Below are 57,671 nucleotides of genomic sequence, written 5' to 3'. Positions count from 1 at the left end.
AGCCGGAACCTTGCGCATTGTTAGTTAGAATGGTGAATACCTTTTGCTGAATCTCCTTTATAAGAGTGACACGATCAACCTGCTGTGCATGAGCTTCTTGCTTTTTCGTCAGTTCCTCAGAGGAAACTTACTTTGTCTCTAAATTCTGATTGTCATTTATTTCCGAGTAAGTGGCTGAATTACTTTTTTTATTGGAGAAGAAATCCCAATAGGCATAGCCCAACCCACCAATTGCAATGAAACAGACGGACAATACGATAATGGCCCATGTTGGGATACCCTGTTTTGAGGGTGTATTTGTCAATTTAGTACCACAACCCGAGCAAAATTTACTGTCATTTAGATTCTCATGCTGACAATTTGGACATTTCATCCTATTACCCTCCTGTGAAATATTTACTATTTATATCGGTTGGAAAATATAGTTTTATAGGTAGTTATGGAATTATATGAACGGAGAGGATGATTATAGGAAGAGGAAAAATTTATTTTTCCTATTGACCTTAACGTTGCGTCAAAGTTTACAGTAGCAGTAATGGAGGTGAAAACATGGAATATACAATTCAAGAACTTGCCCAATTGTCTGGTGTAAGCACGAGAACTCTGCGTTATTATGATGAAATTGGGCTACTGAAACCAGCTAGAACCAATGAGGCGGGCTATCGATTTTACGGTCAATCGGAAGTCGATTTGCTGCAGCAGATTTTATTTTACCGAGCATTGGATATGAAGCTAGCAACTATTCAGGATATTATTCAAGCTCCTCATTTTCAACATTCCGAGGCGCTAAAGTCACATAAAGCTGCTCTGCTTAAACGAAAAGAACAGCTTGAGACGATCTTACAGACGGTAGAAAAAACGATATTATCAATTGAGGGGGAAAGACCTATGTCAAATGAAGAAAAATTTAATGGATTTAAAGAAAAGCTAATCGAGGATAATGAAAATAAATATGGTCAAGAAATTCGTGCCAAATATGGAGATAAAACGGTAGATGCTTCCAATGCTAAGCTTATGAATATGACAGAGGAACAATTTCAGGCAATGCAGCAATTGGAGCAGCAAATGTTTGAACGTTTAACAGAGGCAATGGGGTTGGGAGACGCAACAAGTGATATTGCAATGGAAGTCGCAGAGCTCCATAAACGATGGTTGAGCTTTTCATGGAAAGAATATTCTAAAGAGGCACATGTAGGACTCGCTCAAATGTATATAGCAGATGAACGTTTCACCGCTTATTACGACGAGCGTAGTGTAGTGGGAGCTGCACAGTTTTTACACGATGCAATCGTAGCTTATACGAGTAAATAAATAAACCTTCCTTATGCTGATGTTTTAGAAACAATAAATTAGGAAAAAATGAAAGCATAAGGAGGAGATTTTTTTGGATCAACAAGTTATGCAAAAATTAAAAAGACAATTGGAGCAAGAATTACAAGAAATCGAAAAGCGAATAGATGAATCAGAGCGTCCCCAAGCGACAGAGCTATCTAATTATGATAATCATCCAGCTGATAATGCCAGTGATTTAACGGATCAGCTTACAGAAATGGCTATTGATGAGCATCGTGGCGACAATGCAGAGGAAATAAAAGAAGCTCTTCAAGCAATGGCTGACGGAACATATGGCGAATGTACTGTCTGTGGTAAAGAGATTCCAATTGGACGTTTAGAGGCTATGCCGCAAGCTCTGACATGTGTCGAGCATGCGGAAAAGAAAGAGGATAATTTACGACCAGTGGAGGAGGATGTGCTTTCTTCAACACCAAGATCGGATGATTTTATAGAGCTTGAAGAATTTGGTTCTTCTGATACACCACAGGATAAAAATCAGTAAGTATTTTCCTTACTAAAGCAGTATAATAGCTGTAGAGGTGAGAAGATGAACATTATTGATTTACATTGTGATGCACTTTTGAAATTAACAACGCTTGAAGCGGCTAGTTTTGCAGAGGATGTGCGTATACACGTCAATCAAAAAAGACTGCAGTTAGGGCAAATAAAAGCTCAAGTATTCGCCATCTTTATTGACCCAGCAATCCCTCAAAACCAACAATTTCTTGAAGTCATTCGCCAAATGGAAGCATTTCATACCCATGTTTTACAAACAGAGGGCATGGTGCATATTACAGATTGGGCACAGTTAGAGCAATTGGCTCCCCATGAAATAGGAGCTATCTTAAGCTTAGAAGGTTGCAGCGCAATTGGCGATGATTTAACAAAGCTAATTGCTGTACTTGATGCAGGTGTCAAATTAGTCGGTTTAACGTGGAATGAGGAAAATGCTGTTGCCCATGGAGCGGAACAAGATGCAAGTCTTGGATTGAAGCCATTTGGTAAAGAAGTCATTCAACTATTAAATGACCGTGATATTATTATTGATGTCTCCCATCTAAACGAACAAAGCTTTTGGGATGTGTTACCGTTAGCAAAGCATATTATTGCTAGTCATAGTAATGCACGAGCATTATGTGATCATCCCCGTAATTTAACAGATGCACAAGCGAAGGCCCTTGTAAAATATGGAGGGCATATCCATGTTGTTTATTATCCACTCTTTATTGGTGGTCAAGATGCAACGCTAGAACAATTGGTAAATCATATGGAGCATTTCGCCAATTTAGTAGGTGTCGAGCATATAGGGTTGGGCTCAGATTTTGATGGCATAGATGTGACCGTAAAAGGATTAGCTCATGCGGGAGAGGCTCAAAATTTATTAGAGGCATTACGAACTCGCTTTTCAGAGGAAGAGGTACATGGCATCGCTAGTCAAAATTTCATACGGTATGTAAAAAAAGCAGCAACCCGATAAGGCTGCCGCACTTTTTAAAAGAAATAATCAATTAATAAACCAATTCCTAATAGGAAGCCGAAGAATGTATTCGTTTGCGCTGTATATTTCATCGCAGGCATCACTTCTTTGGCTTCTTTTTTATCTCTGAATATTTGAATGGCACGCAATGGTTTAGGGATACTTAAGAAAATAATCAAAGCCCAAAAAGTAATGCCATCAATTGCAACAAGGGCGATCACCCATAAGTATGAAACGATAAAAAATCCTGATAGCACGGAGATTGCATTATCACGTCCTACCAAAATAGCCAATGTTTTGCGTCCACCTTCTGTATCGCCAACAATATCACGAATATTATTGGATAGCATAATAGCACCAACTAAAATCATACTTGGAACGGAAAGTAAGACGGCATCCAGTGTTACTGTAAGCGTTTGAATATAGAAAGCAATCAAAACGATTCCCATTCCCATTACTGCCCCAGAAACAATTTCTCCAAAAGGTGAATAGGCGATTGGATATGGCCCACCTGTATATAAGAAACCAATCAGCATACAAACTAGTCCGACAGCAGCTAACCACCAAGATGTGGAGGCACATATGTAAATGCCAAGTAGCATGGCAATAGCATAAAAGCTTAGCGCAATCATCATAATCGTTTTTGGTTGTACACCATGACGGACAATCGTTCCGCCAATTCCGACAGAATCCTCGTTATCTAATCCTAATTTGTAATCATAATATTCATTGAACATATTCGTTGCTGCTTGAATAAGCATACTTGCAATGAGCATAGCAAAAAATAGTCCAAAATCAATTGTTTCTTTTTCAATTGCTAGTGCAATTGCTGTTCCTAGGAATACTGGAACAAATGAAGCGGTTAAAGTATGTGGACGTGTTAAATGCCACCAAACTTTAAAACCCCTATCAGCTTCAATGACTTTGGTCATAAGGTCTTTCTCTCCTTCAAATGTTGTCGACTCTTCTTATTTTAAACGAAGATTGAGAAAATGGGTAGGTTCACAGCTTATTACATACTGTAAAATGAAAAAAAGTGATACAATAGAACATGCATTTATGAACTGAAAATAAAAATAGGGTGGATAGCAACAGTACGAATGACACGGTTGCCAGCCCATAAAATGATGTATTTTCGCCATCATTTATTATGTACACTGCAACAACGGAGGTAATTTTCATGCAACAGAAGTGGTACCAAGCCACAGAAGTAGAAGTGGACTCTTTGGGCCAAAGCCTTCATTTTTATATGGAAACAATGGAAGTGAGTCACCTATCTGCATTAGCATTTTATGCAGCAGGTGAAGAGTGCTATAAAGGTGAACGATTTTATTGGCAAAATAGAGAAAAAACAATGACATTAGTTGGGCTAGGACATGCCCATACCATTCAAAATAATAAAAAAAATGATCGTTTTGATGCTGTAGAAGCTGAATGGAAGAGTTTAACAAAGAACTGTCTGAAAGGACAAAGCGAGCTCCAACCTATTTTGTTTGGGGGCTTTACATTTGATCCACAAAATAATGTTGCTGGGGAATGGACGGGTTTTCCAGAGGCTTATTTTGCATTAGCGACTTTTCAGCTTGTCATACGAGATGATAAGGCATATGTGAGCATTCATCTTCTGACACAGGATCGGCATGGTGAGGCTCAGTTTGAGGCATTGAGAAAAGAGCGAGATCATTTAGTTCATGCCGCACAGGTTAAGGAAGTGAAAACGTATTCAAAGCCTGAAATATCAAGCTACTTTGAGCCTTATAAAGATCCTTATTTAGCTTCTATTGACCAAGTGACAGCTTTAATTAAGCAAAAGAAAGCGGATAAGGTTGTTATTGCACGATCACTTGCACTGCAATTTAAAGAGGAAGTAACTGCTCCACAAGTGCTGTCGCAAATTATCCATGAACAACCAGAAAGTTATTTATTCGGCTTAGAGCATGAAAATCTATTGTTCTTCGGAGCATCACCTGAGCGCCTTGTAAAAGTGGAGGATGGTCGAGCATTTTCTTCATGTGTTGCTGGTTCAATTAAGCGAGGAAAAACAGCAGAAGAAGACGAGGCTTATGGACAAAGCTTGTTACAGGATCCAAAAAACGGAGGGGAACACCAATATGTTGTCGATATGATTGCTGACACATTCCGTAAAAATTGTGTGGATATCACGCTTCCTGAAAGTCCACGTCTATTAAAAATAAGAGATATTCAACATTTATATACACCTGTCGAAGGTCAGCTCAATAAGGATGCTACGATATTACAGCTCACAAAAACTTTACATCCTACTCCAGCATTAGGAGGAGTACCACGTATGGAGGCTTTGGCAGCTATTCGTAAGTATGAACCGATGAATCGAGGCTTGTATGCTGCACCAATTGGCTGGTTAGATGCAGAGGGAAATGGAGAATTTGCAGTCGCGATACGGTCAGCGGCATTGCTTCATGATAAGGCTTATTTATATGCCGGTGGAGGTATTGTAGCAGATTCAGAACCACAATCTGAATATGATGAAACATTAGTAAAATTCCGTCCAATGCTTCGTGCGCTAGGAGGACAATTACATGAGTGAACGAAAAATTTTAACAGATTATGTTTATAAAATGGTCGCGTCGTTAGTACAAGTTGGGGTAGAAACTGTTGTCGTTAGTCCAGGCTCACGTTCAACACCTCTTGCCTACGCGGTCGCTTCTACAAAACAAATAAAAATGTATCGTCAAGTAGATGAGCGCTCAGCTGCTTTCTTTGCTTTAGGGCTTGCGAAAGCTACTGCTAAGCCTGTTGTTCTCTTATGTACATCCGGTACAGCAGCAGCAAACTACTTTCCTGCAATTGTTGAGGCAAACTATGCTCGTGTGCCGCTAATTGTCATCACAGCTGATCGACCACATGAACTACGAGAGGTAGGTGCACCGCAGGCAATTAATCAGCCTCATTTATATGGTTCACATGTGAAATGGAGTGTAGATTTTCCATTAGCAGATGGTGCTGCTCCTACATTGCCTTTTATCGAACGTCATATTGCACGAGCAGTAGCAATTGCTACCAGTGCGCCTTTTGGACCAGTGCATATGAATGTTCCTTTCCGAGAGCCTTTATTAATTGATTTACAGGATGAATTGCCAACTATGACATTTAAACATAGCAGCATGGGACAATTAATCCCAACAAGCGCTGCTATGCAGGAACTTTCCTCTATTTTAAAGTCGACTAAAAGAGGCTTTATTATTGTTGGAGAATTAGCACTTGGCACGGACCTAGCGTTTGTCTGGGAATTTGTACGTCAGTTGAAATGGCCAGTCCTAGTAGAAAGCTTGTCAAATATGCGTGCAGCTGTACCAGAGGATTGCTTACCATATCTCGTGACAACCTACGATGCCATTATGAAGAGTGAGGATTTTAAGGCACTTGTTCAGCCGGATACAGTTTTACGTATTGGGGCACAGCCTGTTTCAAAATTTATCATGCAATTTATTACAAAAACAGAGCCAAATGCTTATGTCATTATTGATGAAGATCCTATGTTTAGAGATGCTACTGGCGTATCTACACATTTTATTCATGCAAATATCGATCAATGGTTAACACAATTAGCCATTACTAACACTGCATTTGAGGAAGCATACTTAGCCGAATGGCAAAAAGCCAATCAGTTGGCTGCTACTTATATTGAACAGTATTCAGAGATAGAAAAAGATGAAGGTGCGATGGTCAGTCGTTTACTGAAAATGATTCCTGATGGTAGCGATATATTCGTTAGCAGTAGTATGCCAGTGCGTGATATTGATACATTTTTATTAGCAACACCGAAGGATATACGTTTCTTTGCGAATCGTGGGACGAATGGGATTGATGGAGTAGTATCTACAGCATTGGGCTTTAGTGAAGGAAATGACCGAGAAACCTATTTATTAATTGGTGATTTAGCCTTTCTACATGATGTGAATGGGCTGATTGCTTCTAGATACCAAGAATGTAACTTAACCATTATTGTGATGAATAATGATGGTGGAGGTATTTTTTCTTATTTACCTCAATCAACAGTAGAAGCCCATTACGAGGATCTTTTTGGCACACCGACGGCACTTGAATTTCATGATATTGCCCATATGTATAATATGGATTATATACGAGTAGATACTATCTCTGAATTATCAGAGAAGTTTTCATCAGACAAAAAACGGCCTTTACGCTTAATTGAAATATTTACAGATAGAGCAGAGAACGTTCAGGCTCATCGAGCGTTATGGAATCGTATTAATGCGGAGTTCAAAGCATGACGAGCTTATTAATCCGAGGACTTAAAACCCATGTGGACATATGGAATGAAAACTGTAGCTATACATTAGTTGCTTTACATGGATTTACGGGAAGCACTGCTACCTGGTACAATTTGGCACAATCCTTGCCGGATGTCCGTGTTATTGCGATTGATTTAATTGGGCATGGGCAAACAGCTACTCCAGAGCAAATTAAGCGTTTTTCAATGGAGGAACAATTACAGGACTTAGAGGAATTGTTTTGTCAGCTCCATATGGAGAAGTTTACATTGTTGGGCTATTCAATGGGAGGCAGAATTGCATTATCTTATGCCATTGCGTTTCCTGATCGTATTCAAAAGCTTATTTTAGAAAGTGCATCTCCCGGTTTACGAACAGTAGAAGAACGACGTGAACGTAGTGAGAGAGATGACATTTTAGCACAAAAAATCATCACTAATGGGTTAGTCTCTTTTGTGAATTCATGGGAGAATATACCGCTTTTTGCATCACAGCGTCATCTTCCTGCCACTGTGCGAAAGGCTATTCGTGCAGAAAGACTTTCACAGAGGGAAGAAGGATTGGCTGGTAGCTTAAGAGGGGTTGGAACAGGAACCCAGCCTTCGAATTGGCACCTCTTGGACCGACTAGAAATATCTGTACTCCTGATTACGGGTTCATTAGATGAGAAATTTTGTAAAATTGCACTAGAAATGAAAGCGCTATTAAAAACTGTTAGGCATATGACAGTAATTGATGCTGGACATGCAATTCATGTGGAAAATCCCGCTGAGTTTGCTACAATAGTAGAGGAGTATATAACGTAATATTATACTTGTTACGTTAGCGCCTCGATAATAACGAGACGAATTTAGAATATAGGAGGCAATTCAATGACACGTCAATGGACTTCATTACATACTTATGAAGATATTAAGTATGAGTTCTATAACGGAATCGCAAAAATTACGATTAATCGTCCAGAAGTGCGTAATGCATTCCGCCCAAAAACGGTTATGGAAATGATTGATGCATTTTCACGTGCACGCGATGATAAAAATATCGGTGTAATTATTTTAACAGGTGAAGGTGAACATGCCTTCTGCTCAGGCGGAGATCAAAAAGTTCGTGGTCATGGTGGCTACGTAGGAGACGATGAAATCCCACGTCTAAACGTTCTTGATTTACAACGTTTAATCCGTGTAATTCCAAAACCTGTAGTGGCAATGGTTGCAGGCTATGCAATTGGTGGAGGACACGTATTACATGTTGTTTGTGATTTAACAATTGCTGCGGACAACGCTCGCTTTGGACAAACAGGTCCAAAAGTAGGGTCATTTGATGCTGGTTACGGTTCAGGCTATCTTGCTCGTATTATTGGACATAAAAAGGCCCGTGAAATTTGGTACCTTTGCCGTCAATACGATGCACAACAAGCGCTTGATATGGGCCTAGTTAATACAGTGGTTCCTTATGACCAATTAGAAGATGAAACTGTTCAATGGTGTGAAGAAATGCTACAAATGTCACCAACTGCATTGCGCTTCTTAAAAGCAGCGATGAATGCAGATACAGACGGCTTAGCAGGTCTTCAACAAATGGCTGGTGACGCTACACTTCTTTACTACACAACAGATGAAGCAAAAGAAGGTCGCGACGCTTTCAAAGAAAAACGTCAACCAGACTTTGGCCAATTCCCAAGATTCCCTTGATTTATTAGCTAGGGTGCTTGTAAAGCTCGTATCTATTAGAGATACGAGCTTTTTTGTATGCCTGGGAAATTAGGAGTGGCGTAGAAGCAATGTGGCGGATAGCAGCAAAAACGGATAGAGCGAGGAAAGTGACGAATAAAAACACAAAAGTGACGGATAGAACAAGCAAAGTGACGGATAAAAACACAAAAATGATGGATAAAACAAAATTATAGCGTTTTAAAAGCAAATGCATCACGAATAGACAAGCGCTAGGGTAAAGCGTTAAGATGTAGGGTGATTGGAGTGACAAATATGTATCCGAATTGGATTATACAGCGTGCCTATTTAACACCGTTACGTAAGGCATTAACTTATAAAGAACAAAGTTGGACTTTTTTAGAGTTGAATGATTTATCTAGTAAGCGTGCTCGCCAATTAGTGGGACTGGGTATAAAGCGGGGTGATCGAATTGCCATCATGGGGCCAAGTAAACCAGAGCTTGTAATCACCATGTATGCTTGCTTGCATCTACAATGTGAGATGGTTATGCTAAATCGTAGATTGTCACAGGATGAACTTGGTTACCAGTTGGCGGATTCTGAGGCAGTTGCCGTATTGATTGCGGATGAAGATGTAAATAAGTTGCCTGCAAATACGGCTCATTATTTATTTTCAACGATTGAAGAGGGAGAAGAAGGTGCATTCGATATCGGAAAGGAATGGCCTTTGGATCAAACAACAACGATTATGTATACCTCTGGGACAACAGGCTTTCCAAAGGGGGTCCGTCAAACGGTAGGTAACCATCAGGCTAGTGCAACGGCCTCGGTTTTAAATATTGGCCTACAGGCTGATGATGTTTGGCTATGTGCTGTTCCATTATTCCATATTAGTGGATTTTCAATATTAGTGCGTTCACTGTTATATGGCAATCAAGTCTATTTATATGATCATTTTGATGTAGAAGCTATTACGCATCATATTATGAATGGTGAAGTAACGCATATGTCAGTTGTAGCTGTGACGTTGGAAAGAATTTTACATACGTTGGAGCAACATAAAGCTAAAGCTTCCTCCCGTTTTAAATTAATGCTTGCTGGTGGAGGACCAGTGCCAGCTGATTACTTATCGAGAGCACATACGTTAAACTTAGCTGTAGCTCAAACGTATGGTATGACGGAAACCTCCTCGCAAACAGCTACATTAGCAAGTGAGGATGCGATTCGGAAAATTGGCTCTGCCGGAAAGCCTTTATTTTTTAATCAAATCAAAATTGTAGAACCCAACGCGCAAGGCGAAGGAGAAATTTGTATTAGAGGACCCCATGTTACACCTGGCTATATCGGCCGTTTTGCACAAAAAAGCGCCACGCGAGATGGCTGGTTGCATACGGGAGATATTGGCTATCTAGATGAAGATGGTTATTTATTTGTCATAGATCGCAGAGCAGATTTGATAATTTCTGGTGGAGAAAATATATATCCTGCAGAAATAGAGAATGTGCTGCTCATGCATCCAGCTGTTAAGGAAGCGGGTGTATGTGGTGCCGATGATAAGCAATGGGGACAAGTACCGGTTGCTTTTGTTGTGTTGAATGAACAAGTATCAGTCGAACAATTACAAGCTTTCTGTCAACAGAGGCTGGCTAAATATAAGTTGCCAAAGGAAATTATTATAACAAACAGTCTCCCACGAAACGGAGCAGATAAGCTGCTTAGACGAAAATTACTACAATAAAATACATGTAAAAAAGAAGCCTTTTGTACACTAGGCTTCTTTTTATTTTGTAAATATTTGAACTTTTAGCATGAAATTAGTCATTCATTAACATAATAAAAAAGGAGAGGCATAAACTATTTAGTAAAGGAGAATGACTCATATGAGGAAATATATATATAATGCTGTCATTATATTATTTGTTCTACAAATGAGTCATGTGCAAGTTTTTGCAAACTATGAAAAAGATGATGTAGCAACTGCTGATTCAATTAAAACACTACAATCTCTCATTAATAAAGAAGTTACGCAGCTATCAACGGAATTCTCTATTTACTATACTGGTGACATATCTGATATTAAAGATGAACTAACAGACATTACGAAAGGTGCGATTCAAAACTCTTATATTTATACTAATATTTCTAGCTTTAAATGGAAGTATGATGGTTATAACAAAAATATAGCTATTGCTTTTACATTTACCTATCATCATTCACAAACAGAGGAAGCAATTGTCGAACAATCATTGACGGATATTATTGCACCTATGCAAGGATTAAGCGACATACAAAAATTACAGGCTGCACATGATTTTATTGTTCTAACTGCGGAATATTCAAAAGAAACAGAAGGAAGTCAATATTCCCCTTACACGCTACTGACAGAAAATAAGGGAGTCTGTCAGGCATATGCATTAGTGCTTTATCGAATGCTAGAAATGCTGGGCTTTGAGGTGCAATATGTACCTGGAAAAGTGGGCGAACAGCTCCATGCCTGGGTATTAGTGAAACTTGATCATAATTGGTATCATATCGATGTGACGTGGGATGATCCATTACCTGACCGGAAGGGGGAAGTACGTTATCAATACTTTCTAGTGTCGGATCGCCAATTATCACAGGATCATACATGGGATTATGCAAGCTTCCCGGCTGCAACAAGTGAGAAATATTCTGAAATGCAGGAAGTAACAAAAAGACAAAGTGTAACAACGCCTTTGCATGAAGGTTTTAATCCAAATAAGGGTATATCTATAATGGACGAAAATAGGCTAGCCAACAAACCATTCATAGAAAAGCCTACAAAACTTGTTTCACAAAACCAGAACGATTTAAACACTATAGACTCTTTTGATGTTAATGAATGGGCAACGATTTTAGTAGAAAGTATGGTGGCTTTCCTAGTGCCTCATTCAAAAGATATTCAAGTGTCCCAAACAACGAAGCGGTTCCTATCGATTGAGCGAACAGAAAAACGAATACCGCAAGAAAAATACGTCATAATAAAGGAGGTGTCCCATCCAATTTCGGGGCACCTCCTTCTTTCAATCAATTATTGACTGCTTAAAGCTTTATCTAATGTTTGAATGTTTTTCTTCATCAATGTGAAGTAAGTTTCCTTATTTTTTTCATCGTCGGCCGTTAATACACTTAAATTATGCAATACAAGTGATTCTGCACCAACTTCTTTTTGAATGACCTCTGCTAATTTAGAAGAGACATTTTGTTCAAATAAAATATAGTGAATATGCAATTCATTAGCTTTATCAACAATCGATGTTAGTTCTTTTTGTGATGGTTCATTTTGAGAATTTAAGCCAGCAATAGGTACTTGTGTTAGACCGTATTGACCTGCAATATAGCCGAATGCTGCATGAGATACAAAAAATGTTTTATTTTGTGCTTGATCAGCCATTGCTTTAAATTCACCATCTAAATCTTGTAATTCTTTTACCAATGCCTCGTAATTTTGATTAAAAGTAGATTCTTGAGCAGGCATTTTTTCCACCAACGTGTTTTTAATAGCAAGTGCTAAATCCTGACTAATTGTTGGAGACAGCCAAACATGAGGGTCTATATCGCCATGCTCATGATCATCGTGTCCATGTTCTTCTTCCGCATGATCGTGTTCTTCCTCAGTTGTAGCGTGATCATGGTGATCTTCTTCTGGATGAACATGACCTGTACTTGTAGCTAATTTTTCATCTGAAACTTCATCGGCAGTTGCCACCATTGTGACATCTTCATTCGCTAATGTTTTTTTAGCATTTTCAACAAAGCCCTCTAGTCCTAAGCCAATATAGAAAAAGATATCGGCATCTGCTAATTTCATCATATCTTTTTGAGTTGGTTCAAATGTGTGTTCATTGGCACCAGCCGGATAAATAGAAGAGACATCAACAAAATCACCGCCAATACGCTGTGCAAAATAGCTTAAAGGATAAACAGTAGTATAAATTGTTAATTTATCCGTCTCATTAGAAGATTTTGGGGAAGTAGATGATTGATCTCCGCAAGCAGCGGTAAACAGGGCAAAAACTGTGACTAGCAATAATACATAAACTTTTTTCATATAATATAATCCCTTTCTTAAATAGTAACCATTACGATTTATTTTTTAGAACAGTTATTATAATAACGCACAACTTCAAAAAGTACAAGAAAAAATGACCTCCGAAAATTAATTCTTTTTCGAAGGCCATTTTTCTGGCACTGGATCAAAGCCACCAGGATGAAAAGGATGGCATTTGGATATACGTGTAATAGTTAGAATAAAACCTTTTAGCGCCCCATGCTTTTGAAAAGCTTCGAGGCCATAAGAAGAACATGTGGGATGGAAACGACAAGTAGGTGGCGTCATTGGCGAGATGTATTTTCTATAAAACTTAATGAGCCAAATAAAGGGATATTTCATCGTTGTTCTTCCTCTTGTTGCGATGGAAATTGTTCTGGCTTTGCGTCAATTGTTTGCGTAAAGATATTATTTTTTTTCTTGATAATGAAAATGACAGAAAGACCGAACATTAACATCATCATAGCAATCATAATAATAATTGGTAATGGTACACCCATTGCTTTCACTCCAAATTCAATTAATAAAATTTATAAGTAATGAATGACTTGCTAGTTCTCCTCTTGATGATAGCTTTGTTTAGGTTTTTCATCAACGGTATGTTTAAAAGCATAGGCACGGTTGACACTGATAACTGTCGCAATAGTGATAATAATAACGATGATGATTGCGACGATTAAGAGCGTAGTTAAACTCATCATACTCACTCCGTTCTTTGTTCATCATACTTATTATAAGTGATATGGACATTTTAATTGTGAAGGAAGTTTGACATTCCAAAGAATAAAACAACATCATTCTCTCCATACTATGGGAAAAGGAGTGAATCGTAATGATGGATCGTCAACGTGTATATTTTTCACTTGCCAATAGAACCTATTATACGAATCCATATGCAGGGCCTTGGAATTTTGAACTGAATGTGGATCGACAAGCATTAGATGTTTTTGAGAAAATTTTTCAGCAAATGCAGTTGTTAGAAATTTCCAATGCATGGCGTGCACAGTTACCGTATATCCAATATCACTTAGATAGAGAAAATGATGAAATTGATTTAAGATTGATGAAAATTTATGCATTAGTTCATGAGTATGGAGATGAGGAAACGAAGTCATTTGTGGAGCAGCTACCTTATTTTAATAAGCGAGTCTAATGGGGTTTGATTTTCACTTTGAGTGTCGCCACTCTCAGTGAAAATCAATCACCTCAGTAGAGGATATTAACATATTGCCTTTAATATAGTAAAAACAGCTTCACGTGGAACGATGATAGGTATATTCAGTTGATGTTTAATCATATTTTTCATCGGTGTGGAATAGCCCATACAATCAAGAATGAGCAAATCAGCACCATCGTATTCTAATTGCTGTGCCTTTGCTAATAAATCGTGTGCATTAAAGTGATAAGGTGAACTTGCAGAGAAATTCACTTCAAAATGAGCTTTTTGCCATTTTTCTGCAACCGTTATTTGTTGATCAGGCTCAGGGCCTATTAAACCTATGGCTAATTCCGTATGAAGGCCTTTCACTAAATTAGTCATCATACGATCCGGGAGTAATAGATTTTTAATGGATAGTTTATTGGCAAAATCGCCTGTACACATTAGTAAAATCCAAGTAAAGCCATGGAGATCATGAAGGCATTGCTGAATATAAGGCATGAGCTTTGCTTTACTTAACCTTACCTGCTGACCATTTGTCAGGAGAGTCACTAAAACATCAGTGTCTTCCTGTGAGGGAGATAGCGCTGAAATTTCAGATGGAGATAGGGAATCAAGGACACCAAATTCATGAACATGGAGGCCATCTTGTTTTAAATGCTGAATATCCTCCGCCATATCTTTACGAGGAGCTTGACCAATAGTTACAATGGCAATTTTTGAGTGTTCCATTGTGCTTCCTCCGCTTCAAAATATTTTTCTCCGTTTACATAGGTTTGTAGTACTTTCGCTTCCGTTTCAAAAATAGGGTGAGACCACACAACAAAATCAGCATCTTTACCTTCCTCAAGACTACCAATTCGATGATCAAGCTGTACAAGCTTAGCGGCATGTATCGTAATGCTTTTTAAGGCTGTTTGTTCATCTAACCCATAACGAATTGCTTCAGAGGCGCAATACTTTAAGTACTGAATGGGTACAAAGGGATGATCCGTCATGATAGCAAAAGGAATACTATGCTCTTTAAATATCGCAGCAATAGCTGGTGTAGAATGCCGGGTTTCATATTTAGATGGGGTTAACATATAGGGACCAAGCGTTGCATGGAATCCACTATTTTTTACTGCATCAACAATGAGATAGCCTTCTGTACAATGCTCTAAATGGAGCTTCACATTAAATTCTTTGGCAATTCGTATAGCGGTCATAATATCATCTGCTCTATGGCAATGAAGACGAAGGGGCATTTCACCACGGAGTACCTCAATAAATGGTCGTAATTCCGAATTTCGGAATACCTCTTCAGCTTGCTCCTGTTCATTCAGCAGGCTAGCCCGTTGGAAGCCATCCCGTAGCAGTTGAGCAATCGCCATACGGGTCATTGGCTTTCGTTTATATTGATTACCAAAGACGTTCTTTGGATTTTCCCCTAATGCTCCTTTTAATCCACTTCGTTCTACTAGGACGCGAGAAGCGAGAGTGGGACCTGCTGTTTTCAGGATACTCCAAATACCACCAATAACATTGGCACTACCCGGACCAGTTTGTACAGTTGTCACGCCACCTTCGAGGGCATGCTGAAAGGAGAAATGGCGAATATCAACACTGTCTAAAGCATGCATAAGCGGCGTAAATGGTTCGCTATATTCATTAGCATCATTAATATCTTCAGTTACTTCTGCCCATGTTCCTACATGTGCATGGATATCAATTAATCCTGGTGTGACATATGCTCCCTGTAGATCGATTAAGTGCGCATAAGGGGGTATTTCTTTTGCTGGCCCTACATAAACAATGCGTCCATCTTCAACCCATAGCTGTTCAAAAAAATCATTTTGTTCATTGACTGTGAGAAACGTTGCATGATGATAAATTATCATTTTGACATACCTTCTTCCGTTGCATAAACTTTTTCCCCTTTAATAAAAGTAGCGATAACCTGTGCATCTAAATTTAATGGGTGCTTATCCCAAATCACAAAATCAGCATAAAGGCCATCACGAATAGCACCTGTTTTATGGGCAATGCCTAGGAAATTAGCAGCACCTGTTGTCAAAGTATAGAGAACATCGGAGCGTGACATACCTTCTCTAACAGCTAAACAACCTTCTAATGTCAGATGGGATGTGCTACTAACAGGGTGATCTGTACAAAAAACAAATGGAATTGTTTGAGTGAATAGCTGATGATACAGCTTTGGTGACAGCTCCATCATCTCATTATGCTCAATATAACGGAATGTCGGCCCAGCAATAACCGTATGGAAAGCTGTTTCTTCAACAAGAGGAATTTCCGTGCCATGAATAATATGAAAGTCAAAAGCATTATTAAATTCTTGTTGTAGTCGATGAATTAATTCAATATCGACAGCTTTATGGGCCCGTACAACAATCTTATGAATGGAAGGTTCCTGTTGTTGAATTTGTTGGAGTGTGTCCCTTAAGATTTTAGCGATGCCCATACGAGTCAATGGCTTTTTCTTTTCAGCAAAAAATGTACTTTTTGCCTGGTGTCCAATAGAAAAGGAATATGCAACATCTTTTGCAATCATCATTTCATCTACAGTTGTATGTGTATGATGAATGATAGCCGTTTTGGCACCAATTAAGCTTTTGGGAGAAGGAACAATATGCGATGCTGTAACCCCATGTGAGACAGACTTTTGAAAGGCACCATCAAAGGGGTAAATACCATCAATAACTGAATATTGTAAGTGCGATTCAAATTCATAGCTATCATCACCTTCCCAACGAATGCCAATTTCAGCTAAACCAATTTGTGAACAACTATCGATAAGGCCAGGAGTAATATAATAGCCATCTAAATTTATTTCATTCTCGGCAGTATGTGTAGCTTGTTCGAAATATTCTCCTTGCACTTGGAATGACTGTTTATCAAAGCTACGAGTGTCAGAGTTAAAGACAAGCCCATTTATATATCGAGTCATCGGATCAGATCTCTCCTTATGAAGAGAAAAGCGGAGACAAGAATCTCCACTTTTCTAGTTGAGTTATTTTGATAGGGATACGTTCGTACCATTTGGATGAACAATTTGAACAGAGTTATCAGCTGAAACTTCAAAGCCCTGTACATGTTTATTTACGCCTGCAACAGTTTGCGTTGCTTCTAATTCGATACGTGGAACATCCGCTAGTATAAGTTTTAATGCCTCTTGGTATAGTTTTGCTCGTTCTTCTTGTACGACTGTTTCGGATACAGCACGCTCCAATAATTTATCAACTTCTGGATTGCTGTAGCCTTTACCATTACCTAACGCTCCGATTTGATTTGTGTGGAATAATTGATAGAGGAAGAAATATGGATCTGGATACCAAGTCCAACCACCAATATTCATTGGAGCATTGCCCTTTGCTACTGTATCACTGTAAGTACCCCATTCAAGGACTTTAATTTCAACATCTATATTTAAATTTTTCTTCAATTGACTTTGGAAAATCGTTGCGTAAGGAACACGTGCCTCTGATACGTAAATCTCTGTTTTGAAGCCGTCAGCATAGCCGGCATCCGCTAATAATTTTTTAGCTTCTTCAGGATTATATTTCGGTACCATATCGACTAAGGATTTATCATAACCCCAAGAACCTGGAGGTAAAGGTAAATAGGAAACATCACCGCCACCCCATTGATTAACACCAGAAATGATTTCCTCAACATTTGTTGCCATATAAATGGCTTCACGTACACGCTTATCAGCAGTTGGGCCTACTTTATTGTTGAGATCCAGGTAAACAATGGATAAGCCCGGATTTGTTAACAGCTCAAGATTACTATCTTGATTGATAATTTCTCGATTTTGGCCTTTTACGTCCATCGCGATATCAATATCACCTGAACGTAATGCATTGGTCATCATATTTTGGTCGGAGATAAATTTCATTGCTAAATGGTCGAGATTTGGCTTGTCTCCCCAATAATTTTCATGGCGTGCCAGTTTTACTTCTTGGTCTTTTTTCCATTCTGTTAACTGGAATGGACCGGTGCCAATGAAATGCTCAGAAAATTTATCGCCCCATCCTTCAATCTCTTCTTTTGGAATAATGATATTCCCAGCATCAGTTAGCATAGCAAGTAGGGCAGCATTAGGAGTAGCTAAGTGAATCTCTACTTCATAATCAGATAGTACCTTAACCTCTGTCACGCCACTAAGACGATTCATAGCCGATTCTTTAGCAGAACGTTCTAATGAATATTTCACATCTTCAGCTGTCATCTCACGACCATCTTGGTATTGTCCCTTTTGGAATTTTACACCCTCACGTAATTGGAACGTATAAACTAACATATCATCTGATACTTTCCATTCCGTTGCTAATGAGGGAATGATATCCGACAGATCTTTGTTATAAACAACTAAAGTATCACCCATTTGACGCATTACCTGTGATTCATAAACCCCTGTATATTTGATCGGGTCAAACGTTTTGGCATTCGCTGAAAGACCAACATTTAATGATCCTCCAGAAGTAACTTCTCCATCTTGTTCATCTGATGAGTTATTTTTTTCTGTATTCCCACCACAAGCAGCTAAAACAGCAATCATTAAAGTTAAAAAGAAAAGTAGGAAAGATTTTTTTACGTTTATTTTCTTCATTCGTGCTAGCCTCCTTTATTATGTTTCACAATATGAACCGTTGATTCAAAAATGGTAGGTTCGAAATAAAAGTAGCACATTTGTAAACAAGAAGTAAATATAAAATTAAAAAAATTCAGAAAAAATATATTTACAAATAATTATCGCTAGGTGTAGTATTTAGTTATTCACAATATGAACCAATGATTCTAATAATGAAAAGGAGGTCTTAATAAGATGGGCTCATTTATTTTAAGAAGGTTAGTAAACCTTATTCCAACACTGTTAGTAGTTGGTATCATCGTATTTATTATCACGCGAATGATTCCCGGTGATCCGGCTTCTGTCATGCTTGGTCCCCAGGCTAGTGTGGAAGATGTAGAGAATTTAAGAGAAGAGCTGGGATTAAATAAGTCAATGCCTTCACAATTTATTTCATATGTAGGTGACTTAGCGCAGTTAAATTTGGGTTATTCCTATTCTTATAGTGAGTCTGTGTTGGGGCTTATTATCGAAAGATTCCCAAATACAGTTGTACTTGCACTAGCAGCCTTATTAATAGCTGTCGTAATTGGAATCCCCGCAGGTATATTGGCAGCTAGAAAACAAAATACGATCATTGATTATGTGGTCATGCTTGTGTCACTAGTAGGAGTATCCATGCCAATTTTTTGGTTGGGAATCATGCTTGTCTTATTCTTTAGTGTCAATCTTGGCTGGTTCCCTGCGACTGGAATGGGGAATATGAGTGAAGGTTTTTGGTCATATTTAAAGCATTTAATTTTGCCAGCCTTTGCTTTAGCAACAATTCCAATGGCGACATTCGCACGTATTACACGTTCGAGTATGTTAGAGGTCATTTCACAAGATTATATTAAAACAGCACGTTCTAAGGGCATAAAAGAATATTTGGTTATTGGGAAGCATGCGTTTAAAAATGCTTTAACGCCAATCTTAACGGTACTAGGTATGCAAATTTCTAATTTACTAGGTGGTGCCGTTTTAACAGAAACGATTTTTAGCTGGCCTGGGATGGGTCGACTGATTGTAGATGCGATAGATAAACGTGACTTTGTCGTTGTACAAGGTACAGTTATTTTCATTGCCTTTATCTTTGTCCTTATTAACTTAATCGTTGATGTGTTGTATAAGGTTGTGAATCCAAAGGTCAATCTAGAATCGAATGGAGGGAAGAAATAACAATGACTCAAGCAGTTGTCAATGAAACTAGAAAAAGAAATACATTGTTACGAAAGTTGCTTAAAAATAAATTAGCAACAATTGGGTTAGTGATTGTATCCTTGATGGCCATTGTTGCTATCTTCGCTCCATTAATTGCAACCCACCCACCAAATGAAATGACTGTTGGTAAATCATTTTTACCCATGAATACCGATGGACATTTGCTTGGAACCGATAACTATGGTCGAGATTTGTTTAGTCGTTTAGTTTATGGAACCCGAATATCTATGATTGTTGGAATTGCAGCAGTGTTATTTGGTGCTGTGTTTGGGACATTACTCGGTCTTGTTGCGGGATATTTTGGAGGCCGTAGTGATTCCATTATCATGCGCACGATGGATGGCCTTTTCGCCTTTCCATTTATTTTATTAGCTATTACGTTAATGACGGTATTAGGACAAGGGCTTGTAAACGTTATAGTCGCCATTGGTATAGCCAATATACCAGGGTTTGCTAGGCTTGTTCGTGGTCAGGTTTTAAGTGTTAAAGAAGAAGAGTTTATTGAGGTGACGCATTCTTTAGGGGCTACACATTCACGTATCATTTTTAGTCATATACTACCCAACTGTTTAGCTCCATTGATTGTCTATGGAACGATGAGTACAGCAGGCGCTATTATTTCGGAGGCTGCACTTAGCTTTTTAGGGTTAGGGGTACAGCCTCCAACAGCCTCATGGGGTAGCATTTTAAAGGATGGTAAAGACTTTTTAGTATTAAATCCTCAAATGGCGACATTTTCAGGTATCTGTATTTTATTAACAGTCCTTGGTATAAACCTGTTAGGAGATGGATTACGTGATGCATTAGATCCGAAAATGAAAGTTTAATGAAAGGGGATGGCGTCATGACTGAACGTTTACTAGATGTAGAAAACTTGACAGTAGAATTTAAGAGTGGTGGCTCTACAATGAAAGCTGTTAATGGAGTTAATTTACAATTAAATAAGAAGGAAACACTAGGAATTGTTGGTGAGTCTGGATCGGGAAAAAGTGTTACTGCCACTGCTCTCATGCGTTTAATTCCATCTCCGCCAGGAAAAATAACGAACGGAGTAATTCGTTTTAATGGGCGTGATTTAATAGGGATTTCAGAAAAGGAAATGCGGAATGTCAGAGGTAATGAAATGTCGATGATTTTTCAAGACCCTATTACGAGTCTAAATCCCGTTTTAACAGTGGGCAATCAAATTTTTGAAGTGATCCAAGCTCATGAGCATATATCCAAGAAGGATGCAGCAATAAAAGCTGTGGATATGCTGAAAATGGTAGGGATTCCGGAGCCAGAAAAGCGTTTGAAAATGTATCCTCATGAATTTTCAGGTGGAATGCGTCAACGTGTCATGATTGCTATTGCGCTTGCTTGTAATCCAAAGCTACTTATTGCTGATGAGCCCACTACAGCATTGGATGTAACTGTACAGGCTCAAATTCTTGATTTGATGAAAAAATTACAGCAAGAACATGATACGGCCATTATTATGATTACGCATGATTTAGGTGTAGTTTGGGAGCTTTGTGACAAAGTGAATGTCATGTATGCAGGCCGTACAGTGGAGTCGACTACAACAAGGCAGCTCTATGAAAAACCATTACACCCTTATACTTGGGGATTATTAGAGTCGCAGATTACGATGGGGACACAAGGACAGCAAAGGTTGCCAGCCATCCCAGGAAGTCCACCCGATCTAACCATGCCACAAAGCGGTTGTCATTTTGCAGCTCGCTGCCCGTTAGCAACGGATCTATGCCGTAGTACAATACCCGATTTAGTGGAAGTCCAGGACAATCATTTTGTAGCCTGCCATTTGCAATCAAAAGATCAAATTGTCGCTAGAAAGGTGGGGGTTTTTCATGCAACAGCCCAATGAATTGATCTTAAAGGTAAATAATTTAAAAAAGCATTTTCCTATTAAGAGCTCAATTCCTTTTAAAAAGTCCACACAATTTGTGAAAGCAGTAGATGGAGTAAGCTTTGAATTATTTAAAGGAGAAACACTTGGGATTGTGGGTGAATCGGGCTGTGGGAAATCGACGGTTGCTCGTTTAATCAACCAGTTAATAGCACCAACCGAGGGTATCGTTGAGTTTAAGGGAACCAATTTAGCAAGCTTAAATACGAAGGATATTCGCTCTGCACGAAAATCGATACAAATGGTTTTCCAAAATCCCTATGCATCCCTAGATCCTCGTAAAACGATTGAATATTTAATTGCTGAACCATTAGTGATACATGGGATAGGTGATGAATCATCACGTAAAAAGCGTGTCATGGAGCTACTAGAAACAGTAGGGTTGAGTGCTTATCATGCAAAGCGCTACCCCCATGAGTTTTCAGGAGGACAAAGGCAGCGCATTAATATTGCACGGGCGCTTGCACTTCAACCAGATATAGTTGTTTGTGACGAACCTGTATCCGCCTTAGATGTATCTGTACAGGCACAAGTAATCAATCTATTAAAAGATTTACAGAAAGATTTTGGTTTAACCTATATTTTTATTTCACATGATCTCAATGTAGTGAATTATATGTGTGATCGCATTGCAGTGATGTATTTAGGCAAAATTGTTGAAATGGGCACATATAAAGAAATTTATGATCACCCTCAACACCCCTATACACAGGCTTTGTTATCAGCTATCCCTAAGGAAAATCCTTTTGATACAAAGGAACGAATTATTTTAACAGGGGATGTTCCAAGTCCCGTGAATCCTCCGAGTGGCTGTGCCTTCCATAAACGTTGTCGTTTTGCCACAGACAAATGTGCAGAAGAGCAACCAACACTCGATACGGTGACAGCAACCCATCAAGTATCATGTCATTTATGGGAAGCTATTCAGCAAGAAGCATCTACAATATAAGCTTATAAATCATAATGAATAAAATTTTTTGATAGAAAAAGGAGCGGACTAATTATGTCATTGAAGCATGTTATGGAGTTATACGAGGTAATGGATAGTATGTATGTAAATGGTGAAGTTATGAAAGAGTATTTACACAATATTAATCCAGCAGCAGATGTAGTAGTTAAAACAATTAAAGGTGAAAATGGCTCAACCGATTTTGTCCGCGTTCTAGTGAAAGGTAAGAATGGTAAATCCTCAGGTGGCTATGCGCCTACATTAGGAATCATCGGTCGCTTAGGCGGTATTGGGGCACGCCCTGAAATGACGGGCTTTGTATCGGATGGAGATGGTGCACTAGCCTGTATGGCCTCCGCTGCAAAAGCGATTGATATGGCTTTAAAAGGTGACCAGTTAGAGGGGGATGTAATTTTCTCCACTCATATTTGTCCAACTGCACCCACTTTACCACATGAGCCAGTGCCATTTATGAATTCTCCAGTCGATATTAGCGTCATGAACGAGAATGAAGTGGAAGAAACAATGGATGCTATTCTTTCAATTGATACAACAAAAGGTAACCAAGTATGTAACCATAAAGGATTTGCCATTACACCAACAGTTAAAGAAGGTTACATATTAAAAATTAGTGATGATTTGCTTCAAATTTACACGCAATCAGCAGGTATTGCACCAGTTGTACTGCCGCTAACAATGCAAGACATTACCCCATATGGGAATGGTTTATTCCATATCAATAGTATTTTACAACCCGCTGTGGCGACATCAAGTCCTGTTGTAGGGGTAGCAATTACAACCGAATCTATCGTGGCAGGCTGTGCAACAGGTGCAACACATGTTACAGATGTAGAGAATGTTGTTCGATTTGTCTTAGAAGTGGCGAAAACGTACGGTGCACATAAATGCTCTTTCTTTGATGAAAAGCAGTTTACACATATGAAAAATTTATACGGTAGCATGAAGCATTTGCAAACTAAAGGAAATGAGGTACAAGCACATGAATGACTTACAAGCACTAAAATTGCAACTAGTAGATGAAGTGGAAAATCATCAAGAAGAGTTAATTGATTTTTGTTCGAAACTCATTCAAATTCCAAGTGTGAATCCTCCAGGAGATACGACTGAAATAACTGCCTTTATCGAGCACTATCTAAATGATGTAGGCATTGCTTACCAAAAATATGAGGCTGCGGATAAAATGTTTAATTTAGTAGCTTCTATTGGAAATGGTGAAGGCAAAGAACTTGTTTATTGTGGGCATACAGATGTTGTGCCTGTTGGAGACTTATCTAAATGGGATTTTGATCCTTTCTCTGGAGAAGTGAAGGATGGTTGGATGCTTGGGCGTGGTGCAAGCGATATGAAAGCAGGTTTAGCAGGTATTATTTTTGCTACAAAACTACTCAAGAAATTGAATATTGAATTGCCAGGAAAATTAACATTAGCCATTGTACCTGACGAAGAAACTGGTGGGGAATTTGGTGTTCCTTGGTTGTTGGAGCGAGGTTTAGTTAAGGGTGATGGATGTTTAATTGCAGAGCCTTCATCTCCATTAAATCCGACAATTGGGCAAAAAGGCTCCTACTGGTTTGAATTAGAAGTGCATGGGGAACCTGGACATGGTAGCTTATCACCTTTAGCGGGTCGTAATGCAATTAATGATGCAATCCGAGCTATTCAAGAAATTCGCACATTATGGGACATGAATATTGTCATTCCTGAAGAAGTACAGCCACTAATAGAAGTATCGAAAAAATATATGCGTGAAGTGGAGAAAGACCGCCTGAAATATCAAGAAGTACTAGAGAAAATTACTGTAAATATTGGTACAATTGAGGGAGGTACGAAGTCCAATGTTATCCCAGATTATTGTAAGGTACAGGTCGATTGTCGGTTACCATTCGGTATTACACAGGAGGAAGTAACGGAAATCTTGAAGAATAAATTAGATGCCTTAGACATTGAGTATTCGATCAGACGTTTTGGTTTCAAAAGTGTAGCCAATTATACCCCAGCTGAAAATCCCGTTTGCCAATCGATTGTGGATAATATTTCATTTGTAACAGGATTAGAAGCTTATGGTGTTATGCAATGGGCAAGCAGTGATGCTCGACATTTCAGACAGTATGATATTCCGGTTTTGCAATACGGCCCGGCCTATTTACCAAGCATTCACGGGTATAATGAAAAAGTGCGTGTTGAGGATATCGTACGCTGTGCAAAAGTATATATTACTGCTGCTATTGATTTCCTCTATCAAAAGTAAGAGATTAGCTACTCTCTTACTTTTGATAAAGTGATATCAGGTGCTGACGGCTGTTAAATCTTTCAATTAATCCCCCTTAAGAGAGGGATTTGCAGCCGTTTGTACAGATAAATAGATCAAAAGGATGAGAGATATGCTAAAGACGTTAAATTTATCAATTGCGGTTTTAAAGATGTTTACAAAGGAAAAGCCTGTATGGGGTGGTCGAGAGTTAGCGATGGCGATGAACATGAATCATACAAATTTATATCGCATTCTCGAAACATTTGAGAATAATGGGTTTATTACAAAGGATCCAGTAACCAAAAAGTACTCCTTGGGTATTGCATTATGGGAAATTGGTATGAATATGTATGATTCATTAAACATAGATCAGCTATGTATGCCTGTTCTTGATAACTTAAAGGATGTTACTGGTGAAACCGCCATATTTACAGTTTTAAATGGATTGGAAGCGTTAACTTTATTAAAAGCGGAGCCTGTGAATAAGGTGAAGTTTACTGTTTCAAGAGGAAGTAGATCTCCGCTTTATGTAGGTGCTTCCTATCGTTCTATGCTTGCTTTCCTAAGTGATGAGCAAATTTCTAAGGTTATTGATGAACCGCTAACCGCTTATACGACCAATACGATGACGAATGCAAATGACATACGGTTAGAGCTTGAAAAAATACGTAGCTGTGGTTATGCACTCAGTAACAGTGAATATTCCGTCGATGTATTGGCACTTGCTATGCCTATATTTAATAGTGATGAAAAGGTCGTAGCCTCTATCACTGTTTCTGGCCCTATCTACCGATTTACGGAACAACGAGTACCTGAATTTTTGGGTCCTTTAACAGATGCTAGAAATGAAATAGAAGGAATCATTCGTAGATATCATTTGAATTTTAATTAAGGAGTGCTACTATGCAGCATTTACATGATATTGCACTGAAGGTATTAAAAGATCATTTAAATGTTCAATCGTCAGAAACGCTTTTAATTTTGACAGATGTTCAAAAGCAAGACTTAGCAACAATCTTTTATGAGGCTGGGCTAACAATAACGGCTAATACAATGCTTATGGTTATGCCGTTATTGGAGAAATCAGGACAGGAGCCTATTCATGCAGTTTCATCGCTTTTGGCAAATGCTGATGTCTCACTTTGTTTGACTACTCACTCCTTGACACATACAGCAGCCCGTAAAAATGCCTGTGAAAAAGGTGGTCGTGTAGCGACTATGCCAGGTATTACGTGGGAGATGCTGGAACAAGGTGCGCTTCATGCAGATGCGCAAGAGATTGAGGAAATGGTAGAAAAATATGTCCAGCTTCTCGATAAGGCGGCAGGAATTCGAATTGTTAAGGATGGTCATGAGCTAACATTTAGTGTAGAAAACCGCTTAGGCATTCGTTCGACTGGCGTTATTCGCCAAGCAGGAGAGCATGGTAATATTCCCTCCGGTGAATCCTATATTGCGCCAATAGAGACATCTGCAAATGGTGAAATTTTAGTGGATGGTTCTATTGCTAATATTGGAGTCTTAAAGGAACCATTATTATTAAAAATTTCTAATGGACGATTAGTAGAAGCAATTGGTCCGGATGGTCCTCGATTGCTAGAGTTACTTGGCGAAGAGAATGGTCGGATCATCGCAGAGTTCGGCATTGGAGCTAATAAAAGTGCTATGTTATGTGGTAATGTATTAGAAGATGAGAAGGTCTATGGGACAATCCATATCGCATTCGGTAGCAATGTACCATTCGGTGGAGCAAATACAGCGGATGTCCATATTGATTGTGTAGTGAAAAATCCGGTTGTTTATTTCGATGGTGAACGAGTCATTTAATGTAAAGCGTGTCTTCATTTGAAGCACGCTTTTTTGCTTGCTTACACTATATTTAAAGTTGCTTGTTTCTGTATGATTACTCTATAGTTAACTTAGATAAACTAGAGGGATTTAAATGATTTGCACTTAGTGGAAATGCAATCCCAACAAAACAGAAATTAGGAATTCACGATGCCTGTAAGTGAAGGCAATGAAAAATGACTTCTGTTATTCAGCATGAAAGAACGTGAGGTTGAAGATATGTTAACATTTACAGATTTACATGGCCTGCGCGTAGAATTGAGTTTTACGAGAGGGGAGTCTACCGTAGAACCCAAACACGTCCTTGTTTTATTAAAGCATCAAAATAAGTGGCTATGTACTATACATAAACGACGTGGTGTCGAGGTGCCAGGTGGCAAATTGGAGAAAGGCGAAACGCTAGAGGATGCAGCTATAAGGGAAGTATTTGAAGAAACCGGTGTCCGTGTGAAAAATCTTCAATGGTTTGCAGAATATGCGGTTCATGATGACATATTATTTTGTAAAACGGTTTTTACTGCACAATTTGCTGGGCAGGAGGACATTGAATTTGATTTAGAAACATCCGGTATGCTGTGGTTATCTGATGAGGAATTTACCCATCATCCAAACTTGAGCTTTCATATGAAGGATGAAGGAATGAAGAAAATGCTGGAGGAGTTGAAACGACGTGACAAAAAATGGTGATATCGTTGAAAAGCGCGCCTATCCTTCACCCAATCCAGCAATACGTTTAACTGAAATTACTTATATGTCACAGGGCTTGCGAATAAAAGGACTTCTAGCAGAGCCGAAAACTGAGGGTACATATGATGGCTTTTTATATTTAAGAGGGGGTATGCAAAGCATAGGTATGGTAAGACCCTCACGTATTGCCCAATTTGCCGCTCAAGGCTTTATCGTCTTTGCACCGTATTATCGTGGAAATAGAGGTGGCGAGGGCAAAGATGAGTTTGCAGGGGCGGATCGTTATGATGCTGTTTTTGCTGTTGATGTACTGAAGCAATTTTGCAATGATAATATTCATGTTTTTGGCTTTTCGCGTGGAGGCATCATGGCTCTATGGACAGCAATTTTACGAAGGGATATTACTTCCGTTGTGACATGGGCTGGAGTTTCTGATGCAACGGCCACTTACTGGGAACGTACAGATATGCGACGGATGATGAAACGCGTTATCGGAGGAACACCAAACCGTGTACCGGAAGCCTATGATGCTCGTACACCTTTGTTTGAAGTAGAGCATATAACAGCTCCAGTGTTAATTATTCATGGCTATCAGGATGAGAATGTGGATATAGAGCATGCTAGACAACTGGCATTTTTCTTAGACGATGCTAATAAAACATACGAAACATGGTATGACCTTCATTATGCACACCAATACCCGCCAGCTAAAAATCGTGAAACCGTACGTGCTCTTTGTGAATGGATGAAGCAACACTAGAAAATGAAATTATTAAGGCCCCTTCTTAAATAGCTATCATCTGGAGATGAATAGGTATTCTAAAAGAAGGGGCACTTTATTATTTCATATAAGTTTCTAAGAAATACTGAATCGTTTCCCAATAGAGCTCGCCAGCTACGCTTTCCGCCTCGCCATGACCAGCACCTTCGACAAGTAATTTTTGCTTCGGTACATTTGCTGCCTCATATACGTCATTCAACATGGTCGAAGGGACAAAAGTATCGTTGTCTCCATGAATAAACAGCATAGGGGTTTTCGATTTTGCCACTTGATCAACAGCACTAGCTTCTCCCAGAGTATAGCCTGCTTTTAATTTAGTTACGACTGAAGAGAATTGCATAATTGGGAATGAAGGCAAGTGAAAGATTGCTTGTAATTGATAGGAAAATTCATCCCATACGGAAGAATAACCGCAATCCTCAATGATTGCCTTTACATTTGACGGCAAATCCTCGCCTGAAGCCATCATCACAGTGGCGCCTCCCATTGAAACTCCAAATAGCACAATTTCAGCATCTTTATTCCCGTTTACAATGTCGTCAATCCATGAAACAACATCAAAACGATCATGCCACCCCATGCCGATATAATCACCTTCACTTTGACCATGTCCTCTTGCATCGGGAATTAGCACATGATAGCCCATATCATAAAATTGTTTAGCATACTTAGTCATTTGTGTACCATCACTTGAATAGCCATGGAAAATAATTGCCCATTTGTCCGTGGGCTGGCTGTTTTGGATAGCGTAAGCATGCAGATTAAGAGAATCATAGGATTGAATAGCCTTCTCCTCATAATGCTTGTTAAACCATTGCTCACGGTCCTCTTTCTCTTGAGCCTCATTTGAATTGCTATCAATTAAATTATGGGGGGCATCTAGAACAGCTGTTTTATCAGTATCCGGATTTAATGCCAGATTATAAAAGTAGTTGCCTGCAAAAAAACCAGCACCAATAAATAATGCCAATAATATAGTAATGATTGCTACTAGTAATTTGTATTTTCTTTTCATATGTATCTCCCTATATTAGCTTCATCTATGTTTTATGGGAAAGAAAAAGAGAACGAATTATCTCGTTCCCTTTTCTTGTTCTAGTTGTTATTTTAATGGGCCACCAAGTGTAGTGATGGCTTCAGAAACGTTTGCAAATTTCTGGAAGTTTTCGTTGAATAAACCTGCAAGTTCAGCAGCTTTTGCATCGTATGCAGCTTTATCTGCCCATGCTTCACGAGGATTTAACACTTGTGAAGGTACACCTTCAACTGCTGTTGGGATGTGTAAACCAAATACAGCATCTTGTGTCGTTTCAACATTTGTTAATTTACCATCGATAGCTGCGCGCACCATTGTACGTGTATAAGAAAGCTTCATACGGCTACCAGTACCATATTCTCCACCAGTCCAACCAGTGTTCACTAGGAATACCTGTGCGCCATGTTCGTCAATTTTTTGACCTAACATTTCTGCATAAACTGTTGCAGGAAGTGGAAGGAATGGAGAACCGAAGCAAGTAGAGAATACTGGTTCTGGCTCTGTTACACCACGTTCAGTTCCAGCAAGTTTTGAAGTGAAACCACTTAAGAAGTGATACATAGCTTGCTCTTTTGTTAATTTACTGATAGGAGGTAAAACGCCAAACGCATCAGCTGTTAGGAAGATGATTGTTTTTGGATGACCTGCTACAGAAGGATCAACAATGTTTTCGATGTATTGAATCGGATAAGCTACACGTGTATTTTCTGTTAATGATCCATCATCATAATCACAAATACGAGTTTCTGGATCAACAGCTACGTTTTCTAAAACAGAGCCGAAGCGGATTGCATTGTAGATTTCTGGTTCTTTCTCAGCAGAAAGGTTGATCGTTTTTGCATAGCAACCACCCTCAATATTGAATACACCATTATCAGACCAGCCGTGTTCATCGTCACCGATAAGCTTACGGTCTGGATCAGCGGATAATGTTGTTTTACCAGTACCAGATAGACCGAAGAATAATGCTACATCGCCAGCTTCACCAACGTTTGCTGAACAGTGCATAGAAAGGATACCTTGTTGTGGTAATAAGTAGTTCATAATACCGAAAATAGATTTTTTCATTTCACCAGCATATTCAGTACCACCAATTAAGATAATTTTCTTTTCAAGTGATACAATGATGAATGTTTCAGAAGCAGTACCGTCAACCGCAGGATCTGCTTTAAAGTTAGGAGCTGAGATGACAGTGAAGTCTGCAACATGCGAAGCTAATTCGTCTTTAGTTGGACGGATAAATAATTGATGAGCGAAAAGGTTGTGCCAAGCGTATTCATTAATAACTTGGATGCTTAATTGTGAATCTTTGTCAGCACCAGCAAAGCCTTTGAATACAAATAATTCATCTTGTTCTTTTAAATATTTTATTACTTTTACATACAGGTTATCGAACACTTCAGAGGAAATTGGTTGATTGACTTTACCCCAGTCAATTTGATCTTTTGTGCTTTCTTCTTCTACTGTATATTTATCTTTAGGTGAACGACCAGTGTATTTGCCAGTTTCTGCACGAACTGCGCCATCTACTGTTAACATTGCCTCACCACGAGAAGTAGCTTTTTCTGCTAATTGTGGTACTGAAAGTTGAACGTTAATGTTACCGCCGCTTAATAATTCCTTCAGTTCGTTTGCAATTTCTACTGAATTCATCGATTAAATACCATCCTTTTTTATAGTATTCCCTTGATTTAGAGGGATTTTTTCTTAATTTCAAAAATAGTATAACACAATTGGTTAAATAATCTATACTAATTAAGAAATTATTTTAGAGTTTTTATTACTTTTCAATAAACTGACAAAAAATAATGTTTTTCGAGTAGAAAACATTCAATGCTACAGTAAATTGTCTAAAATTTGAGCCACACATATGTTACCACAAGATGCTAGGTATGTTGTAGGGATTAATTTTCTTCTGTTTACATCATCACCCAAGAATGAAAATTTTTATGGTGATTATTTGTTCCTTCCTTACTATACAGTAATACATAAGAAAATATTTGACAACGTTCTACCTTTTCAGTAACATGAAAATTGAACGGATACTCTTATCCCGAGCTGGTGGAGGGTCAGGCCCTGTGAAACCCGGCAACCTGCATGAATTATTTCACGACATGCGTTGGTGCCAACCTGATGCAAGGGAAAATCCCTTGAACGATAAGAGTGAAAGGTAACGAAGTCATTATTCCTTTCCTCATGTATAGTAACGTGAGTAAAGGATTTTTTTATTGTTAAAAATCAATGTAAAGGTAAGTATATGTAGTTCTTTCCTTATTATAATGACGGATCTTTCGAAATCCTCGTGTTAAAAGTAGCAGTTATTTTTTCACGTAAAGTGAAATGACAACAACAGCGGCTTGAGAGTTCAATCCTTAGGAGCGGACTTGACATGGGTAATGAGTACCGTATTCAAATACTTTTTGTAAGAGTAATAGGAGGAAAACTAAATGACAAAACGTCGACTGTTTACATCAGAAAGTGTAACAGAAGGGCATCCAGATAAAATTTGTGACCAGATTTCGGATGCCATATTAGATGCTATTTTAGCAGAAGATCCAAATGCACGTGTAGCGTGTGAGACAACTGTAACAACAGGATTAGTATTAGTAGCGGGAGAAATTACTACTTCTACTTATGTAGATATCAAAGGTATTGTACGTGATACTGTGGCAGAAATCGGATATACACGTGGGAAATATGGCTTTGATGCTGAAAATTTAGCGGTACTTGTAGCAATTGGTGAGCAATCTCCAGATATTGCTCAAGGTGTTGACCAAGCTTTAGAGGCTCGTGAGGGTTCTATGACAGATGCAGATATTGAAGCAATTGGTGCAGGGGACCAAGGCTTAATGTTTGGCTATGCATGTAATGAAACACCTGAGCTAATGCCGTTACCAATTAGCTTAGCTCATAAGTTAGCACGTCGTTTAACTGAAGTTCGTAAATCTGGTGAGCTAGCTTATTTACGCCCCGATGGTAAAACACAAGTAACAATTGAATACGATGACAATAACGTACCTGTACGTGTCGATACAATTGTTATTTCAACACAGCATGATGAAGAAGCAACACTTGAACAAATTCAGGCTGATCTAAAACAACTTGTGATTGCTCCTGTTGTGCCAAGCGAATTATTAGATACAAAAACAAAATACTTTATCAATCCGACTGGCCGTTTCGTCATTGGTGGGCCAAAAGGAGATGCTGGTTTAACGGGCCGTAAGATAATTGTTGATACATACGGTGGCTATGCACGACACGGTGGCGGTGCATTCTCAGGTAAGGATGCAACAAAAGTTGACCGTTCAGCTGCCTATGCGGCACGTTATGTAGCTAAAAATATTGTAGCAGCTGGTTTAGCAGAACGCGCTGAAGTCCAGTTGGCGTATGCAATTGGCGTGGCACAGCCTGTTTCCATTGCTGTTGATACATTTGGTACAGGAAAAGTGAAGGAAAGCGAAATCGTAGAATGGGTTCGTGAGCTATTTGATTTACGCCCAGCAGGAATTATTAAAATGCTTGATCTTCGTCGTCCAATTTATAAACAAACTGCAGCCTATGGTCACTTCGGTCGTACAGATTTAAATGTACCATGGGAACAAACTGATAAAGCTGACGCATTACGTGTAAAAGCACGTCTGTAAACTATTGTGCTAAAGTGCTGAAGTCGTTAGAAAATTATTCTAATGTATGATGAACAAAAGGGGCTTTTCTGCCCCTTTTGTTTTTTTGCAAAAATGCCCCGCCTTTATTCCTTGAACAATGGTCATGGAAAGCGAGGGATTTTTTATAATGAATGTATTCTTTATAAGCTTTTATTTTTGTAGAGATTTATAATACTGACCTTTTTCTACGTATTCACGTACGATACGCTCCATATCCTCTTTATCCTCAGCGTTTAATTCTCGGACAACTTTCGCTGGACGACCTAATGCTAAGCTATTTGGAGGTATGACTTTACCAGGAGGCACAAGACTTCCGGCTCCAATAAATGCACCCTCTCCAATCTCTGCTCCGTCTAAAATAATGGAGCCCATACCGATTAAGGCATTTTTTCGAATGGTACAGCTATGTAAAGTCACTTGGTGTCCTACTGTGACCTCATCTTCAATGATGAGTGGAAACCTAGGACTTTGATGTAAGCAGCAAAGATCTTGGATACTTACCCGTTCACCAATAATTGTTGGTGAAACATCGCCACGAATTACGGTATTAAACCAAATAGTTGTTTCAGCTCCAATTGTTACGTCTCCGGTAACAGTTGCATAATCGGCAATAAAAACAGATGGATCGATCTTTGGTGTTGTATCTTTAAATGGATAAATCATGAGAATCGCCTCTTTTCTTTCTGTAGATATAGTATTATCGTATCAAATACGCAACTTTAAGGAAATATAAAATTAAAATGTGCTGTTATTTCGATATAATCAAATTGTAATTATTTTTTAGGAGGACTATGTGAATGTGGAAATGGGAAGCTGATGGACAAGCAAAGGCTGTGATTGCTATTCTTCATGGTGCTTATGAAAACCACCGTTGGTATGCATGGCTTATAGAAAAATTAAGAATGGAAGGCTTCCACATAGTCATGGGGGATCTACCGAATCATGGCATCAATGCAAGATTTGCGCGTGTCCATGATGAGGACTTCAAATTGTACAATAAATATACAAGAAATCTCATTGAGAATGCCTTTTCATATAATTTGCCAACCTTTGTAATAGGGCATGGATTAGGCGCTACTTTAGTTCTTCATACCATGCAAAAGAAAAAGTATGAGTGTGCAGGTATTATTTTGACATCACCCTGGCTGCATTTGAAGCTTTTACCAGGTAAATTATCAAATGCTTTAACGAGTTTGAGTGCATTAACAGCAAATGTTAAATTGACGCATGACCTGACATTTGAAACATTAACGCGCAGTGTTGAGGGTAGAGAGGAAATGAAGGATGATATTCCATTTATGTCTGTTGTTTCAGTGAAATGGTATCGTGAGCTTCAACAGATGATGAAAAATTTAGTTATGCTACCTAAGCATGAATTTCCTAATATGCCTATGTTAATTATGACAGCTGAAAAAGATAAAATTACGGAAACTCGACAAATGCGCAATTGGCTTCATCAGCAAGAGCTAACCGAGTTTCAATTTAAAGAATGGGCAAATTGTTATCATAATTTATTTCATGAAGTAGAGCGTGAAGAGATTTTTATGTATATTCGAGATTTTATCAATAATGCTCTTAGACGGATTGGATATATAATAAAATAGTTTCGACACCTTCCAAATAATAGGATCCTTACTTAAATATTGTTACTTAAATATAATATTGTAATTTTCTGAAAAGTGTAATAATATAGTGACTTAAAGTAAGGTAATTCAAATTGGAGGGGTAAGATGGATGTAGTTGTTGGCAAATTGAATGACATATTATGGGGACCTTGGTTTATTTATGGTATCTTGTTGATTGGGCTTTTTTTCTCAGTCATTACAAGATTCCTGCAAGTAAGACTTATTAAAGATATGTTTGTGTTAATGTTTAAGGGGGAGAAATCAGAAAAGGGGATTTCCTCCTTCCAAGCAATGTCTATCGCACTATCGGGTCGTGTAGGTACAGGGAATATTGCCGGTACTGCAACAGCTATTGGGATGGGTGGACCTGGTGCTGTCTTTTGGATGTGGGCAATTGCTTTTATTGGTGCGGCAACCGCATATGTAGAATCAACATTAGCGCAAATCTATAAAGAAGAGAAAGATACTGAATATCGTGGTGGACCGGCCTATTACATAGAAAAAGGAATGGGTCAAAAATGGTTTGCAGTGATTTTCGCTGTAGCTGCTTTGATTGCTATGTTAATACTTATGCCAGGTGTGCAATCGAATGCCATTGCAGGAGCTGTTGAAAACGCTTTCGGTATTGAAACTTGGATTACAGGACTAATTATTGTCGTTTTACTTGGTGCTATCATTATTGGGGGCGTTAAATCGATTGCCAACGCTGCACAGGTAATTGTACCGTTCATGGCAATAGCCTATATTATTATGGCAATTATTATAATCGCTATGAATATTTCAGAGGTACCATCCGTCTTTGCTTTAATTTTCTCAAGTGCATTTGGAGCACAAGAAATATTTGGAGGTATTATTGGCTCCGCAATTGCTTGGGGTGTGAAACGAGGAATCTATTCAAATGAGGCTGGTCAAGGGACTGGGGCGCACCCAGCTGCCGCAGCAGAAGTATCCCACCCTGCTAAACAAGGGATTGTCCAAGCAGCGTCTGTATACATTGATACCTTATTAATTTGTTCAGCTACAGCCTTTATGATTTTATTTACGGGTATGTATAATGTACAAGATGAAAAGGCAGCCGAAGGAACAGATCCATTTATCCATGTTGGGGAATTCAATAAAGGCGGCTTAACGGGTGATGAGCAAATGACATTTGCTAAGAGTATTCAGGAAGGTGCTGCGTATACGCAATATGCAGTTGAATCATCCTTACCTGGACTTGGTGCACCATTTGTAGCTATCGCACTATTCTTCTTTGCCTTTACAACGATTATGGCGTATTACTATATCGCTGAAACAAATGTGGCTTATTTATTTAGAGGTAGTACCGAAAAGGTCTTCATCTGGATTGCGAAAATAGCGATTTTAATTGCAGCATTCTATGGCACAATCCGTACGTCTGGACTCGCTTGGGCAATGGGGGATGTAGGTCTTGGTCTGATGGTATGGATTAACGTTTTAGCCATTTTAATTATTATGAAACCGGCTATCGTTGCTTTAAAAGATTACGAGAAACAGAAAAAAGAAGGAAAAGACCCTGTCTTTGATCCTCGTAAACTAGGCATTAAAGGCGCAGATTTCTGGGTAGACTATAATGAAAAACGTAAAAATAAATAGGTAAAGAGAAAGGCTAACTAATAGTTCCCACTATACTATTAGTTAGCCTTTTAAATTGTCTATAAATTAGGATAATCCTTCATCTTTTCTAACGCAATGACGAATGGAGGGTCATTTTGCTGATTGAGAAATTCGTATTTTAAGACATGGACATATTTTTGTGGAAGTTGGCTGACAAAGTCTATTACAGTATCTCGTTCTTCTTTGCCACCAGGGTGACCATGATAAATAACAAGGATGATTAAACCGCCAACCTTTAAAAGCTTAAGCAAGTCTTCAATAGCCTGAATCGTTGTACTAGGCTTGGTAATAATATCATGATTGCCACCCGGCAAATAGCCGAGATTAAAAATGGCTGCGGCTACTTTCTTGTGTACGAAATTGGCTACTTCTTCATGCCCTTTATTTAAAACAAGGGCGCGATGTTCTAAACCATGGTCTAGTAGACGATGTAGTGTTGCGTCGACTGCTTCTTTTTGGACATCAAAAGCATAAACTTGTCCTTCATCCCCGACTAGCTGTGCTAAAAACAGCGTATCATGGCCATTTCCGGCAGTGGCGTCAACAACTGTATCTCCTTCTTCCACACTATCTTTTAGTAGCTGTTGAGCATATTGTAAAACTCGTTGTAGTTTCATTTAACAACCTCAGTCTTATAAAATTTCCCCTGCCAACTACCACGGCGCTCCAATTCGGCATCGATGCCATTCAATACTTCCCATTTATTAACGCTCCACATTGGACCAATCATTAAATCTATAGGTCCATCACCTGTAATGCGATGAATGACCATATCGGGTGGTAAAATTTCTAGCTGATCAGCGACTAGTTTTGTATAAACATCCTGATCTAAAAACTCGAGCATCCCTTTTTCATATTGCTTCACCATTGGTGTCCCTTTTAATAAATGAAGTAAGTGGATTTTAATACCTTGGACATCTAGCTTCGCCACTGCTCGTGCAGTTTCCATCATCATGTCATAATCTTCAAGCGGTAGACCATTTATAATATGTGAGCAAACACGAATACCATGCTTTCGAAGTTTTTCAACGCCCTCCACATAGGTTGCATAATCATGTGCACGATTAATAAGATTGGCAGTTTTTTCATGAACGGTTTGAAGACCAAGCTCAATCCATAAATACGTACGCTTGTTTAATTCTGCTAAATATTCTACAACATCATCTGGTAAACAATCAGGTCGAGTAGCAATAGAAAGACCTATAACACCTTCCTGCGCCAAAGCAGCTTCGAATTTTTCCTTTAACACTGGGAGCGGGGCATGTGTATTCGTATAGGCCTGAAAATAAGCCATATATTTGCCGTCTTTCCATTTTTGGTGCATTTTGTCTCGAATTTCAGCGAATTGAACTTCAATCGGATCAACCTTGTTGCCTGCAAAATCACCTGAGCCTGCAGCGCTGCAAAATGTACAGCCGCCAAAGGCAACCGTACCATCACGGTTTGGACAATCAAAGCCAGCATCTAATGCTACTTTAAATACTTTGTGACCAAATTGATCGCGTAAATAGCGATTCCATGTATAGTATCTTTTCCCTTCAGAAGGAAAAGGAAAATTAATTTCTGTCATCTATTTCACTCCTCTAACGCCTTATTTTATCATGAGCATCTCGTTCCGTCATGGGGTAAGGATATATCATGAAAGATGTTGCTCCAATTTTCGCTTGGATCTAGTGAATTATAGCTATTCATAGCCTTTAATAAATTGTAAAAAAGGTAAAATTATTTTCCTTGTACTTTTAAGTATTTCAGCATAAACTAGCTATTTAGAGACGCGAAATAATGGAGGACATCAAATGCCAAAACGTGTTTGGTTTTTAATTATCGGAATGCTTGTGAACACAACAGGCAACTCATTTTTATGGCCTTTAAATGCCATATATATGCATGATTATTTAGGGAAAACGCTGGCGATGGCTGGCTTTGTCCTGATGCTAAATTCTGCTGCGGGTGTTTTAGGCAATCTATTAGGTGGTTACCTATTTGATAGAATAGGTGGTTATAAAGCCATCATGCTTGGAATCCTTTTAACAATTGCTTCATTAATAGGCTTAACGCTTTGGCACGGGTGGCCGCATTATGTATGGTTTTTAACGATATTAGGCTTTAGTGGGGGTATTGTTTTTCCTAGTATGTTCGCATTGGCTGGAGCAGCCTGGCCAGAGGGTGGGCGAAAGGCCTTTAATGCCATCTATTTGGCTCAAAATGTGGGTGTAGCTGTAGGTCCTGCACTTGCAGGTGTGGTGGCCGATTATCAATTTGACTATGTGTTTAAGGTCAATTTAGGGATGTATATTTTATTCTTTATTATTGCTTTGCTGACATTTAAACGTTTAGAGGTAGGGAGTATTGCACCAAAGAATGTGGTTGGTGAAAGTAAGCGAATCATTAACAAGGCACCATTCTATGCCTTATTAATCATTAGTTCATCCTCCGTTTTATGTTGGCTAGCCTATTCGCAATGGAGTGCAACAATTTCATCCTATACGCAAGATTTAGGTTTAGGATTAAAGCAGTATAGTTTACTATGGACGATTAATGGTCTGCTAATTGTGATAGGGCAGCCGCTCATTGCACCGCTTATCAAACGTTGGGAGCATCAGTTAAAACGTCAATTGGTTTTTGGTGTCATCTTAATCGCTATATCCTTTGGTATTATCGCGTTTGCGAGTGATTTTAAAATGTTTGGTGTAGCCATGCTTGTCTTAACTTTCGGAGAAATGTTTTATACACCAGCATTACCAACTATTGCAAATCAACTTGCCCCAAAAGGTCGACAAGGCTTCTATCAGGGTATTATTAACAGTGCTGCGACTGGTGGACGTATGATCGGTCCTTTGTTTGGTGGAATTATGGTGGATCAATATGGCATGATTCCTCTCGTTTTAACTTTAGTAGTCATTGTGCTGTTCGCGATTATACCATGTCTTATTTATGATTATCCTCTCAAGAAGAACAACATAGTAGTAGATTCATAGTGAATAAATGCAAAGAGCAAATCGAGTGTTACACACTTGGTTTGCTCTTTTTTTCATAGTGGATATTGAAAAATTATCAATATAGGCTTACAATCATACATATTCAAATATTTGAATATGTAGTTGTATGGGGGGATTTATTTTATGGAAGAAGGATTGCAGCAGTTTAAGGCAGATTTTTTTAAAGCGTTAGCACATCCATTACGTATTAGAATACTGGAACTTCTTGTAGAAGGTCAGAAGAGTGTCAATGAGATTCAAGATTGCTTAGAGAAAGAGGGATCCGCCGTTTCTCAGCAGCTAAGTGTATTACGCGCTAAAAATATCGTTTATGGAGTGAAAGAAGGCAAGAAAGTTTACTATTCTTTAAGCGATCCGATGATTGGTGAATTACTTGGTGTGGCCAAGGATATTTTTAATAACCATTTAGTTCATACCATTTCAAGATTAGAGGAAATGACAAGTAATGATAGTGACGAAGAAAATAAGTAACCTCCATAATGTGGAAAAGTTATGCTTTGCTTATTATTGGGAAGGGAAGATTTATCTATGAAGTCACTGTTTACAGGACGTTTTGAAGGGTATTCAGTCCATCATGCTAAAAAGGATTTATTGTCCGGAATCATTGTTGGAATCGTTGCTATTCCACTTGCAATGTCCTTTGCTATTGCATCAGGTGTAAAGCCTGAATATGGTATTTATACGGCTTGTATTGCAGGTGTTTTGATTTCCATTTTTGGTGGATCAAAATATCAAATTGGAGGACCTACAGGGGCTTTTGTGCCGATTCTTTTAGGAATTGTCCTAACGTATGGCTATGAGGATTTATTACTGGCAGGTTTAATGGCGGGGGTATTGCTTTGCTTAATGGGCATTTTTAAGCTAGGGACCTTAATAAAATTTATTCCCCGTCCTGTAACAATTGGTTTTACAGCAGGTATAGCAGTAATTATTTTTACAGGTCAAATTGCCAATTTTTTAGGACTAACCAATATGACAAGACATGAGTATTTTATAGCGAATATTCAAGAGATAGGAAAGCAAATTGGAACTACTAATATTTTCAGTATTTTAACAGCAGTCATTTGTTTCATAACAATAATGATGACACCTAAATTCTTTCCAAAGGTTCCCGGTGCATTAGTGGGTATTATAGTCTCCACTCTTGTGGCGACTTTCTTTTTTTCAGGTCAAGTGGCTACGATTGCCACAGCCTATGGTCAAATACCTAATACATTACCCTATTTCGCAATACCTACTATTACAATCGAGCGCCTACAGCAGCTTATTGGACCTGCATTTGTCATCGCGATGCTTGGAGGTATCGAGTCGTTGTTATCTGCAGTCGTGGCAGACGGGATGACGAATAGCAAGCATAATAGTAATCGAGAGCTAATCGGTCAAGGAATTGCCAATATCGTAACGCCGATGTTTGGAGGAATACCTGCGACAGGAGCGATTGCTCGTACTGCAACTAACATTAAAACAGGGGCAGTATCCCCAATGTCGGGTATCATCCATGGTGTGTTTGTATTAATCACCTTATTGTTATTAGCACCATATGCTTCCCATATACCTTTAGCAAGTATGGCACCCGTATTAATGGTAGTTGCTTGGAATATGAGTGAACGTAAGCATTTTGCTCATATTATAAAATTGAAATCTGGTGATTCGCTCGTTTTATTAATTACCTTTTTATTAACCGTATTTACTAGCCTTACATTAGCGGTAGAAGTAGGGCTTGTGTTAGCCGTGCTATTGTTTGCAAAACGCATGAGTGAAAAGCTTGTTGTGACAAAGGTACTACCAGACCATTCGAATAAAAGCGAGAAGGTGCAGCATCATGTCGTTCACCAACAGCATGATTGTCCACAAATAAGCTTGTATACCATCGAAGGTCCACTGTTCTTTGGTGCAGCACAAAGATTTGAACAAACGATAGCAAGCACTTTACAACAGCAATCTAGAGTTTTGATATTACGCATGGGGAAAGTGCCCTTTATGGACTCTACGGGTGAAGCATATTTTAGCAATATCATTGACAATTTTACAGCACAGGGTGGCAACATTTTGGTAACAGGGGTACAGGATGACTTAAAGATAGCCCTTCAGCAAAATGGACTTTACGATAAAATTGGAGCCCATCATTTTTATCAGCATACAGGAGAAGCGATTACAAGAGCCTTCAGCTATTTGGACAGAAATCGATGTATTGGATGTCAGCATTTTGCTTTTCATGAATGCAAAGAATTCTCTAAATCTGAGGAAAAAAAGGAATTAATTGTTCAGTAATGGGTAAGCTGTAAACAAAGGCTTGTGCTTTTCAATACTTTCCATTAGAATAAATGCAATATCATGTAAAGACTGTGATGAGGAATAGTAGATTTGTGGTTCTTTTTAGAGAGCTAGCGGCTGGTGAAAGCTAGTAGGAAAGCAAATCGAACTCGCCTACTGAGTCTGCCCGCGTGAAATAGCGTGTGTCGTTTCTTCCGCGTTAAGGAAGCTTGAGCCGAGTGTAATCACTAATTTGGGTGGTACCGCGGGAGTGCAAATTCTCTCGTCCCTTCTATAAGGAAGGGGCGAGTTTTTTTATTTTTTAAATATTTTGTCAATTCTAATGAAGAGCAGCAAGATTCATTGAAGGAGGAAAAAAAATGAGTTTTAATCATCAACAAATTGAAAAAAAGTGGCAGCAATATTGGGCTGATAACAAAACATTCAAAACTGAAAATGAAACAGAAAAGCCTAAATTCTTTGCATTAGATATGTTCCCATATCCATCTGGCGCTGGACTACACGTAGGACATCCAGAAGGATATACGGCGACAGATATTCTATCACGCTTTAAACGTATGCAAGGCTATAATGTATTACATCCAATGGGCTGGGATGCGTTTGGTTTACCAGCGGAGCAATATGCACTTGATACGGGGAATGATCCGGCAGAATTTACAGCGAAAAATATTGCGACATTCAAACGTCAAATTCAAGAGCTAGGTTTCAGCTATGATTGGGATCGTGAAATTAACACGACTGATCCAGAGTATTATAAATGGACACAATGGATTTTTATCCAGCTTTATAACAAAGGTTTAGCTTATGTGGATGAAGTAGCTGTTAACTGGTGTCCAGCACTTGGTACGGTATTGGCGAATGAAGAAGTAATTGATGGCAAATCAGAGCGTGGTGGACATCCAGTAGAACGTCGACCAATGAAGCAATGGATGCTTAAAATTACTGCCTATGCAGATCGTTTAATTGATGACTTAGAGGAAGTTGATTGGCCAGAGTCTATTAAAGATATGCAGCGTAACTGGATTGGACGTTCAGAAGGAGCAGAGGTAACATTTGGTATCGATGGGACTGATGAGAACTTTACCGTGTTCACAACTCGCCCTGATACACTATTTGGCGCTACATATTGTGTGCTTGCACCTGAGCATAAATTAGTGGAACAAATAACGACAGCTGATCAACGTCAAGCGGTTGAAACTTATTTAGAAAAAGTTAAAATGAAGTCTGATTTAGAGCGTACAGATTTAGCAAAAGAAAAAACTGGCGTATTTACAGGTGCCTATGCAGTAAATCCGATTAACGGTAAAAAAGTGCCAATTTGGATTGCAGACTATGTATTAGTGTCTTATGGAACAGGTGCTATTATGGCGGTTCCTGCACATGATGAGCGTGACTATGAATTTGCATCAGCATTCAATTTAGACATTGTTCCTGTTCTTGAAGGTGGGGACATTAGTAAAGAAGCATTTACAGGTGATGGGCAACATATTAACTCTGATTTCCTAAATGGCTTAAATAAAGTAGAGGGTATTGCTAAAGCAATTGAATGGTTAGAGCAAAAAGGCGTTGGAGAGAAGAAGATATCTTATCGTCTGCGCGACTGGCTATTCTCTCGTCAGCGTTACTGGGGAGAGCCTATTCCAATGATCCATTGGGAAGATGGTACGATAACAGCAGTTCCAGAATCGGAATTACCGTTAATGCTACCGAAAACAGATAATATCCGTCCTTCAGGAACTGGTGAATCACCATTAGCTAACATTGCAGAATGGGTCAATGTTGTAGATCCAGAGACAGGTAAAAAGGGACGCCGTGAAACAAATACAATGCCGCAATGGGCAGGATCTAGCTGGTACTTCTTACGCTATATCGATCCTACCAATACAGAAGCAATTGCAGACCCAGAATTACTAAAACGCTGGTTACCAGTTGATATTTATATTGGTGGAGCAGAGCATGCTGTATTGCATTTACTATACGCACGCTTCTGGCATAAAGTGTTATATGATTTAGGCGTTGTTCATACGAAAGAGCCATTCCAGAAATTATTTAACCAAGGTATGATTCTTGGTGAAGGTAATGAAAAAATGTCTAAATCTAAAGGGAATGTTGTGAACCCAGACGAAATCATTGAGTCACATGGTGCAGATACATTGCGTCTTTATGAAATGTTCATGGGGCCACTTGAGGCTTCTGTAGCTTGGTCTACAAATGGTTTAGATGGGGCACGTCGCTTCTTAGATCGTATTTGGCGTCTACTTGTCAATGAAGAGGATGGAACGATTTCAGCGAAAATTCAAGTGTCTAATGATGCAACATTAGAAAAATCATACCACCAAACAGTGAAAAAAGTGACAGAGGATTATGAAGGTATCCGCTTTAATACTGCTATTTCACAAATGATGGTATTTATCAACGATTGCTATAAAGCTGAAGTAATCCCAACAGCTTATGCGGAAGGCTTTGTTAAAATGTTGGCACCAATGGCTCCTCATATCGCAGAAGAGCTTTGGAAGCTATTAGGTCATGAAGGAACACTTTCTTATGAGCAATGGCCAACATACGATGAGTTAAAACTTGTAGATGATGAAGTGGAAGTAGCGGTGCAAGTTGCTGGTAAAGTTCGTGCCAAAATTGTCGTAGCTAAAGATGCTTCAAAAGAAGACATTGAAAAAATAGCGCTTGCAGATGAAAAAGTACAAGAATATATGGCAGGAAAGAGCTTAGTAAAAGTTATCGTTATTCCAGGCAAACTTGTAAATATTGTCGTTAAATAAAGAGACATAATTTCAAATGTGCATTACTAAAACTTAGTTATCAAAACCTAAATTAAAAAAAGATAAATAAATCAAAGGACAAAACATATTTTATATCACTAATATGTTTTGTCCTTTTTAAATTAGTATTTGAAGTGAAGGAATGGATAGATCCCATTCAAGAGCAGAACCTCTTTAAACTATTATTCAGAACGTTGAAAAGCTGAAAGAACACTCATTTGTTTAAGAGTTAAAACAAATGAGTGTTCTTTTTTATGCTATTCCAGTTCACGTGTGCCCACACCTTTACTTATACTACAAGTAAATTTCCTTTGTCATAAAATTACAATGAAATGCATACTCGTGTCCACATATCTATTTTGTCTTGCCAAAGTGAGATGATAGGAAGTTACAATACAGAAAAACTGCACCCAACCATCGAGTGCAGTTTAAAAAATAGTCCCATATTCAATTTAAATAATCAAGCCAACAATTATTGCCGTTAAAATACTTACAAGTGTCGCTCCATAAAGCAACTTTAAGCCGAAACGTGCAACAACATTTCCTTGTCTTTCATTTAACCCTTTGACTGCCCCAGAAATAATACCAATGGATGAAAAGTTAGCAAAGGATACTAGGAATACAGAAATAATACCTAGCGTACGTTCGCTCATTGTGTTCTCAATTTCTCCAAGGTTGATCATAGCAACAAATTCATTCGTTACTAATTTAGTGGCCATTATTCCTCCAGCTGAAACAGCATCTGCCCATGGGATACCCATTAGGAAAGCAATTGGTGCAAAGATATAGCCTAATATTTCTTGGAAAGAAACACCGATAATCATATCAAACAATGAATTGATTAAATCCATTAATGCTACGAAGCCAATCAGCATGGCTCCAACAATGATGGCTACCTTAAAGCCATCCATAATATATTCACCAAGCATTTGGAAGAAAGCTTGCTTCTGCTCATCTTCAATGGTTAAGATATCTTCCTCTTCTTTTACGGTATACGGATTAATGATGGAAACAATTATAAAACCACCAAATAAGTTTAAAACAATCGCCGTTACGACATATTTTGGTTCAATCATCGTCATGTACGCGCCAACAACTGACATAGAGACGGTCGACATCGCGGATGCACATAATGTATACATACGCTGAGGAGTGACCTTGTCTAATTGTTTTTTGACTGTAATGAATACCTCAGATTGACCTACCATTGCTGAAGCAACAGCATTATAGGACTCCAATTTTCCCATGCCACTTACTTTACTTAAAAAATAACCGATCCATCTCATGAGGAAAGGAAGGATTTTGAAATGCTGTAAAATCCCGATTAACACAGATATAAAGACAATTGGTAATAAGACACCTAAGAAGAATGGAGATTCTCCTTCATTCGCTATACCACCAAAAACAAATGATATACCTGTATTTGCGTAGGATAATAAATGATCAAATACATTTGTTATTCCTTTGATTAGAACATAACCAATCGTTGTATTTAGAAGTAAAGCCGCTAATATAAATTGAATGATTAACATAATCAATATATATTTATATTTTATTTCTTTTTTGTTTTTACTCATTAACAGAGCTAAACCAAAAACAAGTAGCAATCCACAAAGGGATATTAAGTATTTCATAAATTCCTCCATAAGTATAATTTAGGGCGTTTGAATCCAAGACAACAAATATTCTTTTGCTCAAAATGTTCCATCTAAAAATTTGCAGAACAACCAAAGAACTTAATTTGTCAGACGTCAGACAAACAATCTCACTATAACAGTTTTTTAACTAGCTATTCAAGAGTTAAAAGAAAAAAAGTATGCGACTTGGCATACGAAAAGGACGAATCCAGTATCAAAACAACTAAATCATTTCTTTATATGACATACTTACAGGATGATTTCCCTGAATGGGGGAACTCAAAACTACTTCTTGCATAAAGTTGTTCACATCCATTCAAAATAACATCACCTTCAAATGTGGAAACATATTTTATTGTGTGATGTTTTTGAAATATTATGTCCATCGTTTAAATGAAACATAGTTTTTGAAAAGATTATTTCTTTTTTTGGAAACCAAATGACCCATCATTACGACTATAAAGTGAATATACATTGGAGGTGTTACGGTGAGTGAGCATTTAGAGGCGGTCATGGAGGAGCATGGAGAATATTGTTTACGAGTGCGAGTGGCGTATTTATATGTAAAGGACTGGACGATAGCTGAGGAAATTGTTCAAGATGTATTTTTTGCCTATTATCGTCAACCGGATCGCTTCGAACAAAGATATTCTTTAAAAAACGTTTTTTAAAGAAGACAAACGCCTGAACCCGCTATTTTGCGAATTCAGGCGTTTTTATCTTCCGTTTCAGTCTGTAGCATTAATTGATAAATACTAGATATCATAAAGCTAGCTGCTAATCCGTAAAGAGCATTGAAGCTTAAACCAACACCGATCCCTATGATGATGGAAAACAGTATGACAAGCCAGTTATGTTTATGAATATGACGATTCGTAAATAAAAGAATAAACATAAACGGTAGCATGGTAATGTGAAGAAATGCGAAAGAATAAATAACTCCTAAAATCGTTAAATCGATAGATAAGAAAAAGGTAAATAAAAGGATGAGTAGACCAATTAGATAAAAGTAATAGGGCCTTTTCTTCACAAAAAATCGTTTGGTTGCCCGCAAATCCACAAGTAAGGTTGTGATAATGGCCAACAGTACAATGACAAGGAAAGCAAATGTCAGAAACCCAGGCTGTACTTCATATAAAAACGTAAAAATTAGAATTTGAAACTGACCAAATGAGCCACTATATAAAGCAATCATTAAAATAGCTGTAAAGGATAGCGTTAATAAAGCTAAAATCACACCTGAAGAAAACAGGCTGCGACCTACTTTTTTTGGCTTAATAAAGGCGATTAAATACCATGTTGATTTATCAAAGAGAACTTGTCCTAAAACGGCTAGTTGAATAATGACATAGAACAGCAGGATTTCACTATTTTTAAAATAAAATAAATAAGGGTGATACAAGCGAATACCTTCATAAACGGTGCTAGCACCATTTTGTACAAAATAATAAATAGGGATAAAAATAAGTAAAGAAAATAAAGCGATGATAAATAATATTTCTAGCCACAATATACTTTTCACAGACATCATGCGATCCAGGAGGAGCATGCCCACCAAAAATAACAAAATTGTGACGGGGACTGGTATGGTTAACATAATTTCAGATAACACACTAATGCTTATTAATTGTATTAACCAAAGTTCAATGCCTGTTAAAAGGTAAAGAAATCGTATGACTTTTAAATTCATACCACTCAATTTTTTCTGTATCGTAAAGAGTAAAAAGCTTTGTGTATGCTGGTTTTGTGTGTAATCACTCTTTTTTAATAATGAGCCCAGTATGACAAATGAAATGGCTGTCGCTAATGTATAACAAATGCCCGCCATAAAGCCATACGAAATAAGGGCAGAAGGAGAGGACAATAGTAAATTACCATTAATCCATCTCGCTAAAAGTATGATGACACCTGCTGCTGTGCTTAAACTTGCAAATGGTACGAGCAATGAAAATTTCTTTAGCATATCTTCAATTACCTTTACTCGTTTTAGACGATTTATATTGACGAGGTGATTGATTATATTTTTTCTTAAAAGCTACACTAAAATAGTGTTGGCTATTAAAACCACAGCTCTCCGCAATTGCTGACATACTAGCATCTAGATTTTCACTTATTTTCTTCACGGCCATCTCTAGGCGATAATTATTAATATATTCATTAATGCCGATGGATTGCTCCTCCAAAAACTTACGACTTAAATAACTAGGGTTTAAATGGATTTTTTCAGCAATAATATTTAAACTCAGTTTTTCATGATAGTTTTCATGAATATAGGAAAGGGCGCTTTGGATCGCATCATGGTTAGAGCTCCATACTTTATATTTCTCCACAATAGCATTTAATTCACTAGCAATAACAGGCTTTGTTAGATAGTCCTTTACTCCAATACGTAACGCTTGCTGCGCATATTCAAAGGTTTGATAGGCTGTTACCATTATAATGTCTACATCATAAAGTTCTTTTAACTCTTTACTTAAAGTGATTCCATCTTTCCCAGGCATTTGAATATCCAAAAAGGCGATAGTCATACGGTGCTTTTTAGCTAATTGCAGAGCTTGTGAAGCGTCCTGAGCAGTATGGAATGTCCAATTAGGGAAATGTGGCTTTAATAAATAAATCATTTGCTCAAGCTCTAAAGGCTCATCATCTGCGATTAATATATTCATGTTGAGGTTCTCCTTTCATATTCAAATTAGTAGAAAGCCTAAGCGGGAACATGGATCGTTACAGTGTAAAAATGTTGATCGTTTTGAATTGAAAATAAAATACTTTCGAGTCCATAAATAAGCTCGAGACGTTTTTTAATATTTTCAAGACCATAACCTTGCTGCAATTCATCTTCTACTTGCTCAATAGCCGATTCTATCTTTTCTGATGGTTGTGTATTTTTTATTTCTATTAATAAAAACTTGTCCATTTTCTTTATATAAATGAAAAGTTCAGCAGGTCCTATATGCTTTTCAAAGCCATGTTTATATGCATTTTCAATAATGGTCTGGAGAATAAATGGTGGTATTTGTACAGATAATGCTGCATCATCAACATACTTATGGACCGTCAAACGATGTCCAAAGCGTAGCTGTTGAATATTTAAATAGCTATCGACAAATAGCACCTCGTTTTTTAAAGCAATTAACACCTCATGATTATTATATTTAAATTTAAAAAACGTTGCTAAGGCCTCAATGCCCGCTACCAAATCTTCCTTTCGATTGATACGGGCTAGGCTCAGTAATGAATTTAATGCGTTAAAAAAGAAATGGGGCTGTATTTGCTGATTTAGCTGAAGAATATTGGCTCTTTGTAAATCTTGCTTTAGCTCTAAATTTCTTTTTTCTTCCTCTAGGCTATCAATTTGTTTTTCGAAAATAAATATAAAAGTAAGCAGAAAAGCTCCAATAATTGGAGCGATTACACATAGGAGAATATATATGTTGAAGGTTTCTAGTTGTAACATAATGACCTCTCCATTGAATTTATAAGTGTAAGTTACATTAAACTAAATTTTCTGCAAAATGGCAAGCTACCTTATGGGTTGCCGTAATTTCCCGTAAAGCGGGCACCTCTGCTTTACATTTATCTGTAGCGAACGGACAACGTGTATGGAAGCTACAGCCTGTGGGGGGATTTAACGGTGATGGTAGATCTCCCTTTAAAATAATACGCTCCTTACGATGCTCCTTATCAATGACTGGAATCGACGAAAACAGTGCTTTTGTATAAGGGTGATGCGGCTGGGTGAAAAGGGATTGCTTATCAGCAATTTCTACGACTTTTCCAAGATACATAACCATTATCCGGTCTGATATATGGCGCACCACACTTAAATCATGTGAGATAAATAAAAAGGTTAAATCTAAATCTTTTTGTAGCTGTTTCAGTAAATTTAAAATTTGTGCTTGGATAGATACGTCCAGGGCAGAAACTGATTCATCACAAATAATAATTTTGGGATTGACCGCAAGTGCTCTTGCGATCCCAATACGTTGACGTTGCCCACCAGAAAATTCATGTGGATAACGCTCTAAATATTCTGGTCGCAGTCCAACAAGTGACATTAATTCAATCATGCGTGCCTCTTGCTGCTCTGGAGGAACTATTTTTTGAATAGACATGGCCTCTGTTAACATTTTGCGAATGGTGCGTCTTGGGTTCAGAGATGCATAAGGATCTTGGAAAATTATTTGAATGTCCTTGCGCGCTACTCGCAGCTCTTTTTTATTCATCGTTACTAAATTTTTGCCGAATAATAACACTTCTCCAGATGTAGGCTCATCTAATCTTAAAATAGAGCGACCTGTCGTTGATTTACCGCAGCCAGATTCTCCAACAATACTAAGTGTTTCACCAGGCATAATCTCAAAGGAAACACCGTCCACCGCTTTAACCACCTGCTGTGGACCGAAGAGTTTTTCTTTTTTTAAGGAAAAATGTTGTTTTAAATTATTTACTTGTAATAGTGGCTGTGCTTGCTGCTCTTTTATCATAAGGTCATCTCCTCCATAAGTGTTGCTCCCTGCCATTCCTTACTGTACATCCAGCATCTTACCTTTTTCCCTGGCTCAATCGTAAGAAGTTCAGGCTGTTTTTCAAGGCATAAGTCTGTAGCAAATGGACAGCGTTCTGCATAGCGGCAGCCAATTGGATAATGATATGGACTTGGAACGGTTCCATGAATAGTAGATAATTCCTCTTGATCCTCATATAGTTTTGGCAAGGATTGAATTAAACCATTAGTATAAGGATGTAATGGTTTTTCAAAAAGGCTATCAGTTGTGCCTTCCTCTACAACCTGCCCTGCATACATAACGGCGATTTTATCGCAAATCTCAGCTACAACACCAAGATCATGGGTAATGAAGATAATGCTCATTCCTAACTGCTTTTGCAAATTTTGAATAATATCAATAATTTGAGCTTGAATGGTTACATCTAAGGCAGTCGTCGGTTCGTCAGCAATTAAAACATCTGGCGTACAAGCAAGTGCCATCGCTATCATAATACGTTGACGCATCCCGCCACTTAGCTGATACGGCTCTTGTTTCGCTCTTTTTTCAGGGGCTGGAATGCCAACTAGGCGAATCATATCCACCGCTTTTTGCCATGCTTCTTTACGTGATAAACCTTGGTGTAAACGAATGGATTCAGCGATTTGTTCACCAACGGATAGCACAGGATTTAAGCTTGTCATAGGCTCTTGGAAAATCATTGATATTTTATTGCCTCGAATTTTACGTAATTCTTCATCTGATAATTTCAAGATGTCTGTATTGTTTAAAAGAATTTCACCATTAACAATTTTGCCAGGGGGTGAAGGGACTAATCGAAGTAGTGATAGGGAAGTCATGGATTTCCCACAACCAGATTCTCCGACAATGCCCAGTGTTTCTCCTTTTTGAAGTGTAAAGGAAACACCGTCCACAGCTTTAGCGACTCCCTCACTCGAATAAAAAAAAGTTTGTAAATTCTTAACTTCTAACACTGTATCTTGTTTCATCTGTTTTTTCCCTCCCTAGTTTAAATCCATCCGTTTATTAAAGATTCGATACAAAATATCGACGAAAAGATTAATGAATACGAATATTAATGAAGCGACTAGCACGCCTCCTTGAACGATTGGTATATCTCGTGTACGAATTGCATCGACAATCATTCGACCTAATCCGTTCACGGCGAAAACAGATTCTACTAATACTGTGCCGCCAAGTAAACTACCAAACTGTAAGCCTACTACTGTAATAACTGGAATTAAAGCATTCCTTAATGCATGCTTTAAAATGATAATATAACCTTTTAAGCCTTTAGCTTTAGCCGTTCGAATATAATCTTGATTGACGACTTCTAACATACTTGAACGTGTCATACGTGCAACGATGGCAGCACCACCTGCGCCGAGTGTAACCGCAGGTAGAATAATATGTTTAGCACTGTCCCAGCCTGCAACAGGTAGCCAATGTAACTGAACGGAGAAAACGTACATTAATAAAATACCTAACCAGAAACTAGGGAGCGAGATTCCTAATAATGCCACAATCATTAAACCAACATCCATGAAGGAATAAGGGCGGATTGCTGAGATGATGCCGGCAATCAGCCCGAGAACAATAGTAATTAAAATACTATAAAAGGCCAGCTCAATTGTAATTGGTAAACGAGCCGTAATTTCTTCAAATACAGGTTGATTATTTTTTAAAGAATGACCCATGTCACCTTGTAAAAGATTTTTAATGTAATCTGTATATTGAATAGCTAAAGGCTTATTCAGTCCTAAATTTTCACGCAATTCATTAACGGTTTCTTGTGAAGCTCCTTCACCAGCTAAAATGATGGCCGGATCGCCTGGAATCATTTGCATAATTAGAAAAACAACAAGCGTTACACCGAGCGTCACGGGGATAATTTGAGCAAGTCGTTTTAGGATAAATAATGTCATATAACTTCTCTCCTTTAATTTTTCATTCTTGGATCTAAAGCATCTCGTAAACCATCTCCGAATAGGTTAAATCCTAGAACAAGGATGGAAATCATAATACCTGGGAAAAGGGCCATATATGGGGCCGTAAAAAGAAAATCCCTCCCATTGGATAGCATGGCACCCCATTCAGGAGATGGCGGTTGTGCACCTAATCCTAAGAATGACAGACCTGCAGCAGATAAAATGGCTGTTGCTAAACGCATAGATGCTTGGACAATAATAGGTGATAAAATATTCGGGAAGATATGCTTGATTAATATGGTCATATCATTCGCACCGAGTGTTTTAACAGCATCGATATATTCTAATTTTTTTACTTCCATTGTCGATCCACGTACAATACGGGCAAACATAGGGATGGAAAAGAATCCAACAGCAATAGTTACATTAATAAGACTTGGTCCTAATGCGCTGACAATCGCTAAAGCTAGTAATATACCTGGAAAGGCAAGCATGATATCTAAAATACGACTAATAATCGAATCAATCCATCTTCCATAGTAGCCAGAGATAAGGCCGAGGATTGTCCCAATTGTTCCACCAAATAACACGGCTGAAATACCAACACCAAGAGATAAACGGGAGCCATATAATATTCGACTTAAAATATCTCGTCCTTTGTCATCTGTCCCCATTAAATGATCTAAACTGGGTCCTTGTAATTTTTGATCTAACTGAACATCGAATGGATCATAAGGAGCTATAATTGGCCCGATAAGAAACATCAATATATAGAGAAGAATGATGATACCCCCTGCGACAGCGGCCTTATTTTTTTTGATTTTGTTTAGGAACGAGACAAGATTCTTTTTTCTAGAAGCTTTACGTGCATTCACTAAAACAGCATGGTCTATAGTAGTAGTTACTTTATCCATAATGAAACTCCTTTTCTATTTGATTTGATTTCAATTTAGTGAAAAGCGTAAAGAATGTAAATATTTTAGAAGGTATTAGTCAGAAAATTTAAAAAACAAGTAAAGATTTTAAAAAACAAGTGAATTTTATTTCTTTATAATTCGAAATGTAAGGACGAAAACATAAAAGGAGGAAATGTTTATGAAGAGAATGAAGGTTTTTTTATTGATGACACTAATTACTGTTCTAGTTTTGCAGGCATGCTCAACTGCTAGTAATAAGAGTGCTGAAGGTTCCAATGAGGGATCGAAAAGTGTAGGAGGGGAATTAGTTGTTTTAAGAGCATCAGATGCAACAAGCCTGGATCCTCACTTTATTACTGATATCCCTTCAGCGAATATAATTCATGGCAAAGTATATGAAACACTTGTTGCTTTTGATAGAGATCGTAAAATTGCTCCATTACTTGCAAAAGAGTGGGAACAAAAAGATGATGTCACATGGACGTTTAATTTAAATGAAGGCATTAAATTCCATGATGGAGCTGATTTTAATGCGGAAGCTGTAAAAGCTACATTCGATCGCATTTTAGATCCAGAGACTGGTTCACCACAGCGTGATAAATTATCAATGATTAGTGAAGTAGTAGTCGATGATACGTATGTTGTCACGATGAAATTAAAGGAGCCATATGCACCACTTTTATCAATTTTAGCAAGTCAGGAAGGTAGTATGATTAGCCCGAAAGCTATTGCAGAAGCGGCAGATGAATTAGCAACACATCCAGTAGGGACAGGTCCATTTGTATTTGATGCTTGGAAATCGGGTCAAGAAATTACATTAAATTCAAACAAAGACTATTGGGGTACGGTACCAAAAGTAGATAAAGTAACATTTAAAGTAGTACCCGAGGATTCTACACGTTTAGCGATGATTGAAAGCGGAGAAGCGCATATCGCTGAGCAAGTACCAGTAACTGAAATTGATCGTATTGAAAATTCGTCAACTATGAATCTATTCCGTGCAGAAGGATTGGCAGTAGAATTCATTGGTTTCAATGTGAAGGATGAACTGTTATCAGATGTTAAAGTGCGTCAAGCAATTAGTTATGCAGTGGACCGTGAAGCAATTATTAGCGGTATTTATGATAATGTAGGCACACTTGCCAATTCCGCAATGAGTCCAAAAATTATCGGTTATTCTAGTGAAACAAAGCCATATGATTATGATGTAGTAAAAGCAAAAGAACTACTAAAAGAAGCGGGTGTTAAAGAAGGAACAAAAGTTAAATTACTAACGAGCGACCGTAAAGAGCGTATTAATATGGCAGAGGTTATTCAATCTCAATTGAAGGGCATTGGTCTAGACGTTGATATTCAAGTAATGGAATACGGCGCATTTATTTCTGAAATTACGAAAGAACAACACCAAATATTTATTAGTGGCTGGGGTAATGCAACTGGAGATGCTGATTATAACCAATTTAATCTATTCCATACGGCTTCTATGGGACCTCCAGGAAACCATTTCTACTATTCAAATCCAGAAATAGACAAGCTAATTGAGCAAGGACGTTCTGAATCAAATCAAGAGGCACGTAATGAAATCTACAAAAAAGCAATGCAAATGGAGTTAGATGATGCTGTGTATATTCCAGTTCGTAACTACGAGCATTTAGCTGTTTACAGTAATGCTGTTAAAGGGTTCTGGTTAGATGCATCTAACTATACGATGATCAGTGGCGTTGAAATTGTAGAATAATCAAACTTGGTGAAACCTACAAATACCAATGAGGAGGAAACTATGAATAAATTACTGCTGAAAAATGTGAGATTAGAAGAGGCATTTGAGCATGAAAATGAACGCATTGTTGCAACGCGTACTGCTATTTATGATGTTCTAATTGTAGATGGATATGTTCAACAAATAGATAAGAATATAGTAGTCGATGGCGATGTAGAGATAGTAGATGCTCAGAAGCAATTATTAGTACCATCTTTCCGAGAAATGCATATTCATATAGATAAAACTTATTTTGGTGGAGAGTGGCAGGCGCCAAGACCTATTACAAAAGGGATATTAACGCGCATCGAGGAAGAACAAACGTTGCTTCCTAAACAATTACCGACCGCGGCTTATCGGGCTGAGGAAATGGTTAAGTGGTTAATTTCACAAGGACATACACATATACGGTCGCATTGTAATGTGGACCCACAAATTGGGACCAAGCATATTGAAATTACAAAGCAAGTATTAGAAACATATCAAGATCAAATTACTTATGATATTGTGGCTTTCCCACAGCATGGTTTACTGCGCTCTAATGTGGAAGGACTGATCCGTGAGGCGATGGCAATGGGGGCAACGCTTGTTGGAGGAGTTGACCCATCCATTGTAGATAGAAATATTGAGAAGTCATTGCAAACAACGATGGCTATTGCTCAAGACTATCAGGCTGGGATTGATATTCATATTCATACAGCTAATACTTTAGGTGAATTTGAATTTTATAAACTAATCGAATTAACCAAACAGGCGAAAAAAGAAGGACAAGTTACAATTAGTCATGCAATGGCGCTTGCGGATTTAGAACAATCAAGATTAGAAAACTTAGTTCAGGCGATGGCTGCTGTTCAAATGGATGTTACAACAACGGTACCAACGGATATTAATCGCTCGACGATACCTATTCCATACCTTTATAACAATGGTGTAAAAGTTTCTGTTGGACATGATAGTTTAACAGATCATTGGTCTCCTTATGGTACAGGAAACACCATTATGAAGTTAAATGTAATGGCGGAGAGATTCCGTTTTATTGATGAATATTCATTAAGTCGCGCTTGGAAATATGCTTCGGGTGGCATTACTCCATTGAATGATGCAGGAGAACGTGTTTGGCCACGGGTTGGTGATAAAGCCAATATGCTTTTAGTAGATGGAATTAGTACTGCGCATGTTGTAGCAAGAAGATGCCCTATTTCTACAGTTATTTCACAAGGACATATTATTCACCAACAGGAAGTTGGAGAGTTGAAAGGAGAATACAGATGAAGCACTGGCTTACAAATGTTCTACTTGAAACAGGAGAATATCTAAAAGAAAATGATACTATCGGTACAAAGGTGGAGCTTTTTCACCTTGAAATTACGGATGGCTTTATTTCTCAAATTGTACCAGCAACACAAACAATTGACTCTCTAGATGAAGTAACAGATATGAAAGGGAAGCTGCTATTACCAGCCTTTAAAGAAATGCATAATCACTTAGATAAGACATACTTATCTTTACCGTGGAAAGCATGTGTGCCTGTAAAAAACTTGAAAGAACGCTTGGGTCGTGAAGCACAAGAATTATCGGTCCTTGCAACGACTGGGAAACAACGAGCTGCAGCCATGATTGAGAAAATCCTCCATAATGGTGCCAATCATATCCGTACACATGTCAATATCGATCCGTACATTGGCTTAAAAAACTTAGAGGGTGTGCTAGAAGCATTGGAAGATTATAAAGATGTTGTGACATCAGAAGTCATTGCCTTTCCACAGCATGGCTTACTAAAAGACGATGTGCCTAAATTATTACGTGAAGCCTTGCGCAATGGGGCAACGATGATTGGTGGGCTAGATCCTGCTGGTATTGATAATTCAATAGAGCCTTCTCTTTATGAAGTCATGAATATCGCACAAGAATTTAACGTAGATGTTGATATTCACCTACATGATGGTGGTCATGTTGGCTATTATACAATCGATAAATGGATCGATATTGTAGAGGATGCAAACTATCAAGGGAGAACGGCTATTAGTCATGCCTTTTCTCTTGGGGATGTAACAGCTTTGGAACAGCATAAAATTGCAGATCGTCTAGCGCAGCAGCAAGTAAAAATTATGTCAACGGTGCCATTTGATTTAAGACGATTAATCCCACCCATTGATTTACTAACAGAGCATGGAGTAGATGTTCACTTTGGTTGTGATGGTTTTTATGATTCATGGAGTCCATATGGCTCTGGAGATATTTTAGAAAAAGCAACGACTTTTGCGGACAATACCCGTAAGCTAGATGAGCGTTCTATTCGACAAACATTAAAATACATTACAAATGGTGTCACACCATTGGATGCCAATGGTCAAAAGGTTTGGCCAAGCGTGCAAGATGAAGCAAGCTTTGTTTTCTTTGACGCCGTTTCTAGCGCTGAAGTCATTGCACATAAGCCATCAAAACGGGTGGTAATGTCAAAAGGCAAGTTTATCCATTAAGTATCAATCTAAATCCCCCTTATTTAGATACTATAGCAAACTAGAAATTTTCTAGTTTGCTATACTTATGTTTTAATAGATAGGAAGAAATACAAGAAAGGGAAGTAGATTTTTAAAAGAGTTGATCATGAACTATGTAGAAGTCTCTTATATACAGGTGCGA

General features: G+C 38.2%; 56 protein-coding genes, 1 riboswitch and 1 other annotated feature (1 of these 58 running past the window's edge). Of the genes, 32 read left to right on the top strand and 24 right to left on the bottom strand.

The genetic code is table 11. From position 1 onward, the window contains the following. Both MKY80_RS17780 and MKY80_RS17775 read right to left on the bottom strand, forming a co-directional pair. Positions 1-31: the 5' portion of a trypsin-like peptidase domain-containing protein gene (locus MKY80_RS17780; protein WP_342533073.1), read on the bottom strand. The gene continues 941 nt to the left of window position 1, outside the view; 31 of the gene's 972 nt are visible here — the first part of the coding sequence; the start codon lies at positions 29-31; its stop codon lies beyond the left edge, outside the window. A 96-nt stretch (positions 32-127) separates the two neighbouring features. Further along, positions 128-373 (bottom strand): zinc-ribbon domain-containing protein, encoded by a 246-nt coding sequence (locus MKY80_RS17775; protein ID WP_342530510.1) that lies wholly within the window; start codon positions 371-373, stop codon positions 128-130. A 176-nt stretch (positions 374-549) separates the two neighbouring features. On the opposite strand from MKY80_RS17775, the gene MKY80_RS17770 reads away from it, so the two are divergent. The 3 genes from MKY80_RS17770 (at position 550) to MKY80_RS17760 (ending at position 2,812) form a co-directional block, all read left to right on the top strand. Continuing rightward, positions 550-1,311 (top strand): MerR family transcriptional regulator, encoded by a 762-nt coding sequence (locus MKY80_RS17770; RefSeq protein WP_342530508.1) that lies wholly within the window; start codon positions 550-552, stop codon positions 1,309-1,311. A gap of 73 nt (positions 1,312-1,384) precedes the next feature. Further along, entirely contained in the window at positions 1,385-1,837 is a 453-nt protein-coding gene (locus MKY80_RS17765) for a TraR/DksA C4-type zinc finger protein (protein ID WP_008180337.1), read from the top strand. Between the two features lie 45 nt (positions 1,838-1,882). Then, complete coding sequence (locus tag MKY80_RS17760; protein WP_239354778.1) at positions 1,883-2,812, top strand: dipeptidase; 930 nt, start codon at positions 1,883-1,885, stop codon at positions 2,810-2,812. Positions 2,813-2,826: 14 nt separating this feature from the next. Here the strand turns inward: MKY80_RS17760 and MKY80_RS17755 are convergent, their stop codons facing one another. Next, entirely contained in the window at positions 2,827-3,744 is a 918-nt protein-coding gene (locus MKY80_RS17755) for a 1,4-dihydroxy-2-naphthoate polyprenyltransferase (RefSeq protein WP_008180339.1), read from the bottom strand. A 248-nt stretch (positions 3,745-3,992) separates the two neighbouring features. Here MKY80_RS17755 and MKY80_RS17750 point away from each other — a divergent pair, with 248 nt between their 5' ends. From MKY80_RS17750 to MKY80_RS17720, 7 genes are all read left to right on the top strand, one after another. Then, positions 3,993-5,378, top strand: a complete 1,386-nt coding sequence (locus MKY80_RS17750; protein WP_089985579.1) for an isochorismate synthase — start codon at positions 3,993-3,995, stop codon at positions 5,376-5,378. Next, positions 5,371-7,086, top strand: a complete 1,716-nt coding sequence (gene menD / locus MKY80_RS17745; RefSeq protein WP_090003235.1) for a 2-succinyl-5-enolpyruvyl-6-hydroxy-3-cyclohexene-1-carboxylic-acid synthase — start codon at positions 5,371-5,373, stop codon at positions 7,084-7,086. The genes MKY80_RS17750 and menD overlap by 8 nt, the downstream gene beginning before the upstream one ends. Then, a complete protein-coding gene (gene menH / locus MKY80_RS17740) occupies positions 7,083-7,892 on the top strand; it encodes a 2-succinyl-6-hydroxy-2,4-cyclohexadiene-1-carboxylate synthase (RefSeq protein ID WP_342530501.1) in 810 nt (269 codons plus the stop codon). The genes menD and menH overlap by 4 nt, the downstream gene beginning before the upstream one ends. 66 nt (positions 7,893-7,958) lie before the next feature. Next, positions 7,959-8,777 (top strand): 1,4-dihydroxy-2-naphthoyl-CoA synthase, encoded by an 819-nt coding sequence (menB, locus tag MKY80_RS17735; protein WP_008180343.1) that lies wholly within the window; start codon positions 7,959-7,961, stop codon positions 8,775-8,777. A gap of 89 nt (positions 8,778-8,866) precedes the next feature. Next, positions 8,867-8,992, top strand: coding sequence for a hypothetical protein (locus tag MKY80_RS17730; RefSeq protein WP_258955057.1), 126 nt, complete (start codon positions 8,867-8,869; stop codon positions 8,990-8,992). Between the two features lie 79 nt (positions 8,993-9,071). Next, positions 9,072-10,496 carry an o-succinylbenzoate--CoA ligase gene (locus tag MKY80_RS17725; protein ID WP_090003233.1) on the top strand — a complete coding sequence of 475 codons (1,425 nt, stop codon included), beginning with the start codon at positions 9,072-9,074 and terminating at the stop codon, positions 10,494-10,496. A 142-nt stretch (positions 10,497-10,638) separates the two neighbouring features. Continuing rightward, positions 10,639-11,817 (top strand): transglutaminase domain-containing protein, encoded by a 1,179-nt coding sequence (locus MKY80_RS17720; RefSeq protein ID WP_043990723.1) that lies wholly within the window; start codon positions 10,639-10,641, stop codon positions 11,815-11,817. Here the strand turns inward: MKY80_RS17720 and MKY80_RS17715 are convergent. The 4 genes from MKY80_RS17715 to ytzI all read right to left on the bottom strand — a co-directional run bounded on the left by MKY80_RS17715 (position 11,811) and on the right by ytzI (position 13,531). Then, positions 11,811-12,830, bottom strand: a complete 1,020-nt coding sequence (locus MKY80_RS17715) for a zinc ABC transporter substrate-binding protein (RefSeq protein WP_107922370.1) — start codon at positions 12,828-12,830, stop codon at positions 11,811-11,813. The genes MKY80_RS17720 and MKY80_RS17715 overlap by 7 nt on opposite strands. A gap of 108 nt (positions 12,831-12,938) precedes the next feature. Then, complete coding sequence (gene yidD, locus MKY80_RS17710; protein WP_008180348.1) at positions 12,939-13,172, bottom strand: membrane protein insertion efficiency factor YidD; 234 nt, start codon at positions 13,170-13,172, stop codon at positions 12,939-12,941. Continuing rightward, positions 13,169-13,330 (bottom strand): hypothetical protein, encoded by a 162-nt coding sequence (locus MKY80_RS17705; protein WP_008180350.1) that lies wholly within the window; start codon positions 13,328-13,330, stop codon positions 13,169-13,171. Before MKY80_RS17705 ends, yidD begins: the two co-directional genes overlap by 4 nt. Before the next feature lie 51 nt (positions 13,331-13,381). Further along, positions 13,382-13,531: a YtzI protein gene (gene ytzI, locus MKY80_RS17700; protein ID WP_225316113.1), complete on the bottom strand. Its 150-nt coding sequence runs from the start codon at positions 13,529-13,531 to the stop codon at positions 13,382-13,384. A 134-nt stretch (positions 13,532-13,665) separates the two neighbouring features. On the opposite strand from ytzI, the gene MKY80_RS17695 reads away from it, so the two are divergent. After that, positions 13,666-13,983, top strand: coding sequence for a hypothetical protein (locus tag MKY80_RS17695; protein WP_008180353.1), 318 nt, complete (start codon positions 13,666-13,668; stop codon positions 13,981-13,983). A 66-nt stretch (positions 13,984-14,049) separates the two neighbouring features. On the opposite strand, the gene MKY80_RS17690 is transcribed toward MKY80_RS17695, so the two are convergent. From MKY80_RS17690 to MKY80_RS17675, 4 genes are all read right to left on the bottom strand, one after another. Continuing rightward, entirely contained in the window at positions 14,050-14,721 is a 672-nt protein-coding gene (locus MKY80_RS17690; RefSeq protein WP_089985593.1) for an AroM family protein, read from the bottom strand. Continuing rightward, a complete protein-coding gene (locus MKY80_RS17685) occupies positions 14,694-15,869 on the bottom strand; it encodes an amidohydrolase (protein ID WP_089985595.1) in 1,176 nt (391 codons plus the stop codon). Before MKY80_RS17685 ends, MKY80_RS17690 begins: the two co-directional genes overlap by 28 nt. Next, entirely contained in the window at positions 15,866-16,936 is a 1,071-nt protein-coding gene (locus MKY80_RS17680; RefSeq protein WP_008180358.1) for an amidohydrolase family protein, read from the bottom strand. The genes MKY80_RS17685 and MKY80_RS17680 overlap by 4 nt, the downstream gene beginning before the upstream one ends. 63 nt (positions 16,937-16,999) lie before the next feature. Continuing rightward, the gene (locus tag MKY80_RS17675; RefSeq protein ID WP_089985597.1) at positions 17,000-18,601 is read right to left on the bottom strand and encodes an ABC transporter substrate-binding protein; all 1,602 of its coding nucleotides are present in this window, start codon (positions 18,599-18,601) and stop codon (positions 17,000-17,002) included. 216 nt (positions 18,602-18,817) lie between these two features. Between MKY80_RS17675 and MKY80_RS17670 the strand changes: the two genes are divergently transcribed. The 10 genes from MKY80_RS17670 to MKY80_RS17625 all read left to right on the top strand — a co-directional run bounded on the left by MKY80_RS17670 (position 18,818) and on the right by MKY80_RS17625 (position 28,247). Then, complete coding sequence (locus MKY80_RS17670; protein WP_008180362.1) at positions 18,818-19,780, top strand: ABC transporter permease; 963 nt, start codon at positions 18,818-18,820, stop codon at positions 19,778-19,780. 2 nt (positions 19,781-19,782) lie between these two features. Beyond that, positions 19,783-20,649, top strand: a complete 867-nt coding sequence (locus MKY80_RS17665) for an ABC transporter permease (protein WP_008180364.1) — start codon at positions 19,783-19,785, stop codon at positions 20,647-20,649. A gap of 17 nt (positions 20,650-20,666) precedes the next feature. Further along, a complete protein-coding gene (locus MKY80_RS17660; protein ID WP_043990724.1) occupies positions 20,667-21,689 on the top strand; it encodes an ABC transporter ATP-binding protein in 1,023 nt (340 codons plus the stop codon). Next, the gene (locus MKY80_RS17655; RefSeq protein ID WP_008180368.1) at positions 21,673-22,680 is read left to right on the top strand and encodes a dipeptide ABC transporter ATP-binding protein; all 1,008 of its coding nucleotides are present in this window, start codon (positions 21,673-21,675) and stop codon (positions 22,678-22,680) included. The genes MKY80_RS17660 and MKY80_RS17655 overlap by 17 nt, the downstream gene beginning before the upstream one ends. Before the next feature lie 54 nt (positions 22,681-22,734). Continuing rightward, positions 22,735-23,688, top strand: a complete 954-nt coding sequence (locus tag MKY80_RS17650; protein WP_008180369.1) for a DUF1177 domain-containing protein — start codon at positions 22,735-22,737, stop codon at positions 23,686-23,688. Continuing rightward, positions 23,681-24,949, top strand: a complete 1,269-nt coding sequence (locus tag MKY80_RS17645) for an ArgE/DapE family deacylase (RefSeq protein ID WP_090003230.1) — start codon at positions 23,681-23,683, stop codon at positions 24,947-24,949. Before MKY80_RS17650 ends, MKY80_RS17645 begins: the two co-directional genes overlap by 8 nt. A gap of 133 nt (positions 24,950-25,082) precedes the next feature. Then, entirely contained in the window at positions 25,083-25,844 is a 762-nt protein-coding gene (locus MKY80_RS17640) for an IclR family transcriptional regulator (RefSeq protein WP_043990725.1), read from the top strand. A gap of 11 nt (positions 25,845-25,855) precedes the next feature. After that, entirely contained in the window at positions 25,856-26,779 is a 924-nt protein-coding gene (locus MKY80_RS17635; RefSeq protein WP_090003229.1) for an aminopeptidase, read from the top strand. Positions 26,780-26,995: 216 nt separating this feature from the next. Then, positions 26,996-27,487 (top strand): NUDIX domain-containing protein, encoded by a 492-nt coding sequence (locus tag MKY80_RS17630; RefSeq protein ID WP_342530487.1) that lies wholly within the window; start codon positions 26,996-26,998, stop codon positions 27,485-27,487. Then, positions 27,471-28,247, top strand: a complete 777-nt coding sequence (locus tag MKY80_RS17625; RefSeq protein WP_239354785.1) for a prolyl oligopeptidase family serine peptidase — start codon at positions 27,471-27,473, stop codon at positions 28,245-28,247. Before MKY80_RS17630 ends, MKY80_RS17625 begins: the two co-directional genes overlap by 17 nt. 79 nt (positions 28,248-28,326) lie before the next feature. Here MKY80_RS17625 and MKY80_RS17620 read toward each other — a convergent pair whose 3' ends face one another. Together MKY80_RS17620 and pckA are read right to left on the bottom strand one after the other, a co-directional pair. Next, positions 28,327-29,283, bottom strand: coding sequence for an alpha/beta hydrolase (locus MKY80_RS17620; protein WP_089985603.1), 957 nt, complete (start codon positions 29,281-29,283; stop codon positions 28,327-28,329). Between the two features lie 87 nt (positions 29,284-29,370). After that, complete coding sequence (pckA, locus tag MKY80_RS17615) at positions 29,371-30,957, bottom strand: phosphoenolpyruvate carboxykinase (ATP) (protein WP_089985604.1); 1,587 nt, start codon at positions 30,955-30,957, stop codon at positions 29,371-29,373. 392 nt (positions 30,958-31,349) lie between these two features. Further along, a riboswitch (SAM riboswitch) is annotated at positions 31,350-31,468 on the top strand. Positions 31,469-31,751: 283 nt separating this feature from the next. Between pckA and metK the strand changes: the two genes are divergently transcribed. Continuing rightward, complete coding sequence (gene metK / locus MKY80_RS17610; RefSeq protein WP_008176639.1) at positions 31,752-32,948, top strand: methionine adenosyltransferase; 1,197 nt, start codon at positions 31,752-31,754, stop codon at positions 32,946-32,948. A gap of 171 nt (positions 32,949-33,119) precedes the next feature. On the opposite strand, the gene MKY80_RS17605 is transcribed toward metK, so the two are convergent. Continuing rightward, on the bottom strand, positions 33,120-33,632 hold the full coding sequence (locus tag MKY80_RS17605) for a gamma carbonic anhydrase family protein (protein ID WP_171365988.1): 513 nt from the start codon (positions 33,630-33,632) through the stop codon (positions 33,120-33,122). A gap of 134 nt (positions 33,633-33,766) precedes the next feature. On the opposite strand from MKY80_RS17605, the gene MKY80_RS17600 reads away from it, so the two are divergent. After that, on the top strand, positions 33,767-34,573 hold the full coding sequence (locus MKY80_RS17600; protein ID WP_008176643.1) for an alpha/beta hydrolase: 807 nt from the start codon (positions 33,767-33,769) through the stop codon (positions 34,571-34,573). A 126-nt stretch (positions 34,574-34,699) separates the two neighbouring features. After that, positions 34,700-36,208, top strand: a complete 1,509-nt coding sequence (locus MKY80_RS17595; protein ID WP_008176644.1) for an alanine/glycine:cation symporter family protein — start codon at positions 34,700-34,702, stop codon at positions 36,206-36,208. 59 nt (positions 36,209-36,267) lie between these two features. On the opposite strand, the gene MKY80_RS17590 is transcribed toward MKY80_RS17595, so the two are convergent. Then, positions 36,268-36,846, bottom strand: a complete 579-nt coding sequence (locus tag MKY80_RS17590) for a class I SAM-dependent methyltransferase (protein ID WP_089985606.1) — start codon at positions 36,844-36,846, stop codon at positions 36,268-36,270. After that, complete coding sequence (locus MKY80_RS17585) at positions 36,843-37,799, bottom strand: TIGR01212 family radical SAM protein (RefSeq protein WP_089985609.1); 957 nt, start codon at positions 37,797-37,799, stop codon at positions 36,843-36,845. Before MKY80_RS17585 ends, MKY80_RS17590 begins: the two co-directional genes overlap by 4 nt. A 226-nt stretch (positions 37,800-38,025) precedes the next feature. On the opposite strand from MKY80_RS17585, the gene MKY80_RS17580 reads away from it, so the two are divergent. The 4 genes from MKY80_RS17580 (at position 38,026) to leuS (ending at position 44,279) form a co-directional block, all read left to right on the top strand. Next, positions 38,026-39,207, top strand: a complete 1,182-nt coding sequence (locus tag MKY80_RS17580; RefSeq protein ID WP_008176650.1) for an MFS transporter — start codon at positions 38,026-38,028, stop codon at positions 39,205-39,207. 144 nt (positions 39,208-39,351) lie between these two features. After that, positions 39,352-39,699 carry a metalloregulator ArsR/SmtB family transcription factor gene (locus MKY80_RS17575; RefSeq protein WP_008176651.1) on the top strand — a complete coding sequence of 116 codons (348 nt, stop codon included), beginning with the start codon at positions 39,352-39,354 and terminating at the stop codon, positions 39,697-39,699. Positions 39,700-39,756: 57 nt separating this feature from the next. After that, on the top strand, positions 39,757-41,499 hold the full coding sequence (locus tag MKY80_RS17570) for a SulP family inorganic anion transporter (RefSeq protein WP_107922373.1): 1,743 nt from the start codon (positions 39,757-39,759) through the stop codon (positions 41,497-41,499). A 65-nt stretch (positions 41,500-41,564) separates the two neighbouring features. Then, positions 41,565-41,775, top strand: a binding site (T-box leader). Positions 41,776-41,861: 86 nt separating this feature from the next. Then, complete coding sequence (gene leuS / locus MKY80_RS17565; RefSeq protein WP_107922374.1) at positions 41,862-44,279, top strand: leucine--tRNA ligase; 2,418 nt, start codon at positions 41,862-41,864, stop codon at positions 44,277-44,279. 452 nt (positions 44,280-44,731) lie between these two features. On the opposite strand, the gene MKY80_RS17560 is transcribed toward leuS, so the two are convergent. After that, positions 44,732-45,913 carry a nucleoside transporter C-terminal domain-containing protein gene (locus MKY80_RS17560; RefSeq protein WP_043990191.1) on the bottom strand — a complete coding sequence of 394 codons (1,182 nt, stop codon included), beginning with the start codon at positions 45,911-45,913 and terminating at the stop codon, positions 44,732-44,734. A 491-nt stretch (positions 45,914-46,404) separates the two neighbouring features. Here MKY80_RS17560 and MKY80_RS17555 point away from each other — a divergent pair, with 491 nt between their 5' ends. Then, positions 46,405-46,587: a sigma factor gene (locus MKY80_RS17555; protein ID WP_342530475.1), complete on the top strand. Its 183-nt coding sequence runs from the start codon at positions 46,405-46,407 to the stop codon at positions 46,585-46,587. A 35-nt stretch (positions 46,588-46,622) separates the two neighbouring features. On the opposite strand, the gene MKY80_RS17550 is transcribed toward MKY80_RS17555, so the two are convergent. Genes MKY80_RS17550 through MKY80_RS17520 form a run of 7 tightly spaced genes read right to left on the bottom strand, consistent with a single transcriptional unit; the run spans position 46,623 to position 53,266 of the window. Continuing rightward, positions 46,623-47,879 (bottom strand): permease, encoded by a 1,257-nt coding sequence (locus MKY80_RS17550; protein ID WP_342530473.1) that lies wholly within the window; start codon positions 47,877-47,879, stop codon positions 46,623-46,625. 4 nt (positions 47,880-47,883) lie between these two features. Next, complete coding sequence (locus MKY80_RS17545) at positions 47,884-48,582, bottom strand: response regulator (RefSeq protein WP_008176665.1); 699 nt, start codon at positions 48,580-48,582, stop codon at positions 47,884-47,886. A gap of 38 nt (positions 48,583-48,620) precedes the next feature. Then, entirely contained in the window at positions 48,621-49,373 is a 753-nt protein-coding gene (locus MKY80_RS17540; protein WP_008176667.1) for a histidine kinase, read from the bottom strand. A 37-nt stretch (positions 49,374-49,410) separates the two neighbouring features. Next, on the bottom strand, positions 49,411-50,403 hold the full coding sequence (locus MKY80_RS17535; protein ID WP_107922376.1) for a dipeptide ABC transporter ATP-binding protein: 993 nt from the start codon (positions 50,401-50,403) through the stop codon (positions 49,411-49,413). Further along, positions 50,400-51,413 (bottom strand): ABC transporter ATP-binding protein, encoded by a 1,014-nt coding sequence (locus MKY80_RS17530; RefSeq protein ID WP_107922377.1) that lies wholly within the window; start codon positions 51,411-51,413, stop codon positions 50,400-50,402. Before MKY80_RS17530 ends, MKY80_RS17535 begins: the two co-directional genes overlap by 4 nt. Before the next feature lie 15 nt (positions 51,414-51,428). Next, complete coding sequence (gene nikB, locus MKY80_RS17525) at positions 51,429-52,349, bottom strand: nickel ABC transporter permease (protein WP_008176673.1); 921 nt, start codon at positions 52,347-52,349, stop codon at positions 51,429-51,431. Between the two features lie 14 nt (positions 52,350-52,363). Beyond that, positions 52,364-53,266 (bottom strand): ABC transporter permease, encoded by a 903-nt coding sequence (locus MKY80_RS17520; RefSeq protein WP_008176675.1) that lies wholly within the window; start codon positions 53,264-53,266, stop codon positions 52,364-52,366. Positions 53,267-53,447: 181 nt separating this feature from the next. Between MKY80_RS17520 and MKY80_RS17515 the strand changes: the two genes are divergently transcribed. The 3 genes from MKY80_RS17515 to MKY80_RS17505 are packed head-to-tail and all read left to right on the top strand — an operon-like array spanning position 53,448 to position 57,508. Continuing rightward, complete coding sequence (locus tag MKY80_RS17515; protein WP_107922379.1) at positions 53,448-55,007, top strand: glutathione ABC transporter substrate-binding protein; 1,560 nt, start codon at positions 53,448-53,450, stop codon at positions 55,005-55,007. Between the two features lie 42 nt (positions 55,008-55,049). Next, on the top strand, positions 55,050-56,300 hold the full coding sequence (locus MKY80_RS17510) for an amidohydrolase family protein (protein WP_043990197.1): 1,251 nt from the start codon (positions 55,050-55,052) through the stop codon (positions 56,298-56,300). Then, the gene (locus tag MKY80_RS17505) at positions 56,297-57,508 is read left to right on the top strand and encodes an amidohydrolase (protein WP_342530466.1); all 1,212 of its coding nucleotides are present in this window, start codon (positions 56,297-56,299) and stop codon (positions 57,506-57,508) included. Before MKY80_RS17510 ends, MKY80_RS17505 begins: the two co-directional genes overlap by 4 nt. Positions 57,509-57,671 lie beyond the last annotated feature (163 nt).

The sequence above is a fragment of the Lysinibacillus sp. FSL R5-0849 genome (assembly GCF_038595075.1).
In the GTDB taxonomy this organism is placed as follows: Bacteria; Bacillota; Bacilli; order Bacillales_A; family Planococcaceae; genus Lysinibacillus; species Lysinibacillus fusiformis.
The sequence above is the reverse complement of the archived record's forward strand: the minus strand, read 5'-3'. Positions and strand labels throughout refer to the sequence as shown.

Excerpts from the sequence above, each read along its gene's own strand:
- MKY80_RS17650 (WP_008180369.1), top strand. The coding sequence starts at position 22,735 with ATGTCATTGAAGCATGTTATGGAGTTATACGAGGTAATGGATAGTATG.
- MKY80_RS17520 (WP_008176675.1), bottom strand. The coding sequence starts at position 53,266 with ATGGATAAAGTAACTACTACTATAGACCATGCTGTTTTAGTGAATGCA.
- MKY80_RS17645 (WP_090003230.1), top strand. The coding sequence starts at position 23,681 with ATGAATGACTTACAAGCACTAAAATTGCAACTAGTAGATGAAGTGGAA.
- MKY80_RS17585 (WP_089985609.1), bottom strand. The coding sequence starts at position 37,799 with ATGACAGAAATTAATTTTCCTTTTCCTTCTGAAGGGAAAAGATACTAT.
- menH (WP_342530501.1), top strand. The coding sequence starts at position 7,083 with ATGACGAGCTTATTAATCCGAGGACTTAAAACCCATGTGGACATATGG.
- MKY80_RS17675 (WP_089985597.1), bottom strand. The coding sequence starts at position 18,601 with ATGAAGAAAATAAACGTAAAAAAATCTTTCCTACTTTTCTTTTTAACT.
- MKY80_RS17540 (WP_008176667.1), bottom strand. The coding sequence starts at position 49,373 with ATGTTACAACTAGAAACCTTCAACATATATATTCTCCTATGTGTAATC.
- ytzI (WP_225316113.1), bottom strand. The coding sequence starts at position 13,531 with ATGATGAGTTTAACTACGCTCTTAATCGTCGCAATCATCATCGTTATT.
- MKY80_RS17750 (WP_089985579.1), top strand. The coding sequence starts at position 3,993 with ATGCAACAGAAGTGGTACCAAGCCACAGAAGTAGAAGTGGACTCTTTG.
- MKY80_RS17595 (WP_008176644.1), top strand. The coding sequence starts at position 34,700 with ATGGATGTAGTTGTTGGCAAATTGAATGACATATTATGGGGACCTTGG.
- MKY80_RS17575 (WP_008176651.1), top strand. The coding sequence starts at position 39,352 with ATGGAAGAAGGATTGCAGCAGTTTAAGGCAGATTTTTTTAAAGCGTTA.
- MKY80_RS17515 (WP_107922379.1), top strand. The coding sequence starts at position 53,448 with ATGAAGAGAATGAAGGTTTTTTTATTGATGACACTAATTACTGTTCTA.
- MKY80_RS17635 (WP_090003229.1), top strand. The coding sequence starts at position 25,856 with ATGCAGCATTTACATGATATTGCACTGAAGGTATTAAAAGATCATTTA.
- MKY80_RS17755 (WP_008180339.1), bottom strand. The coding sequence starts at position 3,744 with ATGACCAAAGTCATTGAAGCTGATAGGGGTTTTAAAGTTTGGTGGCAT.
- MKY80_RS17665 (WP_008180364.1), top strand. The coding sequence starts at position 19,783 with ATGACTCAAGCAGTTGTCAATGAAACTAGAAAAAGAAATACATTGTTA.
- yidD (WP_008180348.1), bottom strand. The coding sequence starts at position 13,172 with ATGAAATATCCCTTTATTTGGCTCATTAAGTTTTATAGAAAATACATC.
- MKY80_RS17570 (WP_107922373.1), top strand. The coding sequence starts at position 39,757 with ATGAAGTCACTGTTTACAGGACGTTTTGAAGGGTATTCAGTCCATCAT.
- MKY80_RS17770 (WP_342530508.1), top strand. The coding sequence starts at position 550 with ATGGAATATACAATTCAAGAACTTGCCCAATTGTCTGGTGTAAGCACG.
- menD (WP_090003235.1), top strand. The coding sequence starts at position 5,371 with ATGAGTGAACGAAAAATTTTAACAGATTATGTTTATAAAATGGTCGCG.
- MKY80_RS17715 (WP_107922370.1), bottom strand. The coding sequence starts at position 12,830 with ATGAAAAAAGTTTATGTATTATTGCTAGTCACAGTTTTTGCCCTGTTT.
- MKY80_RS17680 (WP_008180358.1), bottom strand. The coding sequence starts at position 16,936 with ATGACTCGATATATAAATGGGCTTGTCTTTAACTCTGACACTCGTAGC.
- MKY80_RS17670 (WP_008180362.1), top strand. The coding sequence starts at position 18,818 with ATGGGCTCATTTATTTTAAGAAGGTTAGTAAACCTTATTCCAACACTG.
- MKY80_RS17685 (WP_089985595.1), bottom strand. The coding sequence starts at position 15,869 with ATGATAATTTATCATCATGCAACGTTTCTCACAGTCAATGAACAAAAT.
- nikB (WP_008176673.1), bottom strand. The coding sequence starts at position 52,349 with ATGACATTATTTATCCTAAAACGACTTGCTCAAATTATCCCCGTGACG.
- MKY80_RS17730 (WP_258955057.1), top strand. The coding sequence starts at position 8,867 with ATGTGGCGGATAGCAGCAAAAACGGATAGAGCGAGGAAAGTGACGAAT.
- MKY80_RS17550 (WP_342530473.1), bottom strand. The coding sequence starts at position 47,879 with ATGCTAAAGAAATTTTCATTGCTCGTACCATTTGCAAGTTTAAGCACA.
- pckA (WP_089985604.1), bottom strand. The coding sequence starts at position 30,957 with ATGAATTCAGTAGAAATTGCAAACGAACTGAAGGAATTATTAAGCGGC.
- MKY80_RS17725 (WP_090003233.1), top strand. The coding sequence starts at position 9,072 with ATGTATCCGAATTGGATTATACAGCGTGCCTATTTAACACCGTTACGT.
- MKY80_RS17510 (WP_043990197.1), top strand. The coding sequence starts at position 55,050 with ATGAATAAATTACTGCTGAAAAATGTGAGATTAGAAGAGGCATTTGAG.
- MKY80_RS17580 (WP_008176650.1), top strand. The coding sequence starts at position 38,026 with ATGCCAAAACGTGTTTGGTTTTTAATTATCGGAATGCTTGTGAACACA.
- MKY80_RS17720 (WP_043990723.1), top strand. The coding sequence starts at position 10,639 with ATGAGGAAATATATATATAATGCTGTCATTATATTATTTGTTCTACAA.
- metK (WP_008176639.1), top strand. The coding sequence starts at position 31,752 with ATGACAAAACGTCGACTGTTTACATCAGAAAGTGTAACAGAAGGGCAT.
- MKY80_RS17775 (WP_342530510.1), bottom strand. The coding sequence starts at position 373 with ATGAAATGTCCAAATTGTCAGCATGAGAATCTAAATGACAGTAAATTT.
- MKY80_RS17655 (WP_008180368.1), top strand. The coding sequence starts at position 21,673 with ATGCAACAGCCCAATGAATTGATCTTAAAGGTAAATAATTTAAAAAAG.
- menB (WP_008180343.1), top strand. The coding sequence starts at position 7,959 with ATGACACGTCAATGGACTTCATTACATACTTATGAAGATATTAAGTAT.
- MKY80_RS17620 (WP_089985603.1), bottom strand. The coding sequence starts at position 29,283 with ATGAAAAGAAAATACAAATTACTAGTAGCAATCATTACTATATTATTG.
- MKY80_RS17690 (WP_089985593.1), bottom strand. The coding sequence starts at position 14,721 with ATGGAACACTCAAAAATTGCCATTGTAACTATTGGTCAAGCTCCTCGT.
- MKY80_RS17590 (WP_089985606.1), bottom strand. The coding sequence starts at position 36,846 with ATGAAACTACAACGAGTTTTACAATATGCTCAACAGCTACTAAAAGAT.
- leuS (WP_107922374.1), top strand. The coding sequence starts at position 41,862 with ATGAGTTTTAATCATCAACAAATTGAAAAAAAGTGGCAGCAATATTGG.
- MKY80_RS17545 (WP_008176665.1), bottom strand. The coding sequence starts at position 48,582 with ATGAATATATTAATCGCAGATGATGAGCCTTTAGAGCTTGAGCAAATG.
- MKY80_RS17640 (WP_043990725.1), top strand. The coding sequence starts at position 25,083 with ATGCTAAAGACGTTAAATTTATCAATTGCGGTTTTAAAGATGTTTACA.
- MKY80_RS17605 (WP_171365988.1), bottom strand. The coding sequence starts at position 33,632 with ATGATTTATCCATTTAAAGATACAACACCAAAGATCGATCCATCTGTT.
- MKY80_RS17505 (WP_342530466.1), top strand. The coding sequence starts at position 56,297 with ATGAAGCACTGGCTTACAAATGTTCTACTTGAAACAGGAGAATATCTA.
- MKY80_RS17560 (WP_043990191.1), bottom strand. The coding sequence starts at position 45,913 with ATGAAATACTTAATATCCCTTTGTGGATTGCTACTTGTTTTTGGTTTA.
- MKY80_RS17530 (WP_107922377.1), bottom strand. The coding sequence starts at position 51,413 with ATGAAACAAGATACAGTGTTAGAAGTTAAGAATTTACAAACTTTTTTT.
- MKY80_RS17660 (WP_043990724.1), top strand. The coding sequence starts at position 20,667 with ATGACTGAACGTTTACTAGATGTAGAAAACTTGACAGTAGAATTTAAG.
- MKY80_RS17705 (WP_008180350.1), bottom strand. The coding sequence starts at position 13,330 with ATGGGTGTACCATTACCAATTATTATTATGATTGCTATGATGATGTTA.
- MKY80_RS17600 (WP_008176643.1), top strand. The coding sequence starts at position 33,767 with ATGTGGAAATGGGAAGCTGATGGACAAGCAAAGGCTGTGATTGCTATT.
- MKY80_RS17695 (WP_008180353.1), top strand. The coding sequence starts at position 13,666 with ATGGATCGTCAACGTGTATATTTTTCACTTGCCAATAGAACCTATTAT.
- MKY80_RS17630 (WP_342530487.1), top strand. The coding sequence starts at position 26,996 with ATGAAAGAACGTGAGGTTGAAGATATGTTAACATTTACAGATTTACAT.
- MKY80_RS17535 (WP_107922376.1), bottom strand. The coding sequence starts at position 50,403 with ATGATAAAAGAGCAGCAAGCACAGCCACTATTACAAGTAAATAATTTA.
- MKY80_RS17760 (WP_239354778.1), top strand. The coding sequence starts at position 1,883 with ATGAACATTATTGATTTACATTGTGATGCACTTTTGAAATTAACAACG.